This window comes from Nocardioides cremeus, assembly GCF_030518195.1.
Lineage (GTDB): Bacteria > Actinomycetota > Actinomycetes > Propionibacteriales > Nocardioidaceae > Nocardioides > Nocardioides cremeus.
Genome location: NZ_JAULSC010000016.1, coordinates 52722 through 104595 on the forward strand (window position 1 = coordinate 52722; position 51874 = coordinate 104595).

The window sequence follows — 51874 nt, forward strand, 5'->3', positions numbered from 1 at the left end:
ACGCGCTCGAGGCGACCCCGCAGGCGGCCACCGCGTCGACCGGCCCGTCGCTGGAGCCGCTGGCACGCGTCTGAGCCACGCGCCGGGCCCCGTCACCTGCTGCGGCGGGCTCGGCGGGGCTCGGTGTCGTCGCTGCCGACCAGGCCCCCGCCGCTGACCACCCAGTTGGTCTCCTGGGCCAGGGACGGCGGGGCCTCGTCGAGGTCGTGCGAGGGGGTGCCGGTCGCCCCGCCGCGGTCGGTCAGGGGGCGGTCGGCACGACGGACGGTCGTGCGCGCGACACGACGGGCGGTCGCGCGCACCTTGGCGGTGAGGCGGGTCGGCATGCGGCTCCTCCTGTCGTCTGGCTGGTCAGGGGTTCCGTACCCGGACCACCCCCGCGCCACGCGTGTGGGTGGTCACACCGCTCAGCCCTCGCGGGACTGGCAGGCCGGGCAGCGGAACCCGTGGCGCCCCGCGGCGGTGAAGCGCTCGACCGGGCCGCCGCAGCGTGGGCACCGAGCGCCGTCGTCGCGTCGGTGCAGCAACCAGCCGCGTGGGAAGTCGCGGACCCCTCCCTCGACCGCCCGCTCGAGCACCCGGCGCAGCTGGCGGTGCAGGCGCTGCGCCTCGCCGCGCGAGACCTCCGCAGCCGGGGCCCGTGGGTCGAGGCGGGCCTGGAAGAGGACCTCGTCGCTGTAGATGTTCCCCAGGCCGGCGATGCGGCCCTGGTCCATCAGCGTCGGCTTCAGCGCCCCGCGGCTCCGGGCCAGCACCTCCCGCAGGCCCGCCAGGTCGAGGTCGAGCGCGTCCGGCCCGAGGCCCCGCTGCGCGACGTCGTCGTCGGCGCTGTCCACGAGCCCGACCTCGCCCAGCTTGCGCTGGTCGACCAGCAGCAGCCGCCGCCCGCGCGAGAGCGCCAGGACGACCCGCGTGTGGCGGGGCGGCTCGTCGTGGTCGGCCACGGTGGTGAGGTACCCGGTCATCCCGAAGTGCAGCCGCAGCGGCGGGCCGTCGCCCAGGCCGACGTACAGCTGCTTGCCGTGCCGGCGGGTGCCGCTCACCCGGCTTCCGGCCAGGGCCCTGTCGAGCTCGGCCCGGGTGGTCGCGAGGACCTCGCCGTCGAGCACGTCGACCCCCTCGATCCGTCGATCGGTCGTGGCCTCGACGAGGCGACGGCGGAAGACCTCGACGTCGGGCAGCTCCGGCATGCCCGCCAGGTACCCCGCCCGGGCCTCGCCCACACGCATGACTGCCGCGCCCACCGGGTACCAGGAGCGCGACCACCAGACGACAAGGCGGCCGGCGACGACGTGAGGGAGGCCGGATGAGTGACGAGGTCGAGGTGGCGGGCGTCCGGGTGACGAAGCCCGACAAGGTGCTCGTGCCCGGCGCAGGAGATGCTCCGGAGGTCACCAAGCTCGACCTGGCGCGCTACCACGAGGCGATCGCCGACCTGGTGCTGCCGCACCTGCGGGACCGGCCCATCTCGATGCAGCGCTTCCCCGACGGGCTCGACGGGCCGTCGTTCTACGAGAAGAAGGTGCCCTCGCACTTCCCCGACTCCGTGCGCACGGTCGAGGTCGCCACGGGGGAGGGGCCCCAGCGCCAGGTCGTGGTCGCCGACACCAGGACGTTGGTCTACCTGGCCCAGCAGGCATGCCTGACCCCGCACGCGTGGCTGAGCAGGACCGACCGGCTCGAGCGTCCCGACCAGCTGGTCTTCGACCTCGACCCCTCGGTGCCGGGCCTGGCCGCGGTACGGCGGGCCACCGCCCTGGTGGGCGAGCTGCTCGACGACCTCGGGCTCACCTCCGTCGTGAAGACCAGCGGGTCGCGCGGCTACCACGTGGTGGTGCCGCTGCGCCGGCTGCAGGACTTCGACGAGGTGCGCGACTTCGCCCGGCAGGTCGCGCAGGTGCTGGTCGAGCGCGAGCCCGACCTGCTCACGCTCGAGGCCCGCAAGGACCGGCGGGGCGACCGGGTGCTCGTCGACATCATGCGCAACGGCTACGGACAGACGCTCGTGCCGCCGTACGCCGTGCGCGCCCGGCCCGGCGCCCCGGTCTCGGCCCCGATCACCTGGGCCGAGCTGGGCAGCGTCGAGCCCGACCAGGTGCACCTGCACGACCTCGACCGGCGCCTGCAGCGCTGCGGCGACCCGTGGGCCGAGCTGCCGCGGGGCCAGGGCCTCGGCGGGGCCCGTCGTCGGCTGGCCCGAGAGTCGTAGATCTCAGGACGGATCGGCCTCGAGGTCCTCGTTGGTGCGTCCACTGAGCACCGACTCGTTCTGGGTCGAGGTCGGGCGGCGACGGCGGTCGGCCCCCTCGTCGTCGACCTTCACCAGCATCCAGGCCCCGTCGTCGCCGCCCATCCGGGTGTGGGTCAGGGCGAAGGCGCCGCTCAGCTTGTCGCCGTGCAGGCGAACCTTGAGGTGTCCGGCGTCCAGGGCGTCCTTGGCGGCTCGAGGCCGGCCGTCCTCCTCGGTGAGGTTCTCGTAGGTCCCGGTGTCCCACACCACGACGGTGCCGGCGCCGTAGCCCTCGTCGATGCGGCCCTCGAAGTCCGTGTAGTCCAGCGGGTGGTCCTCGGTGCGCCGAGCCAGGCGCTTGTCGGAGGGGTCGACCGACGGCCCCTTGGGCACCGCCCAGGAGACCAGGACGCCCTCGATCTCGAGCCGCAGGTCGAAGTGCAGGCTCGAGGCGTCGTGGCGCTGCACCACGAAGACGGGCGGGCGGCCCGAGCCGGCGGGCCCGCTGCTCCCCGCCGGCTCCGGGCTGGTGCTGGAACGCCTGTCCCGGTACTCCTCGAGCCTGTCCTGCCCCATGCAGGCCCTGTACCCGCCGAGCCGGCGCACGATGCCTCGCGACCTCCGGGGATCCGGCTCCAGGGCCGGTGACCACGGTGCATGCTGGTGGCATGACGACGACGCGCACGACTCGTTCCTCCGCGCTCCTGGCCGCGGCCGTGCTCAGCCTGCCCCTGGGGCTGGGGGCCTGCGGCTCGGGCGACGTGGAGGCCTACTGCGCCGAGCTCGCCGACTCGCGCGAGCAGTTCGAGGCGATCGACTCCGGCGGCGAGGTCAGCTTCGGCGAGCTCATCGACGTCTTCGACCAGCTCGGCGACGCGGCCCCGGACGAGGTCTCCGAGCAGTGGGCCACCCTCAACGAGGGCACCGACGAGCTGCAGGACCGGCTGGACGAGGCCGACATCGACGTCGACGAGCTCGACCGGATGATCAGCGGCGACATCGACGAGGACGTCGACCTGGAGAAGCTGGAGGAGGTCGGCGCGGCTCTCGAGGGCTTCGGCGGTCAGGAGTACGAGGAGGCCGCCGACGAGATCGCCGAGCACGCCGAGGCGGAGTGCGACATCACCCTGGAGTGACGGCTCAGGCGCGGTAGGCGTCGGTCGGCACCACCACGGCCCTCCCCGAGACCGTGCCGTGGGCCAGGTCGCGGTAGGCCTGGGCCGCGTCGTCGAGGGTGTAGAGCGTGGTGTGCGACCTCAGCAGCCCCCGGGCCCCGAGGTCGAGCACGTCGACGAGCTCGCGCCGGTTGCCCCAGTACGTCGACTGCACGCTGGCCTCGTAGGGGAGCCCGAAGAAGGAGACCGGCAGCGTCCCGCCGCCGAGGCCCACGATGGTCAGGTCCCCGAGCTGGCGCAGGCAGGCCGCGCCGGCAGCCAGGGTCTCGTCGGAGCCGACCATGTCGAGCACGACGTCGACGCCGATCCCCCCGGTGGACTCGCGCACCTCGGCGACCAGGTCGTCACCGGGCGCGAGCGCGAGGTCGGCACCGCACTCGAGGGCCAGGTCGCGGGCCGAGCCGCGCGGGTCGACCGCGACGACCCGGGCCGCGGTGGTCGCCCGGAGCGCCTGCACGCACAGGTGGCCCAGCCCGCCGATCCCGATCACCAGCGCCGTGGCGGTCGGGCCGAGCTTGCCCCAGGAGCGGCGTACGGCGTGGTAGGGCGTCAGGCCGGCGTCGGTGAGCGGGGCCGCCTCGGCGGGGTCGAGACCCTCCGGCAGCGGGACCAGGTGCCGCGCCGACGGCACCAGGAGGTACTCCGCCATGCCGCCGTCGAGGCCCAGGCCCCCACCGCCGCCCGGCACGGGTGCCAGGTCGGGTCGCTCGCAGTAGGTCTCGAGCCCGTCGAGGCAGCGTCGGCAGGTGCCGCAGCCCCAGGCGCCGACGACCGCCACCGGCTGGCCGGGCTCGAGCCCACGGACGCCGCTGCCCACCGTGTGCACCCACCCGGCGTTCTCGTGGCCGAGCGTGAAGGGCGGCCCCCAGGGCAGCGCCCCTGCCTCGAACTCGTGCATCAGGTGCAGGTCGGAGTGGCAGGCGCCGGCTCCTCCCACCTGCACCAGGACCTCGTCGGGGCCCGGCTCGGGCACCGGCACCTCCTCGAGCTGGGGCTCGCTGTGCCAGTCCAGCAGTCGTAGCGCGTGCATCCCGGTCCTCCCGTGCGTCTCGTCCGTGCCCACCAACCTTCCGCGAGGGGCCGGCGGCCCCCAGGGGCCAAGGCACACGCAGCCGCGGACCTTGGTCCCTGGGAAGCGCACCTGGCCTCGGTGAGGCTGGAGCCCGGACCACGACGGTCCGGACCCAGGAGGCCCCGATGAACCAGCCCGACCCCCGCCCGGTCGTCGTCGCCCTGGGCGACCAGCCGGCCGAGGCCGCGCTCGCCTTCGCCGTCGACGAGGCCCGACGGCACGGGTGCGGCGTGCACGTCCTGCACGTCGTGCACGCCCTGCCCCAGGGACCCGAGATGGTGCTGGTGCAGGCGGTCGACGTCGAGGCCGTCGGCCGGCAGAGCCTGCGCGAGGCCCTCGAGCACTGCCGCGACCTCGCCGGGGAGGGGACCCCGGTGACCGGACGGCTGCTGCTCGGGACCGTCGTGCACGAGCTCGTCGACGCGGTCGCCGACCTCGAGGCCGCCCGGGTGGTGGTGCTGCAGCACCGTGACCTCTCGCGCGTACGCCGCCTGGTGTCGCGCTCGACGACCAGCGGGCTGGCGGCGCGGCTGCACGTGCCGCTCGTGTCGGTGCCCGCGGGCTGGGCCGGCAGCCCCGGCGGCAGTGGCACCGCGCTGGTGACCGCGGGCGTGGACGTGCCGGAGCGCAGCGACGCCGTGCTGCGCGCGGCCGTCGGGGCGGCCCGGGCGAGGGGCGCCCGCCTGGAGCTGGTGCATGCGTGGTCGCTGCCCGGCTTCCACGACGACCCCTCGCTCGCGCGGGTGCACGGGGAGAGCCTGGCCGTGCAGGAGGCCGAGGAGATCCGCAAGCGCCTCGCCGAGCTCGACCTCGACCTCGAAGGCGTCGACGTCGAGGTGCGCACGCCCGAGGCACCGGCCGCCGAGCGGCTGGTCGAGGCCAGCCGAGCCTCGAGCCTGCTGGTGCTGGGCAAGCACGATCCGAGGATCCCTCTGGGCTCCCACGTGGGCCCGGTGGCCGGTGCCGTGCTCCGCGAGGCGGCCTGCCCGGTGCTGCTCGTCGACCCGCACCAGCCGGGCTGAGGAGGAGTCGTGGACGAGACGAACCCGCCGCCCGTCGTCGTGGCGGTCGGTGGTGACGGTGTCGGCCGGGCCGCCCTCGCGTTCGCCGTGGACGAGGCGGTGCGGGCGGGCTGCGGCGTCCACCTGCTGCACGTCGCGCCCGCCTTCGTGCACGGCCCCGACAGCATCCTGGTCACCTCGCCCGAGGTGCAGGAGCGTGGCCGCCGGGTGCTCAACGAGGCGTTGGAGGTGGCGAGGCAGGTGGTGCCGTCCGGGACCACCTTGACCTCCGACCTCGGGGTCGGGCCGGTCGTGGAGTCGTTGCGCGAGGCGACCCGGGGGGCCCGGATGGTCGTCGTCGAGCACCGTGACCTCTCGCGCGTGCACCGGCTGGTGTCCCGCTCGGTGACCAACGGTCTCGGCGCCCACCTGCGGGTGCCGGTCGTCGGGGTCCCGGCCGCGTGGCGCCCGGGACGTGGTCCCGGCCAGGAGCCGCGGGTCACCGTCGGCGTCGACGTGCCGGTGCGCTCCGAGCGGGTGCTGCGCACCGCGGTCGCCGAGGCAGCCGGACGGGGCGCGAGCCTGCACGCCCTGCACGCCTGGCGGCTGACCGGGATGTACGACGGGGGAGTCAGCACCCAGGAGCAGGTGCAGGACCTGGCCCAGCGGGCCGCCGACGAGATCCGCCACGCCCTCGGGATCGCCGGTGTCGACGCGCTGGACGTCGAGGCCACGGTGGAGACCCGACGCGGCTCGCCCGCCGAGGCGCTGGTCGAGGCCAGCGGCGCCTCCGACCTGTTGGTGGTGGGCCGTCACGACCCGCTGGTGCCGCTCGGCTCCCACCTCGGTCCGGTGGCCCGCGGGGTGCTGCACGAGGCCCGCTGCCCGGTGCTGCTCGTCGACCCGCACGATCCTCCCGGCACGGACGAGGCCGACGGCGGTGACCATCGCCGTGGCAGGGTCGAGACGTGATCCTTCTCGCCTCGCTCGTCCTGCTGCTGGTCGGGGGTGCCGTCGGCTTCGCCGCCGGCAGGGCCGGTGCGCCGCGGTCGCCCGACATGGGCATCGACCCGACCACGGCGGTGCGTCGCCGCGACGCCTTCATCGAGCACCTGCGCGAGCTCGCCTGGCGCGACCGCGACGTCGCTCCCGAGCTGTCCACCGTGGTGCTCGACGAGATCCGCCGCTTCAGCGCCGACCCCGACGGCTGGGACCCCCGCTCGCTGGGCTGAGGGACTGCGGGGACTCCCGCTGGCTAGGGTGCAGCGGTGACCCGCTCCGAGAAGTTCACCTTTCCCGGCTCCAGTGGCCACGACCTCGCCGGGCGGCTCGACCTGCCCGAGCAGGAACCGCGCGCACTGGCGCTCTTCGCGCACTGCTTCACCTGCGGCAAGGACGTGGTGGCGGCGTCGCGGATCAGCCGGCGCCTGGTCGAGCGCGGGTTCGGGGTGCTCCGCTTCGACTTCACCGGTCTGGGTGGCAGCGACGGCGAGTTCGCCAACACCGACTTCACCTCCAACGTGGAGGACCTCGTCGCGGCCGCGGCGGCGCTCGAGGAGCACCACGCGGCGCCCGCACTGCTGATCGGGCACAGCCTCGGCGGGGCGGCGGTGGTCGCGGCCGCGGCGCGCATCGAGTCGGTCACCGCGGTGGCCACCATCGGCGCGCCCGCCGACCCCGGCCACGTCGCCGGGGTCTTCGACGACGACGACCGGGCCCGCATCCGCCGCGAGGGCCGGGCCGAGGTGGTCCTGGCGGGGCGCCGCTTCACGATCGGCGCGGGCCTGCTCGAGGACGTCGCGACCCAGCGGCTCGAGGCCGCGCTCGGCGGGCTGGAGCGGGCGCTGCTGGTGCTGCACGCCCCCGGTGACCAGCAGGTCGGCATCGAGAACGCCCGGCAGCTCTACGAGTGGGCGCGCCACCCCAAGAGCTTCGTGACCCTCGACGGCGCCGACCACCTGCTCACCGCTCCACGCGACGCCGAGTACGTCGCCGACGTGCTCTCGGTGTGGGCTTCGCGCTACCTGCCCGAGCGGGCCCCCGCCACGGCGCAGGACCCCGAGCACCCCGAGGTGCCCGACGAGAGCGCCGGCTCGGTGCTGGTCGAGGAGACCCACGAGGGGAGCCTGGTCCAGTCGGTGCAGGCGGGGCGGCACACCTGGCGGGCCGACGAGCCACTCGGCGTGGGGGACGACACCGGCCCGACGCCCTACGACCTGCTGCTCTCGGCGCTGGGCACCTGCACGTCGATGACGCTGCGGATGTACGCCGACCGCAAGCAGCTGGCTCTCGAGCACGTCGCGGTGCGCCTGTCCCACCGCCGCAACCACCCCGACGACTGCGCCGCGGTCGAGGTCGGCGACGACGGGGCCGGCGGGCACTGCCGGGTGGAGGCGATCCACCGCGAGATCACCCTGGTCGGCGACCTCGACGACGCCGAGCGCGAGCGGTTGCTGCAGATCGCCGACCGGTGCCCGGTGCACCGCACGCTCACCGCGGACGTCCGCATCGTGAGCGCTCTGGCTCCTAGGTCTTAACTCCGCCCGAGTTAACCCATATGCTGAACTCATGGTGGTCCTGGTCACGCTGATCGGCGACATGGTCGGATCCCGCGACCTGCCGGACCGCGCCGGCGTGCAGCGCCGGCTCGCCGAGACGCTCGACGAGGTCACCGCCCTGCTCGAGCCCGCCCAACGCCTCGAGACCACGGTCGGCGACGAGTTCCAGGGTGCCTTCCACGACGTCGGCACCGCCACGATGGCGGCCCTGCTGGTGCGGCTCGCGCTGCTGCCCGAGGTCGACGTGCGCTGCGGGCTGGGTCACGGCGAGGTGACCGTGCACGACGCCGGCCGCTCGCCGCTGCTGCAGGACGGGCCGGGCTGGTGGGCGGCCCGGGCCGCGCTGGAGGAGCTCGCCCGTCCGCGCCGCTCCGCGGCCCGCACCTGGTACGAGGGCCCCGACCGGGGCGGCGTCAACGCCTTCCTGCTGACCCGCGACGCGCTGGTCGACCGGCTCGGCGAGCGCGGGCTGCGCCTGCTCGCCGCCTCCCTGCGCGGGGCCACCCAGAGCGACATCGCCGTCAGCGAGGGGATCTCGCGCTCGGCGGTCAGCCAGCAGTTCGCCCGGGGTGTCGGTGCGGTGCGCGATGCTCAGGCCCTGATGGCCCCGACGCGGGCCGCGGGAGAGGACGACGCGTGACCTTGGCCCTGCTCGGCACCTGGCTGGCCGCCGTGGGTGCCGGCGACCTCGTGCGGGCGGCGTACGACGTCGTCTCGCCGCGGCGAGCCGCCGTCTGCATCGGCGCGGGCCTGGGCGTGCTGCTCGCCGGCCTGCTGCTCCTCGACCTCGACGCCGCGCGCCTGGTGCTGCTGCTCGTGCTGCTCGGCTCGCTGCAGGCGGTGTGGCTGCTCGGCTCGGTGCTGGCGGTCGGGCCCGACCGCACAGGCCCGTGGCGCGACCGCGCCCGCTCGCTGGCCCTGCTGGCGCTCGGCGGCGGCACCGTGGCCGCCGTGCTCGGCGCCGCCCTGCTGACCACCGAGCCCACGCTGCCGACCCGCCTGGCCGGCACCGTCCTGGGTCGCTGGCCCCTCTCCGACGTGCTGGTCGCCTCCGGGGTGGTGCTGGCCCAGCTGGCCACCGCCAACGTGGTGGTGCGCCTGGTGCTCGACGCCGTCGGGGTGCCGGCCACCTCCAACGAGAAGCAGCTCAAGGGCGGGCGCGTGCTCGGCCCGATGGAGCGGCTGTTCATCGTGGGGCTCGGCGCCGTCGGCGAGCTGACCGCCGCCGCGGTGGTGATCGCCGCCAAGGGCCTCCTGCGCTTCCCCGAGCTGCAGCGGGCCCAGCAGCGGCTGCCGCCCGCCGGCCCCAGCGACGTGACCGAGTACTTCCTCGTCGGCAGCTTCGCCAGCTGGCTCGTCGCCCTCGGGGGCGCCGCGCTGATCCACCTCGCCTGACCACCGCGCCCGACCCGTCTCGCCCCACCCCCAGGAGTCCCCGTGCCCGACCTCGCCGACCCGCTCGTCCTGCCCAGCGGCCTGCGCCTGCCCAACCGCCTGGTCAAGGCCGCGATGACCGAGAACCTCGCCGACGCCCGCAACCAGCCCACCACCGCCCACGAGCGGCTCTACCGGCGCTGGGCGGCGGGCGGCTCGGGGCTCCTGGTGACCGGCAACCTGATGGTCGACCGGCGCTTCCTCGAGCGCAGCCGCAACATCGTGGCCGACGCCCACCTCGACGTCGCGCGCCTGGCCGCGGTGCGCCGCGCCGCGACCGGCGTGCCGGTGCTGGCCCAGCTCAGCCACCCGGGGCGCCAGACCAACCGCTTCGTCTCCCGCGAGCCGGTGGCTCCCAGCGACGGCGGGGCCGTGGCGATGATGGGGCTCTTCCGGCGTCCTCGCGCGCTCAGCGCCGCCGAGGTCGACGACGTCGTGCGCGGCTTCGGGGCCGCCGCGGCGCGCTGCGAGGAGGCCGGTCTCGACGGTGTGCAGGTGCACGCCGCGCACGGCTACCTGCTGGCCCAGTTCCTCTCCCCGCACGTCAACCGGCGCACCGACCGGTGGGGCGGCGACGTGGCCGGCCGGGCCGCGGCCCTGCTGGGTGCGGTGCGCGCGGTGCGCGAGCGCACCGGCGCCGGCTTCACGGTCGCGGTGAAGCTGAACTCCTCCGACTTCCGCCACGGCGGCTTCACCGAGGACGACGCCGAGCAGGTCGTGCGCCTGCTGGTGCAGGAGGGCGTCGACCTGGTCGAGGTCTCCGGCGGCACCTACGAGAACCCGGCGCTCTTCGGCGTGGGCGTCGAGGCGGCAGCGGCGGCGACCACGGTCAAGGAGGCCTACTTCGCGGCCTTCGCGGCCCGTGCGAGGGCGGCGGCGCCCGGGGTGCCGATCATGCTCACCGGCGGCATCCGCACGCGGGCGGCGATGCAGGCCCTGCTCGACTCCGGCGCCGTGGACCTGGTGGGGCTGGGCCGACCGCTGGCCATCGACCCCGAGCTGCCGGGCAAGCTGCTCGCGGGCGACCCCGGCGCCGAGCTGCCGGCCTACCGCCTGCCGACCGTGGCCGGGGTGGCGGGGGAGTCGGAGTGGTACGAGACGCAGCTGCGCCGCATCGGCGCCGGGCGGGACGTGCACCCCGGCCTCAGCGCCGTGCGCGCGGCCTCGGGGTTCGTCACCGGGGAGGCCGTGCGCGGCCTGCGGGAGCGCCGCCGCCGTCTGGCGCTGGCCGCGACGGCGGGGCCCCCGGCAGGTGGAGCCGCGTCAGATCTCTAGAAGAAGGGGTCCTAGAAGACCCGGCGACGCGTGCCGCCGATCGGCACCAGGTTGAGCACCAGCCCGACGACCAGCAGGATCGCGCCGATCGTGGTCAGCAGCGAGATGCCGGCCAGCAGGCCGATCAGCAGCAGGACGAGTCCGAGGATGATCATGGTGTCTCCTTCATCAGGTGCGCGGTCCGGCCGGGCGGCCGGACCAGGTGGTGCGGGTCCTGCGGTGGTGCGGGGATCAGGTGAACCACACCTGCTCGCAGCCGCTGCACTCGAACGCGCGGAAGCTCGCGCCGTCCTCGAACTCGACGCCGCGCAGCCCCCACTCGTGCTCGTGGGCGGACACGGGGCGGGTGGCGGCGGGAGCCGTCGCGGTACGCCGGGTGGCGGTGCTCATGGGTGCTCCTCGTCCGGTTCGGCGCCGATGGATCCCGAGATGGCGCTGCCCTCCTTGTGACCCGGGCGCGGGGCGCGCAAACCTCGGGACGGCCCGGCCGGGCGAGATCGGTCCACAAGGGTGAGAGCGCCCGCGGCCTGGCATGCTGCCCCCATGGGCCACCTCGAGCTGCCGCGCGCCACCCGGTTCGGGGACCTCGTCCTCGACGTCCGCACCTGGGGACCCGACGACGGGGTGCCGGTGGTGCTGCTGCACGGCTTCCCCCAGAGCGCGGCGAGCTGGGAGCCGGTCGCCGAGCACCTGGCCGGGTCGGGCCTGCGCCTGGTGGCCCCCGACCAGCGCGGCTACTCCGCGCGCGCCCGGCCCGACGACGTGGCGGCGTACACGATCGAGGAGCTGGCCGGCGACGTGCTGGCCCTGGTCGACACCCTCGTCGACACCCTGGTCGACCCGCAGGGTGACGACCGCGTGCACCTGGTCGGCCACGACTGGGGCGCCTCGGTGGCGTGGTGGGTGGCCGCCCACCACCCCGAGCGGCTGCACAGCCTCACGGCGCTGTCGGTGCCGCACCTCGCGGCCTTCGGCCGCGCGCTGGTCACCGACCCCGAGCAGCGCGAGCGCTCGGCGTACCTCAAGCTCTTCCGGCGCCCGGGCGTCGCGGAGGAGCAGCTGCTCGCCGACGGCGAGGCCGGGCTGCGGGCCGTGTACGCCGGCCGGGTGCCGCAGGAGGCGGTCGAGCGCGACGTCACGCTGATGCGTGAAGGTGCGCTCGCCCCGGCGCTGGGCTGGTACCGCGCGATGACGGACATGTCGGGGCTGCCCGACGTGCGGGTGCCGACCACGTTCGTCTGGGGCGAGGACGACCAGGCGACCGCCCCGGCCGCGGCGCACGGCTGCGCCGACCACGTCGACGCCGACTACTGCTTCGTGCCGCTCGAGGGTGTCTCGCACTGGTCGCTCGACGAGGTGCCCGAGCTGGTGGCCTCCGAGGTCCGGCGGCGGGTCGGGACCCCCGGCGGGTGAGCACCACCCCGAGGGTGCGGGCGATGCGTCCCGCGGACCTCGCCGAGGCCGCCGAGCTGCTCGCCGACGCCTTCGTCGAGGACACCAACCTCGCCTCCTTCGTGCCGGCGCGCGGTCGCCGCGCCCGGCTGCGGCGCTTCTTCGCGGTCACCGGCGAGGTCGAGATGCTCACCCACGGGGTGGCCGATGTGGCGGTGGCCGACGACGGGGCCCACGAGCGCCTGCTGGCGGTGGCCTGGTGGCACCCGCCCCAGGGGCCCGGGGCACCCGCGAGCCGGGCCTGGTCGTGGCACGAGCTGCCCAGCGCCGTGGCCGTCTTCGGCGTACGCCGCCTGGTCGCGGCGGCGCGCTCCCGGCTCGCCTCGGAGCGAGCCCGGCCAGCCACGGAGCACTGGCACCTGGCCTACCTGGCCTCGCGGCCCGAGCCCGCCGCCAGGGGAGCGGCCACCGCGCTGCTGGAACACCGGCTCGCGCAGGCCGACGCCCAGGGCGTGGGCTCGCACCTCGAGTCGTCGTCGCAGGGCACGGTCGGCTTCTACGAGCGGCGCGGCTGGCGGGTGACCGGGCCGGTGCGCGGCCCGGGCGGGCGCCGCACCACCGCCATGTGGCGCCCGGCCGGGGGAGCACGGCAGTGAGCGACGAGACGGGCGGCGGGACGGGCGCAGCGGTCGAGATCGTCGCCACCGAGCGCCCCGAGGCCTACCTCGTGCGGGTCGGCGGGCGCGACCAGTCGCTGGTGGACCTGGCCGACCCGCGCCACCTCGCCTTCGACTACGTGCGCCGCATCGCCGACGTCGTCGACGACCACGCGACGCCGGGCGAGCCGCTGCGGGTGCTGCACGTGGGTGGCGCCGGGCTCACCCTGCCCCGCTACGTCCACGCCACCCGGCCGGGCTCGTGGCAGGTGGTGCTCGAGCCCGACGAGGCGCTCACCGCCCGGGTGCGCGCCGAGCTGCCGCTGCCGCGCCGCAGCGGCATCCGGGTCCGCGCCCAGGACGGCCGCACCGGGCTGAGCGGGGTGCGCGACGACGCCGTCGACCTGGTGGTCGTCGACGCCTTCGCCGACGGCGAGGTGCCGGGTGACCTGGTCACCCTCGAGGCCGTGCAGGAGCTCGCCCGGGTCCTGGTGCCGGGTGGGCTGCTGCTGGCCAACCTCAGCGACCGGGCGCCCTTCCCGCTGGTCCGTGACCTGGTGGCGGCGCTGGGCGAGCACCTGCCGCACGTCCTGGTCGCCGCCGAGCCCGCCACCCTGCGCGCCCGTCGGGCCGGCAACCTGCTGGTCGTGGCCGGTGCGGCGGGGGTGCCGCGCGCGGCGCTGGCCGCCCGCGCCCGCAGCGCCGGTGCGCCGTACCGGGTGCTCGACGACGTGGCCGTCGCGAGCTCGTTCGGGGGCGGGCGGGTGCGCCGCGACCCGGGAGGAACGCACTCGGGCTGCTGAGCGCTACACTCGGCGCTCGATCTGGCCCTGACCTGCAAAGGACCCTGAACACCCCCGATGGACGGCTCCCAAAGTCGCCCGCTCTCCTCGAGCCCGCACCGGTGTGACCACCGAGCCGCGGCCGCCCCCGGAGAGCGCCTGTGACCGCCACCCTGCTGCTCCTCGCAGCCCTGTTCCTCGTGATCGCCTGCGGCGTGTTCGTCGCCGCCGAGTTCGCGCTCGTCACCGTCGACCGCAACAAGGTCGACCAGGCCGCCGCCGAGGGCGACGCCGCCGCGATCGGCGTGCAGAGCGCGCTGCGCTCGCTGTCGACCCAGCTCTCCGGCGCCCAGGTCGGCATCACGCTGACCAACCTGGGCATCGGCTTCCTCTCCGAGCCCGCGATCGCCGACCTCATCGACGAGCCGCTCGGCGCCGCGGGACTGCCCGACGCCGCGGTGACGCCGGTGGCGCTGGCGGTCGCGCTGTCGTTGAGCACGATCGTGACGATGCTCTTCGGCGAGCTGGTCCCCAAGAACCTGGCCATCGCGCTGCCGCTGGCCACCGCCCGCGCCACGCAGGCGCCGATGCGCTTCTTCACCGCCGCCAACAAGGGCCCGATCCGGGTCCTCAACGGCGCCGCCAACGCGCTGGTGCGCCGCCTGGGCGTCGAGCCGCAGGAGGAGCTGCGCTCGGCGCGCAGCTCGACCGAGCTGGCCTCGCTCATCGCGCGCTCGGCCGACGAGGGCACCCTCGACGCCGACACCGCCGAGCTGATGGAGCGCTCGGTGGAGTTCGCCACCCGCACCGCGGGCGAGATCATGACCCCGCGGGTGCGCACCCGCTCGCTCGAGCTCAACGACCGCGCCGCGGCCGTCATCGAGCTGACCCGCCAGTCCGGCCACTCCCGCTTCCCGGTGCTCGACGACGACGACGTCGTGGTCGGCACCGTGCACGTCAAGAACGCGGTGGCCCTGCCCGTCCACGAGCGGGCCACGACCAAGGTCAAGCACCTGATGGCCAAGCCGATCGTGGTGCCCGACTCGCTGCGCCTCGACCCGCTGCTGCAGCTGCTGCGCGAGGACGGCTTCCAGATGGCCGTGGTGCTCGACGAGTACGGCGGCCACGCGGGCATCGTGACCCTCGAGGACGTCGTCGAGGAGATCGTCGGCGACATCGCCGACGAGCACGACCGCCTCGGCTCCCGTGCGCGCCAGCGCCGCGACGGCAGCTGGGTGCTCTCGGGCCTCCTGCGCCCCGACGAGGTCGAGGACCTCACCGGCATCGAGCTGCCCGAGGACGAGGCCTACGACACCATCGCCGGTCTCGTGCTGCAGGTGCTGGGCCGGGTGCCGGTCGCCGGCGACCTGGCCGAGGTGCCGGTGCCAGACCGCTCCGACCCCGACGAGCCGCGCGAGCGGCTGGCGGTGCTCAGCGTCGAGCACATGGACGGCCTGCGGGTCGACCGGCTGACGCTGCGCCTGCTCGAGGGCGACCGCACCGAGGAGGACGACGATGAGTGACCTGACCGGAGTGCTCATCGCCATCGGCCTGCTGGCCTTCAACGCGTTCTTCGTGGGTGCGGAGTTCGCGCTGATCTCCGCGCGCCGCAGCCAGATCGAGCCGCGCGCCCAGGCCGGCTCGCGGGTGGCGCGCACCACGCTGCGCGCCATGGAGAACGTCTCGCTGATGATGGCCGGCGCCCAGCTCGGCATCACCATCTGCTCGGTCGGCCTCGGTGCCGTGGGCGAGCCCGCGGTGGCCCACCTGATCGAGCCGCTGTTCGAGAGCGCCGGGGTGCCCGAGGCGCTGGTGAACCCCGTGGCGTTCGTGATCGCGCTGACCGTCGTGGTGTTCCTGCACGTGGTGCTGGGCGAGATGGTGCCCAAGAACATCGCCATCGCCGGCCCCGAGCGCTCGGCGCTGGTGCTGGGCCCCCCGATGTTCTTCGTGGTGACCCTGCTGCGCCCGATCATCGTGGCCCTCAACGCCGTGGCCAACACGACGCTGCGGCTGCTGCGCGTCGAGCCGAAGGACGAGATCAGCTCGGCCTTCACCCGCGAGGAGGTCGCGGCGCTGGTCGAGGAGTCGCGCGGGGAGGGCCTCATCGAGGCCGACGAGTACGACCGCCTCGCGGGCGCCCTGGGCTTCACCGAGAAGGCGGTCACCTCGGTGCTGATGCCGGCCGACTCGCTGACCACGGTCCGCCGCGGGTCCACCCCCGCCGAGGTGGAGGCGCTGTGTGCCGCGACCGGCTTCAGCCGCTTCCCGGTCGAGGCCGACGACGGCGAGCTCGTGGGCTACCTGCACATCAAGGACGTGCTCGAGCCCGACGAGGAGCGCCGCTCGCGGCCCCTCGAGGACAAGTGGATCCGTCCCTTCGCCCCGGTGACCCCCGACGACGCCCTGCACGACGCGCTCGAGCAGCTGCAGCGGCGCGGTGCCCACATGGCGCGGGTCGTGACCACCGAGGGCACCACCCTGGGCCTGGCCACGCTCGAGGACGTCCTCGAGGAGCTCGTCGGCGAGATCCGTGACGCCGCCCACCACGACGACGGGGCGCCCGCCGACGCCGGTGCCTGACCTCGTCTAGGGTGTGCTCGCCGGGTCCGCCCGGCACGACGAGGACGCGACCGACGAGCCGGACGGTGGAGTGCAGGCAGCTGTGGTGGACGACGTGGAGCGCAGCACCCGGGTCTGGACGCTCCCCAACGTGCTCAGCGCGCTGCGACTGGCCGGGGTGCCGGTCTTCCTGTGGCTGGTGCTGGGCCCCGAGGCCGACGGCTGGGCCCTGGGCCTGCTGGTCGTCTCGGGCATCACCGACTTCCTCGACGGCTGGCTGGCCCGCCGCTGGGGCCAGACCTCGGTCCTGGGCCAGGTGCTCGACCCGGTCGCCGACCGGCTCTACATCCTGGCCGTCGTCGTCGGGCTGGCGATGCGCGACGTCATCCCGTGGTGGATGGCGGTCTCGCTGCCGTTGCGCGACGCCCTGATGTGGGGCCTGGTGCCGATGCTGCGCACCCGCGGCTACAGCTCGCTGCCGGTGCACTTCCTGGGCAAGGCCGCCACCTTCAACCTCCTCTACGCCTTCCCGTTGCTGCTGCTGGGCGACGGCGAGGGGACGGTCGCGACGCTGGCCCAGGTCTTCGGCTGGTCCTTCGCCCTGTGGGGCATCGCCCTCTACTGGTGGGCGGGGGTCCTCTACGCCTGGCAGGTCAGGCGGCTGCTGGCCACCACCGAGCGCCGGAGCCTGAGGCATGCCTGAGCCGTCCGACGCCTCCGACGCCCGCGCGGCGCGGCAGCCGCACGAGCCGGCGCCGCTGCCGCCCCAGGTGACGATGCCGCTGCTGACCCTGATCACCCAGCAGTCGATGGACGAGGACTACCTGCACGTGGCCGAGCGTCGCGGCCGCGGCCAGCTGCCGTCGTCGGGGTCGCGCTCGCGGCCGCACCGCACCGCGGCCGTCGTCGTGGCCGTCTTCGGCGTGCTGGTCACCACCGCGGCGGTGCAGACCGCCCAGGACGCCGACGTCGACCGGGCCGGACGGGCCACGCTGGTCGAGCGGGTCAACGACCGGCGCGCCACGGTCTCGGACCTCCAGGACCGCATCGTCGAGCTGCGCGAGCAGAACGAGCTGGCCACCCGCAACGTCGCCCGGCTCACCGAGACCGCGGTCGAGGCCCAGAGCCGGCTCCGCCGCCTGCAGGTCACCACCGGCTACCTGGCCGTGCAGGGCGAGGGCGTGCGCCTGACGCTGGAGAACCCCACCGTCGGCGACAACCTGATCCGCGACATCGACCTGCAGAAGGCGGCCAACGGGCTGTGGCTCGCCGGCGCCGAGGCGGTGGCGATCAACGGGCAGCGGCTGACGGCCGTCAGCGCCATCCGCAACTCCGGCGTGGTCGTCAACGTCAACTCGGTGCCGATCGCGGCGCCGTACGTCGTCACCGCGATCGGCGACAGCCGCAGCCTGCTGGCCCGGTTCCAGGAGACCGCCAGCGGCAGCGCGCTGATCAACGTCGCGCAGGCGCTGGGCTTCGCCTACCTCCAGGAGACGATGACCTCCGTGAAGCTGCCCGCGGCCCGACGTCGTACGCTCCTGTCGGCCGAACCACTGACCACCGACGAGCCACGCGCGGAGAACGAGGAGGGTAACCGATGATCGCCGCCCTCGGCCTGCTGCTGGGCATCGTGCTCGGCCTCGTGCTGCAGCCCGACGTGCCGACCTCGATGGAGGCCTACCTGCCGATCGCGGTCGTCGCTGCCCTCGACGCCGTCTTCGGCGGCCTGCGCGCCTACCTCGACGGCATCTTCGACGACAAGGTCTTCGTGATCTCCTTCGTCAGCAACGTGGTGATCGCCGCGGCGATCGTGTGGATGGGCGACAAGCTCGGCGTGGGCAACCAGCTCACGACCGGCGTCATCGTCGTGCTCGGCATCCGGATCTTCTCCAACGCCGCCGCCATCCGGCGCCACCTCTTCCATGCCTGAGCCCGACGAACAGCAGGCCCCGGGGGGCGAGCCGCAGTCGGGCCGCAACCGGCTGCTGCACGCGCTGATGACGCCGAGCCGCAACCAGGTGGTCGTCGCGGTGCTGCTGGCACTGGTGGCCTTCGCGGTCGTCGTGCAGGTGCGCTCGACCGAGGCCGACGACACCTACGCGGGCTACCGCGACGAGGACCTGATCGCGGTCCTCGACGGCCTGGCCGGCACCAGCCAGCGCGCCCGCGCCGAGATCGAGCGGCTCGAGACCACGCGCGACCAGCTGGCCTCCGACAGCGCCGACCAGCGCACCGCGCTGCAGCAGGCGCAGTCGGAGGCCGACACGCTCGCGATCCTCGCCGGGCTGGTGCCGGTGCGCGGGCCCGGGGTCCGCATCACGATCAGCGAGGTGACCGCCCCGGTCAACGCCGACACGGTCGTCGACATGGTCCAGAGCCTGCGCGTGGCCGGTGCCGAGGCCATCCAGGTCAACGGCCAGGTGCGCCTGGTCGCCCAGAGCGCCTTCACCGACGTCACCGGCGGTCTCGAGGTCGACGGCGAGGTGCTCAGCGCGCCGTACGTCTTCGACGTGATCGGTCCGCCGTCGGCGCTGACCAACGCGATGACCATCCTGGAGGGCCCGCGCGTGGACCTGCAGGACGAGGGCGCGGAGGTCGAGATCACCGAGCAGGCCTCCATCGACATCGAGGCCGTGGCCGACCCGCTCGATCCTGACTTCGCCCGCCCCCAGGACGCGCAGTAGCCTGCGCGCACCGCCAGCCAGAGGAGACCCCATGTACCCCGACGACCTGTCCTACACCAGCGAGCACGAGTGGGTGCGCACGCCCGGCGAGCACGAGGGGGCGGTGCGGGTCGGGATCACCCAGTACGCCCAGGACGCCCTCGGCGACATCGTCTACGTCTCGCTGCCCGAGGTCGGCGAGAGCCTCGAGGCCGGCAGCACCTGCGGAGAGCTGGAGTCGACCAAGTCGGTCAGCGACATCTACGCCCCGCTCAGCGGCGAGGTGGTGGCCCGCAACGAGTCGCTCGACGCGACCCCCGAGCTGGTGAACAACGACCCCTACGGCGGTGGCTGGCTCTTCGAGGTCGTGCCCACCGACACCGGCGCGCTCGACGAGCTGATGGACGCCGCGGCGTACGAGGCCTCCCTCGAGGGATGAGCCCCCGCGGTCCGGCTTGCCGGACCCCGCCGGACTGGTAGGTTCGGGGCCAACCTTCACCCTCCAGCCGGTGGTGAGGGTTGGCGCCCGTCGTACAGGAGGAGACAGCGATGCCGTTCTGCACCGCGTGTGGCAGGAAGAACCCCGACGACGCACGCTTCTGCTCCCAGTGCGGCACCCGTCTGGTGACCGCCGACGCCGACGGCCCGGCCGAGGCCGGTGGCCAGGGTCCGGGCGAGGGTGCGGGGGAGTCGACCGCCACGATCTCGGTGCAGGCCGGCGCGATGGGCGCCACCGGCACCGGTGAGTCCAGCCGGATCGAGACCTCCGACCGCCAGCTCAACGCCGTCGACGCGGCCGCGGTCGACGCGCTGCCGCCCGGGCACGCGCTCCTCGTGGTGCAGAAGGGCCCGGGCTCGGGCAGCCGGTTCCTGCTCGACGCCGACGTCGTCACCGCGGGGCGCCACCCCGACAGCGAGATCTTCCTCGACGACGTCACGGTCTCGCGCCGCCACGCCGAGTTCCACCGCAGCGGCTCGAGCTTCGAGGTGAGCGACGCGGGCAGCCTCAACGGCACCTACGTCAACCGCGACCGGATCGACCGGGTCCGGCTCAGCGACGGCGACGAGGTGCAGATCGGCAAGTACCGGCTGGTGTTCTTCTCGGGGCACGAGGGCGGCTGAGTCGTGGTCCCCGGACCGGTCCCGGTCGACGCGGCCGCGGGAGGCGCGCGCGCCCGGATGAACATCGGGCAGGTCCTCGACCTGCTGCGCCCCGACTTCCCGCAGGTCACCATCCCCAAGATCCGGTTCCTGGAGGACAAGGGGCTGATCAAGCCCGAGCGCACGCCCGCGGGCTACCGCAAGTTCTCCGACGCCGACGTCGAGCGGCTGCGCTACGTGCTGCGGATGCAGCGCGACCACTACCTGCCGCTCAAGGTGATCGGCGAGCACCTCGACGCCATCGACCGTGGCCTGGAGCCCCCGCCCATCGAGCCCGTCGTGCCGACGGTGCCCTCGGTGGCGCTGGCCGCCGACGGCCTGCCCAGCCCGGCCTCCTTCGCCCGGCGCGACGACCTGCGCCTCTCGCGGCGCGAGCTGGTCAAGGTCGCCGAGATCACCGAGGAGCTGCTCGACCAGCTCGAGCAGTTCGGCCTGCTGAGGCCGCGACCCGGCACAGGCCACTACGACACCGACGCGCTGGTGATCGCGCGGACCGCGCGCGAGCTCGCCGACTTCGGCTTCGAGCCGCGTCACCTGCGCGCCTTCAAGACCGCCGCCGACCGCGAGGTGGGGCTGGTCCAGCAGGTCGTGGCGCCGATGGAGCGTGGCCGCGACGCGGGCGCCAAGGGCCGTGCGGCCGACGCCGTCACCGAGATCGCCGCGCTGTCGGTGCGGCTGCACGCCACGCTCGTCAAGGCCGGGCTGCGCTGACCGCGCCGCTGCGACCCGCGCGCGACCCGGGCCGCCACCACCTCACGACCTGCGGCGTAAGGTGATCGTGTGCGCGAAGTCGATGTCATGGGAGTCCGGGTCGAGATGCCCTCGAACCAGCCGATCGTGCTGCTGCGCGAGGTGACGGGGGAGCGCTACCTCCCGATCTGGATCGGAGCCGTGGAGGCCACGGCGATCGCCTTCGCCCAGCAGGGCGTCACCCCGCCCCGGCCACTGACCCACGACCTGCTCAAGGACGTGCTGGGGGCGACCGGCAACGAGCTCGTCGAGGTCCGCATCACCGATGTGCGCGACGGCGTCTTCTACGCCACGCTCGTGCTCGGCTCCGGGGTCGAGGTCAGCGCCCGCCCCTCCGACTCCATCGCGCTGGCGCTGCGCACCGGCACCCGCATCGTGTGCTCCGAGGAGGTGCTCGACGAGGCCGGCCTGGCCGTGCCCGCCGAGCAGGAGGACGAGGTCGAGAAGTTCCGCGAGTTCCTCGACCACGTCACCCCCGAGGACTTCGAGGGTCCCCAGGAGTAGCGCTTGACCTCACCCTCAACCTGAGGTTGAGGGTGGCGACACGCCGCGAGAGTCTTTGACCCCCGCCGCCGAGAGGCATACGTTGACAACGTCTTCGTTGTAACTCCACCGTTGTGGTTGCCATCGGCCGCCGCAGCTCCTTCCCCGGGGGTTACGTCCCAGCGGAGTAGACCCACGGAGGACCGCGTGAACGAGCACGAGCAGGAGCTGCGGGCGACCCGCGACGCCGCCGCAGCGGCCGAGGCCGCCGACGAGCAGGGACTCCTCTTCACCGACGACGTCTCACCCCTGCCCAGCGACACCGGCTACCGCGGGCCCACGGCCTGCAACGCCGCAGGCATCACCTACCGCCAGCTCGACTACTGGGCCCGCACCGGCCTGGTCGAGCCGACCGTGCGCGGGGCCAAGGGCTCGGGCTCGCAGCGGCTCTACTCCTTCCGCGACATCCTGATCCTCAAGGTGATCAAGCGCCTGCTCGACGCCGGCATCTCGCTGCAGCAGATCCGCACCGCGGTCCAGCACCTGCGCGAGCGCGGCACCGACGACCTGACCCGCGTGACCCTGATGAGCGACGGCGCCTCGGTCTACGAGTGCACCAGCAACGACGAGGTCATCGACCTGCTCCAGGGCGGCCAGGGCGTCTTCGGCATCGCCATCGGCGGCGTGTGGCGCGAGATCGAGGGCACGCTCGCCGAGCTGCCCAGCGAGCGCACCGCGGCCGACGACGAGGCGACAGCAGGAGCCGGCGACGAGCTCGCCGCCCGTCGCGCCGCCCGCAGCGCCGGCTGAGAAGGCGCGAGCGCTCCCACCGATGAGCAGCACCCACGACCCGCCCGGGCTCCCGGGCGGGTCGTCGTGCGTGCGGGGGGTAGTAGATTAGGCCGCGCTGACCATCCCGTGCGGGAGAGTCCCCGGCGCCGGCCACCACGGCGGCGTGCCGGGGCGCCGAAGGGGCAATTCCTCCCCGGAACCTCTCAGGCGCCAGGACCACGCGGGCCAGGCAACTCTGGAGCGCGCCGCGCGTGACAGAGGGGGAGGCGCCCGGACGACCCACCCCCGAGGAGCCCGCCACCGTGTCAGACCAGCCCACGCTCGCCCAGCTCGACTCCGCGTCGCCCTTCGTCGACCGCCACGTGGGGCTGCGTCCCGACGACGTCGCGACGATGCTCGACCGGCTCGGCTTCGACTCCATCGACGCGCTGATGGATGCCGCCGTCCCCGGCGGGATCCGCCAGGCGGGCGAGCTGGCGCTGCCCCCGGCCATCAGCGAGGCCGAGGCCTCGCGCGAGCTGCGCGCCCTGGCCTCGGCCAACCGGCCGGCCGAGGCGATGATCGGCCTGGGCTACCACGCGACCATCACGCCGCCGGTCGTGCGCCGCAACGTGCTCGAGGACCCGTCCTGGTACACCGCCTACACGCCGTACCAGCCCGAGATCTCGCAGGGCCGGCTCGAGGCCCTGATCAACTTCCAGACCGTCGTCGGCGACCTCACCGGCCTGCCCACGGCCAACGCCTCGCTGCTCGACGAGGGCACCGCCGCCGCCGAGGCGATGACGCTGGTGCGTCGCGGCAACCGCAAGGCCAGCGGACCGTTCGTCGTCGACGCCGATGCGCTGCCCCAGACCATCGACGTGGTGCGCACCCGGGCCGAGGGCCTGGGCATCGACGTCGTGGTGGCCGACCTGGCCGAGGGGCTCCCCGACGGCGAGCTGTGCGGCGTGCTGGTGCAGTACCCCGGCGCGTCGGGCCGGGTGCTCGACCCCCGTCCCCTGATCGAGGCCACCCACGAGCGCGGGGCGCTGGCCGTGGTGGCCGCCGACCTGCTCGCGCTGACGCTGCTGGAGTCGCCGGGCTCGATGGGCGCCGACGTGGTGGTCGGCTCCTCGCAGCGCTTCGGCGTGCCGCTCTTCTACGGCGGCCCGCACGCCGGCTACATGTCGGTGGCCCAGGGCCTCGAGCGGCACCTGCCCGGCCGGCTGGTGGGCGTGTCGGTCGACGCGGAGGGCCGCCCGGCCTACCGGCTGGCGCTACAGACCCGCGAGCAGCACATCCGCCGCGACAAGGCCACCTCCAACATCTGCACCGCCCAGGTGCTGCTCGCCGTTGTCGCCTCGATGTACGCCGTGTACCACGGCCCCGAGGGACTGCGCGCGATCGCGACCCGCACGCACCGCTACGCCGCGGTCCTGGCCGCCGCGCTGCGCGACGCCGGTCACCCGGTGGCCCACGAGCAGTTCTTCGACACCCTGAGCGTGCCGGTCCCGGGCCGCGCCGCCGAGGTCGTGGCGAGCGCGCGCGAGCTCGGGCTGCACCTGCGCCTGACCGACGCCGACACCGTGGGGATCTCGACCTCCGAGACCACCACCGCCTCCACCCTGGTCCGGGTCCTGCAGGCCTTCTCGTCGGGCACCGGCCGCGCCGCCCTCGACGACGCCGGCATCGAGGCGCTCGACCGGAGCACCCCCGACGCGCTGCCCGACGACCTGCGCCGCACCACCGACTACCTGACCCACGAGGTCTTCTCGCTGCACCGCAGCGAGACCCAGATGCTGCGCTACCTGCGCCGCCTCTCCGCGCGCGACTACGCCCTCGACCGGGGGATGATCCCGCTGGGCTCGTGCACGATGAAGCTCAACGCGACCACCGAGATGGAGCCGGTCTCGCTGCCCGGCTTCGCCGACCTGCACCCCTTCGCCCCGGCCCAGGACGCCCAGGGCTACCGCGAGCTCGTCGACCAGCTGGAGGAGTGGCTCGGCGAGGTCACCGGCTACGACCGGGTCTCCATCCAGCCCAACGCCGGCTCGCAGGGCGAGCTCGCCGGCCTGCTGGCCATCCGCGGCTACCACCGCGCCAACGGCGACACCGCGCGCGACGTGTGCCTGATCCCGAGCTCGGCGCACGGCACCAACGCCGCGTCCGCGGTGATGGCCGGCATGCGGGTCGTGGTCGTCAAGGCCGGCGACGACGGGTCGGTCGACCTCGACGACCTGCGGGCGCAGTGCGAGAAGCACGCCGACGACCTGGCCGCGATCATGGTCACCTACCCCTCGACGCACGGCGCCTACGAGGAGTCGATCACCGAGCTGTGCCGCGTCGTGCACGAGCACGGCGGCCAGGTCTACGTCGACGGCGCGAACCTCAACGCGCTGCTGGGCTACGCCAAGCCCGGCGAGTTCGGTGGCGACGTGTCGCACCTGAACCTGCACAAGACCTTCTGCATCCCGCACGGCGGCGGCGGCCCCGGGGTGGGCCCGGTCGCGGTGCGTGCCCACCTCGCGCCGTACCTGCCCTCGCACGCGCTGCACCCCGAGACCGACAAGCGCGAGGGCATCGGCCCGATCTCCGCGGCGCCGTACGGCTCGGCGGGCATCCTGCCGATCTCGTGGGCCTACGTGCGGATGATGGGCGCCGAGGGGCTGACCCGGGCGACCGCCTCGGCCGTGCTCTCGGCCAACTACGTGGCGGCCCGCCTGGGCGAGCACTTCCCGGTGCTCTACCGCGGCCACAGCGACCTGGTGGCCCACGAGTGCATCCTCGACGTGCGCGGGCTGACCAAGGAGACCGGCGTGAGCGTCGACGACGTCGCCAAGCGCCTGGTCGACTACGGCTTCCACGCCCCGACGATGTCGTTCCCCGTCGCCGGCACCCTGATGGTCGAGCCGACCGAGTCGGAGGACCTGGCCGAGATCGACCGGTTCTGCGAGGCGATGATCGCCATCAGGGCCGAGATCGACCGGGTCGGGGCGGGGGAGTGGAGCGCCGAGCGGTCACCGTTGCGCGGCGCCCCGCACACCGCGCGCTGCCTGGTCGGCGAGTGGGACCGCGACTACGACCGCGAGCTCGGCGTCTTCCCGACCGGCATCGACCCCGACAAGTACTGGCCGCCGGTCGCGCGCATCGACCAGGCCTACGGCGACCGCAACCTGGTCTGCGCCTGCCCGCCGCTGGAGGCGTTCGCCGAGTAGTGCTCAGGCCGGGGTGCGGGTGACCTGCAGGTCGAACGCGAAGCCGGTGCACTCCAGCGGTGCACCGCGACCGCGCCAGACCAGCGCGAGCTCCGTGTCCAGCTCGCGGTGCACGCCGTCGACGACCACGTGCTCGCCGGCGTGGTCGTGCTCCTCGTGGACGGCGGTGCGCACCCCGGTGCGGGTCGTGGTGCCGCTGAGCTCGGCCGGTCGCCCGCCGAGGTCGAGGACGGCGCGCACCCGCCCGTGCCGGACGAAGCGGCGCTCCTGGACCCGGGCGGCGCCCACCTCGCGGCGGCCCTCCCCGACCTGCACGGAGACCTCGTTGACCAGCCCGCGGTTCTCGTAGACGGACGCGAGGACCGGGCGCTGCATCCACGTGCCGGTGCACTCGAGCAGGCGGCCGACCTCGCGGCTGGTCGACCCGGCTCCCGGGTCGTCCGGTGCGGCGGCCACGGCGCTGCCGCCGAGGCCCGCGACCGTCGCGGCGGCGGCCAGGCCCAGGGCGGCGGCGGACAGGGCGGTGCTGGACAGGGCGGTGGTGGACAGGATGGTGGTGACGGGTCGCATGGTGCGTCCTCTCGGTACTGCCCCGGCGGGGGCGGTGGCTGGTTGTCAGGGGGAGTACGCACCAGAGGGCTGCGTGGTTGCACCGCACCCGCACGGTGGTGGTCCCGGCCGCCGCGGTCGGGTAGACCGGGAGGCGTGAGCGAGCACCACGAGATCGAGCGCACCTTCGGGCCCGTCCCGACCGACCTCGAGCTGCCCGACCTCGTCGGCGTGGGCGGGGTCGCTGCGCTGGGTGAGCCGCAGGAGTCGCTGCTCGAGGCGACGTACGTCGACACCGACGACCTGCGGCTGGTGCGGGCGGGGATCACGCTTCGTCGCCGCACCGGCGGCGCCGACGAGGGATGGCACCTCAAGCTGCCGGCCGGGGAGGGCCGCGACGAGGTGCACGCGCCACTGGGCAGGGGCACCGACCACGTGCCCGTCGCGCTGCGCCGGCTCGTGCTGGCCCGCACCCGGGGCGCCGAGCTGTCACCGGTCGCCACGGTGGTGACGCGACGCACCACGACCGACCTCCTCGACGACCAGGGCCAGCGGCTGGCCGAGGTCGCCGACGACCGGGTCGAGGGTCGTTCGCTCGACGAGGGCGGCACCGACCGGCACACCGCGTGGCGGGAGTGGGAGGTCGAGCTGGTCGACGGCGACCCCGGCCTGCTGGACGCGGTGGAGGAGCACCTGCGCGCGAGCGACGTCGGCCGCTCGCCGGTGCAGCGCAAGGTCGTGCAGGTGCTGGGGGAGCGCGCGGCCCCGGCCGAGGCGCTGCCGGAGCCCGAGTGGGCCGGGCCCGCGGCGCGCGTGCTGCAGGCCCGGCTGCTCGACCTGGTCGAGACCCTGCAGCGCCACGACGTGGCGATCCGGCGCGGCGACCCCGAGGGCGTGCACCGGGCCAGGATCGCCTGCCGGCGGATGCGCACGGCGCTGGCGACCTTCCGGCCCCTGGTCGAGCGCGAGGTGACCGACCCGCTGCGCGAGGAGCTGAAGTGGCTGGGCCGCGAGCTCGCGCCGGCCCGCGACGCGCACGTGGCCCGCGACCACCTGCTGCAGCGGCTCGACGAGCAGCCGCGCGCCGCCCTCGAGGGACCGGTGCGCCGGCGGGTGCGGCGAGAGCTCGACGCGGACGCCAGGGACGGGCTGCGCGCGGCCCGGGCCGTGCTGGAGTCGGAGCGCTACCTTGCGCTCGTCGACCGGCTCGTGCAGCTGGCGTCAGCGCCGCCCTGGACCGCCACGGCTCGCCGCAAGGCCCGCAAGCGGCTGCCGCGCCGGGTGCGCAAGGACGTCGCGCGCCTGCTCGACCGGCTCGCCGCGGCGGAGGCGGCCACCGGCGACGGGCGCGACGAGGCCTGGCACTCGGCCCGCAAGGCGGCCAAGCGGCTGCGCTACACCGCGGAGGCCCTGGAGCCCGCGGCGGGCAAGCCGGCCCGCCGGCTGCGCAAGGCGGCCAAGCGGGTCACCTCGGCGCTCGGCGCCCGGCAGGACACCGTGGTGGCCCGCGAGCAGCTGCTCCGGCTGGCCGCGCTGGCCCGCGAGCACGGCGAGAGCGACTTCACCTACGGCCTGCTCGTCGGCCAGGAGCAGGCCAGGGCCGCGCAGGCCGAGCGCGACGCGCTCGCGGCGCGGGCGCGGGTCGAGAAGCGGCGCGACGACTGGGGCTGAGCCGACCTCACTGAGCCGGACCTCACCGGGAAGTAGTGCGTTTCAGGCTGTCAGCGGCTTGCTCCAGTCGGCGTCTGACGGGAGGTGCATTAGTCGGTCGACGGCTTGGTTCTTCCGTTTGCTTCCCAGGCCTGCGCGCAGTGATTCAAGCGTCGGTTTCCCTGCCAGCGGTGCGAAGGCTTCGGGCTGCAAGTGGCCCATGTTGACGACCCCGAGGTGCCGCAGGTTGGGGGCCTCACGGATCGGGGCGAGGTCGTGGAGTCCCTTCATGGTTTCGAGCCAGAGCCGCCGAAGCGCGATGAGCTCTGACATCACCGGGAGACTTTCGACCTGACGGAGGGCCTGGAGGAAGAGATACTCCAGGTTGGGGAGTCCGGCGACGGGTGAGAGGTCTTCGAGTCCCTTCACCATCCAGAGTTCGAGGTACTCGAGACTCTGAAGTTCGGGTAGCAACGTGAGGTCCTTCGTCCCGCCGAGCTTCAGGTCGAGGGCCCGCAGGCTTGATAGCGGAGTCAGCAGGCCTAGATCGGGGAGCGTGATCGACCGAAGCGTGATGCTTCGCAGGTCTCGCAGATCGCTGACAACCTCAATGTCTTTGGACTGTCCTTCCAGGTAGAGCCGCCGGAGCTTGGTGAAGCGAGCGAGAGGCGCGAGCGACAGCCGCTTCTTGGTTTGGCCGAGCCCGATGAAGTGGGCGTCGTCAGGTAGGTACGCAAGACCGTCAATGTTGATGAGCGAGTGGAACAGCGCGTCTGCCTGAAATGAACGCAGAGTGGGGAAGTGGCGGAGGAACTCCAAGTCGGTAATCGTGCGGTCGTAAGAGGCGTTGACACGCAGAGTCTTCGTGGGCTGGTCAGCGAACCACGCGCCGAGCAGGGCGTAGTCGGCCTCGGTCAGCGCAGAACCGAACTGCACCGTCTCGGGCCGCCCGTCGAGCCGATTCAACTCATTCAGTCTCACAGGCGAACGCAGATCGAATGGCACGCTGCGACCCTAGACCCTGGCGACCTGAGCACGACCTCCACCGACAGGGCCGAGCAACTCGCGGCATGAAAGTGTGTCGGCGGCCACGAGAAACTGCCCGGAGACGGCCACGAGGCTGCCCGCTGGCGGACATGAGAACTGCCCGCTGGCGGTCATGGGATCTGCCCGACACGACGTCGTCTGCCTGACCGCCTTGCGCGGTTAAGGCCCCTTCCTCGGGTGCGATGAGCGGTGCTGAAGCGCCCCATTGCCCCCGAGGAAGGGACACCGTGAAGTCTGCCGAGGAGATCATGAAAATCTTGGATGCCTACGACCTGACCGGGTCGTTGCGCGATGCCGGCGAGCTGGCCGGCTGCTCGCACCACACCGTGAAGCACTACGTCGAGCGCCGCGCTGCGGCCGGCGTGCTGGACAAGGCCGCGGCGCGCCCGCAGTTGATCGATGCCTACCTGGACAAGGTCGAGGAGTGGGTCGAGCGGTCCCTGGGCAAGGTCCGCGCTGACGTGGCCCACGAGAAGCTCGTGGCGTTGGGCTACACCGGTTCGGAGCGCACCACCCGCCGGGCGGTGGCGAAGGTCAAGACCGACTACCGCGCCGGTCGGGTGCGGGTGCACCGGCCGTGGGTCACCGAGCCGGGGATGTGGCTGCAGTACGACTACGGCGACGGCCCGGTCGTCGATGGTGTGAAGACGGTGCTGTTCGTGGCCTGGCTGGCCTGGTCGAGGTTCCGGGTCGTGCTCCCGCTGCGGGACAAGACGATGCCCAGCGTGTTCGCCGCGCTCGATGTCACCTTCCGACGACTCGGTGGGGTGCCGACCTACGTGCTGACCGACAACGAGAAGACCGTCACCGTCGAACACATCGCTGGGATCGCGGTCCGCAACCCGCAGCTGGTCGCGTTCGCCGAGCACTACTCGGTGGTGGTCCACACCTGCGCGCCGGCCGATCCGGCGTCCAAGGGCGGCACGGAGTCGTCGGTGAAGATCAGCAAGGCCGACATCGTGCCGAAGGACACCAACCTGCGCGAGGCCTACACCAGCTTCGCTGAGCTCGAGGCGGCCTGCGAGGCGTTCTGCGCCAAGGTCAACACCCGGGCGCATCGGGTCACTCGTCGGGCACCGGTCGAGATGCTCGCCGAGGAGCGGGCCCGGCTGCACCCGGTGACGGCGACACCGCACACGGTCGCGTTCGGGACCACCCGCATGGTGCCGGCCAACACGCCGATGGTGACGTTCGAGTCCGGGCAGTACTCGGTCCCGCACACCCTGCTCGGGGCCACGGTGTGGGTGCGCGCCCAGGGCGTCGGTGACGGCGAGCAGGTCGTGATCGTCCACGTCGGCGAGGCTGGCCCCCTCGAGGTCGCGCGCCACCGACGGGCCACTCCCGGCAGCCCGCAGCTGATCGATGAGCACTTCCCGGCTCAGCCTTCCGGGCCGCTGGATCGACGACCCCGCGCGAGGAACGCCGCGGAAGCAGACTTTCTCGACCTGGGCGAGGGCGCGAGGTTGTGGCTGGTCGAGGCCGCCGCCGCGGGCACCACCAAGATGCGGGTCAAGATGGCCGAAGCACTCAGCCTGGCCAAGCTGTTCGACCCCGTCGAGGTCGACTGGGCACTCGGTCACGCCGCCGTGCACGGCCGGTTCGCCGAGGCCGACCTGTCCTCGATCCTCGACCACCACGCCCGAGCCCCGAAGACCGGTGAGCACCGGGCCAGCGAAGACTCCTCGCTGACCCAGGGCACCAGCGCGTGGGCCCGACTCGGCCAGCCCGACGACCACGATGACCACGACGCCCACGACGCCCACGGCGTGGATGGGGTGAGTCGATGACGACCACGACAGCAGCCGCGCCGCCGCTGCCCACCGAACTCGAGGACCTGCTGCGCAAGCTGCGGCTACCGCACGTCCGCCGCCACGCACCCGAGGTGGTGGCAACCGCGAAGGCGCAACGCTGGGAGCCGGTCGAGGTGTTGAAGGCGCTGTTCGTCGAGGAGGTTGCCGGCCGGGAACGCTCCGCCCTGGCCACCCGCCGCGCCGCCGCGGGGTTCCCGACCGGGAAAACGTTCGATGCCTGGCAGCCCGAGATCTCCTCGATCCCCGCACCGACCCAACAGGCGCTACGAACCCTGGAATGGGTCCACCGCCGCGAGAACCTCGTGCTGTGCGGCCCATCGGGGACCGGGAAGACGTTCCTGCTCGAGGCGCTGGGCCAGCAGGCCGTCGAGGCCGGGCTGAAGGTCGCCTGGTTCACCCTGGAAGACCTCGGGGTGCTGCTGCGCCGCCATCGTGCCGACGACACCGTGTCCAAGGCCATCGCCCGCATCCTGCGAGCCGACCTCGTCATCGTCGACGACATCGGGCTACTCCCGGTGGCCACCGACGCCGCCGAAGGGCTCTACCGCCTCGTCGATGCCGCCTACGAGAAACGCTCGGTGGCGATCTCCTCGAACCTGCACCCAGCCGGGTTCGACGAGCTGATGCCCAAGACGCTGGCCACAGCCACCGTCGACCGGCTGCTGCACCACGCCCACGTCTGCCAGACCTCAGGTGAGTCAGTCCGACTCACCCAGGCACTCGCCGGCCAGGGGGTGAACCCCTTGAGCTGACCACCCTGGACCGGTGGTGGCCAAAGCCCCCCGTGGGCAGATCCCATGGCCACCACCGGGCAGATCTCGTGACCGTCACCGGGCAGGTTTCATGACCGCCCCTGGGCAGTTCTCACCGGCCCTTGACAAAAGTGCTTCCCGTAGCCAGAAGGACCGAACGACCGAACGATGCCAGGTCCCCTGCGGAGCTGACGCCCTTCCATAGCCCTTCGGTCCTTTTGGCTACGGCGTCGCCCATGCTCTTCTCGGCAGCTGCGCACGGATCGCGGCAGATCCGGACGTTGTCTGACTGCGGCAAGAAGATTCGAGTGGTTTGGCCATCGAGACAGAGGAACCAACCGCAAAGACTATTTGCAAAGCGTCTTTGCAGTTGTAGGGTCGGCTCATGCAGCGTTCCTCAATCACCCCCAACTCCGCCGGACTTAGAGCACTAAGCCATCCCGTTCGTTTGCGCATGTTGGGGTTGCTGCGAAGCGAGGGACCTGCCACGGCAACGTCGTTGGCCAGCATCCTGGGACTCAACACGGGCGCCACCTCCTACCATCTGCGTCAACTCGCGGAGCACGGCTTCATCGAGGAAGCGGTAGATCGAGGCAACGCTCGTGACCGATGGTGGCGTGCCGTTCACGAGTCGACTGTGATGAGCGCTCGCGACGTCGACCAAGAAGCCGAGGCGGGGTACCTCCAGACGGTCGCACTCATGTACGGCGAGATGCTGGCACAGGCGGCAGCCGAGCGTCCCTTTCTTCCGAGTGACTGGAACGAAGCCGTCACGCTGAGTGATTGGCCTCTGCGCCTCACCCCCAACTCCGCACGCCGCCTCCTCGAAGCCCTCATCGAGGTCATTGAGAACACGCCCGAAGACCCAGACGCGCAGGCGACGTACACCATTCAGTTGGGTGCCTTCCCCCGGACAGGGCAGGGCCTCGAAGAGTGAAGCGCCCCCTGTACGGATGGCTTCTGTCGGACGCCGTATCGCTCACCGGCACCAGAATCTCAATGATCGCCATCCCATGGTTCGTCCTGACCACGACCGGGTCCGCCACCCAAACTGGACTAGTCGCCTTCGCCGAGATGCTCCCCTTGGTAGTGGCGAAGGTCCTCGGCGGGCCGGTCATCGACCGCCTCGGCGCGCGACGGGTAGCCATCGCCTGCGACGTCGGTAGTTTTGGTGCGGTCGGCCTCGTTCCCCTGCTGCATGCGCTCGGCTGGCTGTCGTTCCCGCTCTTGCTCGCACTCGTCGCGGTAGCAGGCGCACTTCGCGGGCCCGGAGACGCAGCGAAAGACTCACTGACTCCGGTGATCGTCGCAGCGGCCCAAGTGCCTATGGAACGGGCGACCGGCCTCGCGACGGCAGTCGAACGCGGTGCAGGCATGGTCGGCTTCGCCCTCGCCGGTGCGCTGGTGGTCGCAGTAGGGCCAGCAACCGCCTTGGTCGCAAATGCCGGCTCGTTCCTAGTAGGAGGCGCGATCTTGGCATGGGCGACGTGCGGCCTGCCCCGACCTGACCATGCGGAAGACCCTCACGAGTCACCAGCCCGGTACTGGCAGTCACTTCGCGAAGGGTGGTCGTTCCTTCGTCGCGAGCCAGTCCTACTCGGCCTCTCACTGATGATCGCAGTCACGAACCTTCTTGACCTCGCCTGGTCGGCGGTCCTAGCGCCCGTGTGGGCCGTCGAGTCCGGTAACGGCGTCGGACTCCTCGGCATGATTTTCGCGGTCTTTGCTGGGAGTTCCGTCGTAGGAGCACTCATCGCCTCGGCATGGGGTCACCGCCTGCCCCGCTTTCGCACCTACATTCTCGCGTACCTGATTTGCGGGCTTCCACGCTTCCTGGTGATGGCCGCCGACTCCCCGCTGTGGTCCATCCTGATGATTATGGTGGTCAGTGGAGTCGCCTCAGGGTTCCTCAACCCCATCCTCGGCGCAGTCTTCTACGAACGAATCCCGAACGCTCTGGTGGGTCGCGTCTCCTCTCTCTCCACCTCCATGGCTTACGCGCTGATGCCCCTCGGAGGGTTGGTCGGAGCGGCGCTCATCGGAGGCTTCGGCCTTTCACCTGCTCTGGCCATCGCTGGGATCGCGTACCTCGCCACCACCATGGCCCCGACCGTCGTGCCGTCGTTCCGGGAGATGAACCGACAAGAACCAACTCCTGTCACCCCCCACGCAGCGGTGTGACCCGCTCAGGCCACTCCCGGGTCACGCGGTGCACCTCAATTCGCACGCCCGCTCATCGGCAGATGAGTGCGCTTCGGTCTCGATAGGGACACATCCAGTTACAGGGCCTGCGACACGCTCGACATGTTGAAGTCGGGCACCCGCAGCGCCGGGGTGGCGGTGCGGCTGAAGTAGTCGTCGCCCCACTCGCGGCTGAAGCTGGGCACCGTGGCCGAGGCCGCCGAGAAGCGCTGCAGCAGGTCGACCGGGCTCTCGTTGAAGCGGAAGTTGTTGACCAGGCCGCGCACCTCGCCGTCCTCGACCAGGTAGACCCCGTCGCGGGTCAGGCCGGTGAGCAGCAGGGACTGCGGGTCGACCTCGCGGATGTACCACAGGCAGGTCAGCAGCAGGCCGCGCTCGGTGCCGGCGACGAGGTCGTCGAGGCGTCCGGCGCCGCCGTCGACCTCGAGCACCAGGTTGTCGACGTACGGCGTCACCGGCTGGTCGGTGAGCCGGGCGGAGTGCCGGGTCTGCGCCAGCGCCTCGAGCCGGCCGTCGCGGATCCAGTCGGTGCGCGCCAGGCCGAGCCCGTTGTCGAAGACCGAGGTCTCGTTGGAGGAGGCGGTGGCGGTCACGAAGGGCGCGCACTCCAGGCCCGGGTGGGCGGGATCGGAGTAGAGGTGCACCCCCGAGGAGGCCACCTGCTCGCCGATGCGGGTGCCGCCGCCGCGGCCGCTGAAGACCGACTGGCCCTCGTGGGCCACCCGTGCCCCGGCGGCCCAGTAGGTCGAGACCAGGAGGTCGGCGACCGAGGACGGTGGGAGGATCGTGTCGTAGCGACCCGCGGGCAGGTCGTGGCGCCCGCGGGCACCCCAGCCGAGCCGCTCGGCGACGGCGGCGTCCATGGCGAGCGCGTCGACGTCGCTCACGTCGCGGGTGGCACCGCCGACCCAGGCGCTCTGCGTGAGGGCGGCGTCCTTGCCGGTGCAGCCGTAGTGCCCGGTGGGCTGGACGTGGCGCAGCCGCAACCCGGTCGTCGAGCCCAGGTAGGTGGTGGCGATCTCGTGGCTGATGAAGCCGTAGAGCACCCGGGCCTCGGCGCGAGCACGTCCGAAGGCCTCGCCGAGCGCGGGCGCGAAGGCCGAGTAGGTGTGCACGTCGGTGGTCACCGGTGCCTCCTCCCAGTCGGGCGAGACGCGGTCGCGCACCAGCTCGGCGGCGTCCTCGGCCGGGTCGGCGCTGCGGGCCGCGGCGTCGGCCGCGCGCACCAGCTCGGTGACCTGCGCCTGGGTGGTCGCGGTCGAGGACACCGTGCCGGTGCCCACCCCCTCGGGTCCGCGCACGAACGAGACGACACTGACCTGCACCCCGTGGGCGACGCCGTTGGTGGTCAGGGTGTTGTTGGCCCAGCGCAGGTTGGCGCTGGTGGTGTCGCGCACGAGCACGACGCAGTCGTCGGCCACGCTCGCGGCGAGGCCCTGCTCGACGAGCGACTGCGGAGTGGCGGTGTGGCCGGCGTGGGTCGGGGAGGTCATCAGTGACCCGCCTCCTCGGTGGTGTTGAGGATCCGCACGTCGCGGAAGAGCGAGGTCGGGCAGCCGTGGCTGACCGAGGCGACCTGGCCGGGCTGGGCCTTGCCGCAGTTGAAGGCGCCGCCCACGACGTAGGTCTGCGGGCCGCCGACCGCCTCGAGCGAGCCCCAGAAGTCGGTCGTGGTGGCCTGGTAGGCCACGTCGCGCACCTGGCCGGCGAGCTCGCCGTCGACGATGCGGTGGAAGCGCTGCCCGGTGAACTGGAAGTTGAAGCGCTGCATGTCGATCGACCACGACCGGTCGCCCACCACGTAGATGCCGCGCTCGACCCTGCTGATCAGCTCTTCGGTGCTCGGGCCGTCGGGGGCGGGCTGCAGCGACACGTTGGCCATCCGCTGGATCGGCACGTGGCCGGGGGAGTCGGCGTACGCGCAGCCGTTGGAGCGGCCCTGCGGGTGGTCGGGGCCGGCCAGCTCGGGCTTCATCGCGGCCATCGAGCGGTCGAGCTGGTAGCCCACGAGCACGCCCCCAAAGACGATGTCCCACGACTGCGCCGCGACCCCCTCGTCGTCGTAGCCGACCGTGGCCAGCCCGTGCGGCGTGGTGCGGTCACCGGTCACGTGCATCACCGGCGAGCCGTAGCGCAGCGAGCCGAGCTGGTCGTAGGTGGCGAAGGAGGTGCCGGCGTAGTTGGCCTCGTAGCCCAGCGCCCGGTCGAGCTCGGTGGCGTGGCCGATCGACTCGTGGATCGTCAGCCACAGGTTCGAGGGGTGCACCACGAGGTCGTAGCGACCCGCCTCGACGCTCGGTGCCGCCAGCTTCTCGGCCAGCAGGTCGGGCACCTCGTCCACCTCGGCGTCGAAGTCCCAGGCGACCCCGGGCGAGCCCACGACGTACTCCCAGCCCCTGCCCACCGGGGGCGCGAGGGAGGCCATGGAGTCGAAGAGGTCGCCGCGCGAGCCCATCGCCTCGAAGCCCGGCTGCAGCCGGACCCGCTGCTGGGTGGTGCGGGTGCCGTGCAGGTCGGCGTAGTACTTGTTCTCGCGCACCGCGCTGAGGAACGACGAGGCGTGCTCGACGCCGGGGTGCTCGCGCAGGCGTCGGGTCCAGCCGACGAGCACCTCGGCCTTCTCGGCGGTCGGTACGTCGATCGGGTCGACCTCGTGCTCGGAGATCCAGGTGACGTCGTCATACGTCGGCTCGGGCGCGAGCTCGACGGGGGTGCTGGTCATGGCCGCGGCGACCTCGGCCACCGCGACGGCCTGCTCGGCGACCCTGCGGGCCTCGTGGTCGGTGAGCAGCACCCCGGAGGCGAAGCCCCACGCGCCGCGGTGGACGACCCGCACGGCGAAGCCCACGTCGACGGAGTCGTCGGCGGCCTGCAGCACGCCGTCGCGAGCAGTGAGGTCCTGGTAGCGCACCCGCTCGAAGCGGAAGTCGGCGTGGCTCACGCCGAGCTCGGCGGCCCGGGCCAGGGCGACCTCGCCGAGGCGGCGGTGCGGCAGAGCCTGGAAGGTCGGGTCGAGGCGGGGTCCGCTCATGGAGGTGAACCTACAGACCGGCCGCCGCGACCACGAGGCTCGACCCGGCGCGCGACTTGTGCACCCGCAGCTGGGTGGGGATCCGGTCGCGCATCTCGGCGACGTGGCTGACCACGCCCACCACCCGGCCGCCCTCGCGCAGCGAGTCGAGCACGTCCATCACGTCCTCGAGGGTCTCGGCGTCGAGGGACCCGAAGCCCTCGTCGACGAAGAGCGTGTCGAGCTCGGCGCCACCGGCCTCGGCGGTGATGACGTCGGCCAGGCCCAGCGCCAGGGCGAGGGAGACCACGAAGGTCTCGCCGCCCGAGAGGGTGGCGGGGTCGCGGGCCTCGCCGGACCAGTCGTCGCGCACCCGCAGGCTCAGCCCGCCCCGGGTCTCGCCGGCCCCGCGCTGGGCGGTGTGCTCGAGGCTGTAGCGGTGCTCGGACATGCGGGCCAGGCGCTCGTTGGCGGCCGCCACCACCTGCGAGAGCCGGTAGGCCAGGACGTAGGCGGACAGGCGCATCTGCAGGTGGTTGTCGGCCGAACGGCCCTCGACGAACGTGCCCAGCCGGGTCGCCAGCGCCAGGTCGGCGCGCAGCGGGGCCCAGGCCCGCAGCCGCTCGGCCAGTCCGGCGGCCAGGCCGTCGAGCCGCTCGTGGCGGGCGGCGAGCGTGGCGACCTCGGCACCGACCTCCTCGGCGTGGCGTCGCGCGGCCTGGTGCGCCGCCTGCAGGCCGGGCAGGAGCTCCGGGTCGGGGTCGGCAGAGGAGGGGGCCGGCCCGTCCGGCAGCTCGTCGAGCCGGCGGGCCACCTCGGCCAGCACCTGCTCGACCCGGTCGAGACGGCGCTGGTGCTCGCCGGTGCGCTGCTCGAGGGCACGCACCTCCGCCTCGTCGGCGTACGCCGCCTCCGCGGCCGCGACGTCGGCGAAGGCCTGCTGCTGAGCGGCCTGCTCCGCCGCGTGGTGGGCCTCGTCGGCTGCCTGCCGCGCCGCGCCGAGCGCGTCGAGGGCGGTGGCCAGCCCCTCGGCGGCGCGGGACCGCGCGCGGTGGTGCTCGACCAGCGACTCGAGCCGCCGGTGCAGCTCGTCGGCGTCGTCGGCCTCGTCGCTGTCGGTCTCGGCCCCGGCGCCGACCAGCACGTCGCGGACCTCGGCGCGGGTCGCCGTGACCTCCTGGTCCAGCGCCGCGATCGCGGCCTCGCGGCCGGCCCGGTCGGCCAGCAGGGCGGTGTGGCGTCGTGTGGTGTCGGCCAGCGACTGCTCGAGGGCGGTGAGCCGCTCGGCGGCGGTGCTCCGGGCGGCGCGTGCCGACTCGGCCTCGGTGAGCTCGGCGCGCAGCCGGGCGGACTCGTCGAGGAGCTCGGCGCGGCCCTGCCCGCCGGTGCGCGCGCGCTCGACCTCGAGGCGGGTGAGCAGGTCGCGGTGGCGGCCGTCGAGCAGGTGCTCGTGGGTCTTGGCGTCGTCGAGGTCGCGCTGGGCGGCACGCTCGGCGCCCGCGTCGGCCGCGCCCGGCGCGGCGACCGCCTTGGCGGGGTGCTCGGCGGAGCCGCAGACGGGGCAGCAGCCGCCGACGGCCAGTGCGCCGGCGAGCTCGGCGGCCATCGCCTCGATGCGGGCCTCGCGGACGCCGAGCAGGTGCTCGTGGGCCTGAGCGGCCGCCTCGCGGGCCGCGAGCCACTCGAGCCGGGCCTGCTCGGCCGCGGCGGTCAGCGTGGTGACCTGGTCGTGGGCGTCGATGCGTGCCTGCACGACTTCGAGCCGGTCTGCGAGCCCGTCGCTGCGCTCGGCCCGGGCGAGCAGGTCGGCATGCTGCTCGCGCGCCTCGTGGACGGCGGCGGGCAGGCGGGCCAGCTCGGCCTCGAGCTCGTCGACCTGGTGCAGGTCGCGCTCGTGGCGGTCGCGCAGGTCGTCGAGACGCAGCGCGGTGTCGTGGAGGCGGCGCAGGCGCGGGCGCACCGCCTCGAGCGTGCTGAGGGTGGCGCGGGCCTCCTCGTGGGTCGCGGCCAGGGCGACACGGTCGTCGAGAGGGTGCTCGTCGCCCCACGTGAGCCTCGCCGCCCTCTCGCAGGCGTCGACGCGCGAGGCGGCCGAGCCGACCCGCTCGTCGGCGCGTCTGGCCAGCCGGGCCAGCGGCACCACCACGGCTGCGCGGCGGGCGCCGGCGAGCCGCTCGAGGTCGGCCTGCTGGCGTGGCGCCGCGTCGACGAGTGCGCGCTGCTCGGCGAGCGCACCGCTGCGGCGCTCGTGCAGCGCGATGCGCTCGCGGGCCAGGTCGAGGACCCGCGCGGCCTCGTGCTCGGCGGCGGCGGCCCGCTCGAGGTCGACCTTGCGGCCGGTCAGGGCCTGCGCGGTCGAGGCGGTGAGGTGGTCGGCCCACGCCTGCAGGCTGCCGTCGTCGGCCAGCAGCCCCAGCTGAGGAGCCAGGTCTGCCGCCTCGTCACCGCAGGCGCCGGGGAGGTCGGCGCGGGCAGCCTCGCTGAGCCTGCTGGTGAGGTCGGCGACCTGCTCCTCGACCTCGTCGGAGCAGCGCCGCAACCGCACCCGGCGCTCCTTGAGCCAGGCCTCCACCTGCTCGAAGCGACCGGTGCGGAAGAGCTGCTGGAGCAGCCGGTGGCGCTCGTCGGAGCGTGCGCGCAGAAAGGCCTGGAACCGGCCCTGGGGGAGCAGGGCCACCTGGGTGAACTGGACCAGGTTCATGCCCAGCAGGTCACCGACGAGGTAGCCGGTCTCGTCGAGTCGCGTCGACAGGGTCTCCCACTGCTCGTCGCGGCGCTCGGCCAGCACCACGTGGGCGGGCTCGGTGGTGGTGCCGGTGCCGCGCTTCTTGGGCCGCTCCCAGGCCGGCGAGCGGACCAGCCGGAAGCGCCGGCCGGAGACGGTCAGCTCGAGCTCGACACGCGGGGCCACCCCGGGGGCGGCCTGGTCGCAGCGCAGGCGCTTGGCGCTCGAGCGCTCACCCGGCACGTCGCCGTAGAGCGCGAAGCACACGGCGTCGAGCACGCTGGTCTTGCCGGCGCCGGTGGGGCCGGTGAGCAGGAACAGCCCGCTCTCGCTGAGCCGGTCGAGGTCGACCTCGACGGTGGCGGGGAACGGCCCGAAGGCGGTGACCTCGAGGCGGTGCAGGCGCATCAGCCGGCCTCGCTCTCTCGGGACCGCGTGACCGGGTCGGCGGTGGAGTCCTCGCAGCACGACTCGACGGCCTCGCGCAGCAGCGCGCTCTCGTCGTCACTGGGGCCGGTGCCGCGCACGGTGCGCACGAAGTCGGCGACCACGTCGTGGTCGCTGCGACCGGTGCTCGGGCGCGCCGGGAGGGCGCCGAGGCCGGGGACCCGGCCCTCGAAGGAGAGCACCATGGTGTGCGGGAAGCGGCGGCGCAGCCGGTCCATCGCCTGCACCGGGCGCTCGGCGTCGGTGAGGCTCACCTGCACCCAGGAGCGCTCGTGGCGCTCGAGCGCCGGGTCGGACAGCAGCTCCTCGATCGTGCCGCGCAGGCGGGCCAGCGGGCGCGGCACCGGGGCCTCGACGAACTCGGTGTCGCGGACGCCGTCGGGGCCCAGGTCGATCAGCCAGGACCCCTTGAGGTGCGTGGCCTCGGAGAAGGAGTAGGCCAGCGGGGAGCCGGAGTAGCGCACGGTCTCGGAGAGCACGTGGCGCCCGTGCAGGTGGCCCAGCGCGGTGTAGTCGACGCCCTCGAAGAGCGAGGTCGGCACCAGCGAGACGCCGCCGACGCTGATGTCGCGCTCGGAGTCGCTGGGACGCACCGCGTCGACGGAGCCACCCACGAACGCGTGCGCCATCACCACCGAGCGTGCCCGGGGCCGGGTGGCCAGGTCGGCGCGCACGCGACGCATCGCCTCGCCGAGCGCCGCCTGGTGGGAGCGCGCACCCAGGCCCCACGGCTCGCGCACCGCGTCGGGGTCGAGGTAGGGCAGTGCGTGCACCGCGACCTCGCCGTGCTCGTCGCCGAGCAGCACCGGGGTGCCGACGCCGCCCGGGTCGGTGCGCAGGTGGACGCCCGCCGCGTCGATCAGCCTCGAGCTGAAGCCCAGCCGGCGCGCGGAGTCGTGGTTGCCGCTGCTGATCACGACCCGGGCGCGCGACGCGGCGAGCCGCGACAGCGTCTCGTCGGCCAGGCGGACGGCGTCGACCTGGGGCAGGGCCCGGTCGTAGACGTCGCCGGCGACCAGGACCGCGTCGACCTGCTCGCTCTCGACGACCTCGAGCAGGTGGTCGAGGTAGGTGGCCTGGTGCGTGAGCATCCCCTCACGGTGGAAGGACCGGCCCAGGTGCCAGTCGGAGGTGTGCAGGATGCGCATGCCCCAGACGCTAGGAGGGGCCACCGACAACGAGGTGGTCCCACGCCGCGGGGGCGCTGGCAGGCTGGTCACATGGGACAGGACCGGGTCGTCGTGGTGGGTGCCGGGATCAGTGGCGTGGCGTGTGCCCGCGAGCTGCGGGACGCGGGGGTGGGCGTGCGCCTGCTCGACCGCGGACGGCGCCTCGGCGGGCGGATGGCCAGCCGCCGCTTCGACGGCCGCCCGGCCGACATCGGCGCGTCGTACCTGACGGTGGGCGACGACGACTTCGCCGCCGTCGTCGAGCAGTGGCGCGCCGCCGGGCTGGCCCGGCCCTGGACCGACACGTTCACCGCCCTCACGCCCGGCGCCGAGCCCGAGAGCAAGCAGGGGCCGGTGCGCTGGGGCACCCCGGGCGGCATCCGGACCCTGGTCGAGGCACTCGCCGACGGGCTCGACGTCGTGGCCGGCCACGAGGTGGGCCGGGTCGCCCGCGGCGGTGACGGCGGCCTCGAGGTCGACGGGCAGCCGGCGGGCGCTGTCGTGCTCGCCATGCCCGACCCCCAGGCGGCCCGGCTGCTCGACCCCGCCACGCACCCGAGCGTGCACACGGCGCTGGACGTGGACTTCGAGCCGGTGCTGGCGCTCACCGCGACGTACGCCGAGCGCTGCTGGCGCGACCTGCCGCACGGCGCCTTCGTCAACGACGACCCGGCGCTGTCGTGGATCGCCGACGACGGACGGCGGCGCGGTGACGACGCGCCGGTGCTGGTCGCCCACTCCACGCCCGGGCTGGCGGGCCGGCACCTCGACGACCCGGCCGCTGCCGGGCCCGCGCTGGTGGAGGCGCTGGGCCGCCTGGTCGGGGCGGCGCAGCAGCCGGTGCAGACCCACGTGCACCGGTGGAGCCTGGCGCGCCCGGCCCGCGGCCGCGAGCACGCGACGTACCTGCTGACCGACGACCTGCTCGGCGTGTGCGGCGACGCCTGGTCGGCCAGGCCGCGCGTCGAGGGGGCCTGGCTCAGCGGTCGGGACCTGGGCCGCGAGCTGGTGCGCCGGCTGGGCTGAGCCGAGTTCTGAGCTGAGTCCTGAGCGCAGCGCGACACGCCGCCACGGATCTTGTCTTGAACCATTCCAGACAAGTCGGGCATAGTGGGGGCCATGACGACCAGCGACGCCGCGCCTCTGTCCGAGGACGTGCCTGCCGGCACGGGCGCCGGCACCTTCGAGGCGATGCTGCGTGCTGCCTCGTTGCGCGTGACCCGCCCCCGTGTCGCGGTGCTCACCGCCGTGCAGGAACGTCCGCACAGCGACACCGACACGATCCTGCGCAGCGTGCGCGCCGACCTGGGCGAGGTCTCGCACCAGGCGGTCTACGACGTGCTGCGGGCGCTCACCACCGCCGGGCTGGTGCGCCGCATCCAGCCCGCCGGCACCGTGGCCCGCTACGAGACCCGTGTCGGCGACAACCACCACCACCTGGTGTGCCGCGGCTGCGGCGCGATCGTCGACGTCGCCTGCGCCGTCGGCGAGGCGCCCTGCCTCGACGCCAGCGAGCACCACGGCTTCGACATCGACGAGGCCGAGGTCGTCTATTGGGGCACCTGCCCCGCCTGCACCACCGCACGACCCTGAACCACCACCTGAACCACCACCCGAACCACCACCTGTCAGAGCGCGCACCCGTATGGAAAGGCAGTCAATGACCAACGACCAGGAGCGTTGCCCCGTGAGCGGCGCGGCCGAGGAGAGCGCCACCCAGAAGCACGGTGGCACCGAGAGCGAGAACCCGGGCATCCCGGGCCCGACCCCCCGCGAGGGCGTCACCCCGCGCAGCAACCAGGACTGGTGGCCCAACCGCCTCGACCTGTCCCCGCTGCGCGTGCACTCCTCGAAGGGCGACCCGCTCGGTCCGGACTTCGACTACGACCGCGAGCTCGAGAACCTCGACGTGGACGCGCTGAAGTCCGACGTCGTCGACGTGCTGCGCACCTCCCAGGACTGGTGGCCGGCCGACTTCGGCCACTACGGCGGCCTGATGATCCGGCTGAGCTGGCACGCCGCCGGCACCTACCGGCTCTTCGACGGCCGCGGCGGCGCCGGGCAGGGCATGCAGCGCTACGCCCCCCTCAACTCCTGGCCCGACAACGCGAACCTCGACAAGGCCCGCCGCCTGCTGTGGCCGGTCAAGCAGAAGTACGGCCAGAAGGTGTCGTGGGCCGACCTGCTCGTGCTCGCGGGCAACGTGGCGCTCGAGGACATGGGCTTCGAGACCTTCGGCTTCGCGTTCGGCCGTTCCGACGTGTGGGAGCCCGAGGAGGTCTTCTGGGGCGCCGAGGAGGAGTGGCTGGCCGATGGCCGCTACACCGGCGACGGCACCATGGTCGAGGACCTGGGCGCCACCGAGATGGGCCTGATCTACGTCAACCCCGAGGGCCCGCAGGGCGAGCCCGACCCGCTGAAGGCCGCGCACTACATCCGCGAGACGTTCGGCCGGATGGCGATGAACGACGAGGAGACCGTCGCGCTGATCGCCGGTGGCCACACCTTCGGCAAGACCCACGGCGCGGCGGTCGCCGACGACCACGTCGGCCCCGAGCCCGAGGCCGCCGAGCTCACCGAGCAGGGCCTGGGCTGGACCAGCCGCTTCGGCTCCGGCAAGGGCGCCGACGCGATCACCTCCGGCCTCGAGGTCACCTGGTCGCCCACGCCGACCCAGTGGAGCAACGGCTTCTTCGACATGCTCTTCGGCCACGAGTGGGAGCTCGTCAAGAGCCCCGGCGGTGCGTGGCAGTGGGAGGCCAAGGACGCCGAGGCGATCATCCCCGGCCCGACCGCGGACTCCCCGAAGCGCAAGCCCACGATGCTCACCACCGACCTGTCGCTGCGCATGGACCCGGCGTACGAGAAGATCTCGCGCCGCTTCCACGAGAACCTCGACGAGTTCGCCGACGCCTTCGCGCGCGCCTGGTACAAGCTGCTGCACCGCGACATGGGCCCGGTCGAGCGGCTGCGCGGGCCCTGGGTCCCCGAGGCCCAGCTGTGGCAGGACCCGGTGCCGGCGCTCGACCACGAGCTCGTGGACGACGCCGACATCGCCTCGCTGAAGAGCACCCTGCTCGAGTCGGGCCTGAGCCCGCAGCGGCTCGTCAGCACCGCGTGGGCCTCCGCCGCGTCGTTCCGCAAGACCGACCTGCGTGGCGGCGCCAACGGCGCCCGCCTGCGCCTGGCCCCGCAGAAGGACTGGGAGGTCAACGAGCCCCAGGAGCTCGCGACCGCCCTGTCCACCCTCGAGCGGGTGCAGCAGGAGTTCAACGACGCCCAGTCGGGCGGCAAGCGGATCTCGCTGGCCGACCTGATCGTCCTCGGCGGCGTCGCCGCCGTGGAGCAGGCCGCCCGCGAGGGTGGCGTCGAAGTCACCGTGCCGTTCCGCCCCGGGCGCACCGACGCGACGGCCGAGCAGACCGACGCCGACTCGTTCCGCTTCCTCGAGCCCCGCGCCGACGCCTTCCGCGGCTACCTGCGCAGCGGCGAGAAGATCCCGGCCGAGGCGCTGATGGTCGACCGTGCCTACATGCTCGACCTCACCGCGCCCGAGCTGACCGTGCTGCTCGGCGGCATGCGCAGCCTCGGGGCCACGGTCGGCGGTTCGCGCCACGGCGTGCTCACCGACCGTCCCGGTGTGCTCTCGACCGACTTCTTCGTCAACCTGCTCACGCCCGGCCAGCAGGTGAAGGCCTCGCGCGACGACGAGAACGTCTACGAGATCCAGGACACGGTGACCGGCGAGACCCGCTGGACCGCCACCGGCGCCGACCTGGCCTTCGGCTCGAACTCCGAGCTGCGGGCCCTCGCCGAGGTCTACGCCAGCGACGACGCGCGCGAGAAGTTCGTGCACGACTTCGTCGCCGCCTGGGACAAGGTGATGGAGGCCGACCGCTTCGACCGCGGCTGAGCCACAGCACGACCAGCTGCAGGACCCCCGTCGCCGGCAGGCGGCGGGGGTCCTGTGCGTCCGGGGCCTCGTTGCCGGATCAGCAGTAGCGCACGGCGCGCCGGCCGCGCACGAAGCCCCACAGGGCCAGCCCGCGCTCGGCGGCCAGGCGGGCCGACAGCGAGGTGGGCGCGCCGACGGCGACCAGCGAGCCGACGCCGGCCGAGACCGCCTTCTGCACCAGCTCGAAGCCGGCCCGACCGCTGACGACCAGGCAGGCCTCGGCGACCGGCTCGCCCGAGAGCAGCCGGGCGCCGGTGACCTTGTCGACGGCGTTGTGGCGGCCGATGTCCTCGCGCACCACCAGCAGCTCGCCGTCGGCGCGGGCCAGTGCGGCCGCGTGCACGCCGCCGGTGCGGTCGAAGACCCGCTGGGCCTCGCGCACCAGGTCGGGCAGGCGGCGTACGACGTCGGGTGTGGGCAGCGGGCCGGCCCAGGGCTCGGCGGCGGTCACCGAGAGCGCGTCGGCCACGCTGTCGGCGCCGCAGACGCCGCAGGCCGAGGAGCCCGCCGAGTGCCCCTCGTGGCGGTGCCCGGGCTCACGGGCGGGGGCGGAGTCGAGCGCCACCGTGACCACGTTGAACTCCTGCTCGCGGGTCAGGTCGGCGTCGGTGCAGTAGGCCACGCCGGCCAGCCCGGTGCCGGCGCCGAGCAGGCCCTCGTGGCGCACCCAGCCCGCGGCCAGCTCGAAGTCGTGCCCGGGGGTGCGCATGGTCACCCAGACCCGGCGGGCCGGCGCTCCCGGCCAGGTGAGCCGGACCTCGAGCGGCTCCTCGGTGGCCAGGCGGTCCTCGTGGCGGCGCACCTGGTCGCCGACGTGCTCCTCGACCCGGGTGCGCACGGTGGGGCCGGGGCGGCGGGCGAGACCGGTCATGCTCAGGCCTCCCGGAAGGCCCGGACCACCGCGAGGCGGTGCTCGAGCTCGTCGGTGGTGTCGACGACCCGCCGTCGCAGCGAGGAGTCGAGGTCCTCGCGCGCCAGCAGCGCGTGGGCCCGGCGCACGGTCGCCTCGTCGAGGCTGCTCAGCGGGAAGAACGCCTCGGCGACGTCGGCGAGCACCCAGCCGCTGTGCACCTCGGCCGTGCCGGGCAGCTCGTCGAAGTAGCGCTCGACGTAGGGCGCCAGCAGCTCCTCCTGGCCCGCGCGCCACATGCCCTCACCGGCCGCCTCGAGCTCGTAGTTGGGCGCCGTGGCAACGCCGCTGAAGCGCTCCCAGGCCCAGGCCTTGGCCTCGGGCGTGGGCAGCGAGGCGACGGCGCGGGTGTGCTCCACCCGCGAGACCGCGGTGGGCTCGGCCTCGAGGTGCGCGTCGAGCGACTCCCGGTCGACGGCCCCGAGCACGGCCAGGCGCACCAGCACCCGCCAGCGCAGCGCCAGGTCGAGCTCGACGCCCGGCGGCAGGTCGCGACCCATCAGCCAGCCCTCGAGCACCTCGGTCGAGGCGCACGAGGAGACCGCCGCCTGGTAGGCGGCCAGCTGCAGGGTCGAGCCGGCCTCGGCGGCGCGTGCGGCCGCCAGGGCGGCGACGTGCACCCGCGCCGACGCGGCGGCGGGGTCGGCGGCCAGCGGCACGACCTTCGCCAGCACCCAGCCCAGCGTGAACTGCACGGCGGCGTCCTGGTCCTCACCGACCAGCCACGGCTCGAGCAGGTCGAGCACCGCGTCGGGGGCCACGCGGGCGTGGTGGAAGGCGCTGCGCACCGAGTTCCACATGCCGGCGCGCAGCATCGGGTCGTCGGTCGAGGCGACCAGGTCGGGCAGCAGCGACATCGTCACGGGGTCGGGCTCGGTGACCGCCCAGGTGTCCTCGAAGGGGTCCAGCAGCACCGCCTCGCCGGCGCGGACGTCGTACGCCGTCTCGGCGGCGTCGACGACCAGCTCGCGCACCTGCCAGTCGGCGTCGTCGGGGCCGCGGGTGGCGGCACGCAGCGTGTGGGAGCGCTCGGCGGGGTGGTCCGCCGGCGGGGTGCGCAGCAGCCGGGCTGCGCCCGGGGCGTCGCCGGTGCCCCGGTCGAGGGAGATCCGGTCGGGCCCGGCGGTGACCAGCCAGCTGTCGGCGAACGCGGCGAGGTCGACCGCGCCGGCGCGGGTCCAGCTGTCGAGCAGGTCGTGCATGGTGGCGTTGCCGTAGAAGTGCCCGTGCAGGTGGTCGCGCACCCCGGCCAGGAAGACCTCGTCGCCCATCGTGGCGTTGAGCTGCTTGAGGATGCTGGAGCCCTTGGCGTAGGAGATGCCGTCGAAGTTCTGCAGCGCGGCGGTCGCGTCGTCCTCGCCGTTGCCGGCCACCGGGTGGGTGCTGGGGCGCTGGTCGGCCAGCAGGCCCCACTGGCGCCGGGCGTAGGCGTTCTGCACCCAGGCGTCGTCGTACTCGGTGACCGCGGCGGTGACCCGGTTGCCCATGTACTCGGCGAAGGACTCGTTGAGCCACAGGTCGTCCCACCACAGCGGCGTGGTGATGTTGCCGAACCACTGGTGGGCCATCTCGTGCGCGACGGTGGTGGCGCGCGAGATCCGCTGGCCGCGGGTGACCCGGCTGGTGAAGACCAGCGGGTCGCGGAACGTCACGCAGCCGGGGTTCTCCATCGCGCCGGCGTTGAACTCGGGCACGAAGGCCTGGTGGTAGTCGCCGAAGGGGTAGCGGATGTCGAAGAGCCGGTGCATCTCGTCGAAGGACTGCTTGGTCAGCGTGAGCAGCTCGTCGGCGTCGGCCTCGAGGTCGGCGGCGATCGACTGGCGGCAGGAGAGCCCGAGTGGGATGCCGTCGTGCTCGTCGCGCAGCAGGTGGTAGGGCCCGGCCACCAGGGTCACGAAGTAGGTCGACAGCGGCTTGCTGGGCTCGAGCTCCCACACGCCGGGCTCGGGGTTGCTGCCCGGGGCGTTGCCGACGACCACCCAGTCCTCGGGGGCGCGCACGTGGAAGGTGTAGGGCGCCTTGAGGTCGGGCTGGTCGAAGCAGGCGAAGATGCTGGGCGCGGCGTCCATGAACGACATGCCGTAGACGTAGTGCCGCCCGTCGGCGGGGTCGACCGAGCGGTGCAGGCCCTCGCCGTCGTTGCGGAAGGCCATCACCGCGTCGACGACCAGCTGGTTGGGGCCCTCGTCGGTCTCCAGCGGCACCCGGCCGCGCTGCAGCAGGTCGACGTCGACGGGCCGTCCGTTGAGGTGGATGCTGCGCACCGAGCGCGGCTTGAGGTCGACGAAGGTCCGCCCCCCGCGCGAGGTGAAGTCGAGGCGGGTGGTCGAAGCGAAGGTCTCCTCCGACGAGGCCAGGTCGAGCGTCACGTCGTACGACGTCACCTCGAGCAGCTCGGCCCGGGCGAGGGCCTCGCTGCGCTGCAGTCCACGGGCGGCGGTGGCGGGGTGCTGGTGGGTCACCAGCACACCCTAGGCGGACGGTCTCTTTACCTTTGGTAACGGTTCGGGACCGGCGCGGAGCGGGGGCAACCAAATCGGGGTACGCGGCGTCAACATGTCAGCGGGGCGTCCTCTTCGCCCCCACCTCACGGGAGGAACCACACGCGAATGAAGCGTTCACGCACTCGCCAGGGAAAGGCCCTGGCGTCCACCACCGCCGCAGTCGGACTGATGATCTCGGGGCTCGCCCTCTCCTCCGGGCCCGCCCAGTCCGCACCGGCGAACGACTGCGCCGCCCCGGTCGACGTCTCGACGCTCGCCGAGGGTGACACCCTGACCGCGCTCAGCGTGGTCAAGGGCACCACGCCCCAGGAGTTCACCGGCACCGTCGTCGGCACCATCGACGACGGCATCGCCGTCGGGCTCGACATGCTGGTCGTCGACTTCGAGGACCCCGACGCCTCCTCGGCGATGTCGAAGGCCGGAGGCATCTGGCAGGGCATGTCGGGCTCGCCCGTCTACGTCGGCGACCCGGCCGACGGCAACCTCGTCGGCGCGATCGCCTACGGGCTGTCGTGGGGCCCCTCGCCGGTCGCTGGCGTCACCCCCTTCAGCGAGATGGACGACTACCTCGACGCCCAGGCGCCCCGCCGGGTGCGCGTGGACGGCACCCAGGCCCGCGACATCGCCCGCGAGACCGGCTCGACGCGGGCCCAGGTCCAGGAGGGCTTCTCCCAGCTGCGGCTCCCGGTGGGCGTCAGCGGCATCTCGGGCAGCCGGCTGCAGCAGGCCCGCGAGGCCGCGGCCGAGCGCGACGCACGCTACTTCCGCGGCGGCGACATGACCGCGGTGCGCGGCGGGCGCGACGACGCCTCGCGCGCCACCGCCGACGACCTGGTCGCCGGCGGCAACATGGGCGCCTCCTTCTCCTACGGCGACATCACCTACGCCGGCGTCGGCACCGTCACCTCGGTGTGCGGCGGCCAGGTGGTCGGATTCGGGCACCCGATGGGCTTCCTGGGCGCGACCAGCCTGGGCCTGCACCCGGCCGACGCGCTCTTCGTGCAGCCCGAGTCGCTGGGCGCGCCGTTCAAGGTCGCCAACATCAGCCCGGCCGTGGGCACCGTCACCGACGACCGCCTGGCCGGCATCACCGGCGTGCTCGGCCCGCTGCCCGAGGCGATGACGGTCACCTCCGACGTGCAGTACGGGCTCCGCGAGCGCGCGGGCTCCACCGACGTGCACGTGCCCGAGTGGGCCGCCGAGGTCGCGTTCTCGCAGCACCTGGCCAACCACGACCGCGTGCTCGACGGCATCGTCGGCGGCACGTCGGCGATGGGCATCGTCGTGCAGGGCACCGACGAGGACGGTGCGCCCTTCTCCATCGACGCCTCCGACCTGTTCGTCGACGACCGGGACGTCGCCTGGGCCGCCGCGTGGGACATCGGCGACCTGGTCTGGGCGCTCTCGCGCATCTCGGATGCCAGCGTCGACTCGGTCGACCTCGACTCGGTGGTCACCGACGAGACCGGCACCCTGCGGGTCGTCGGTCTCGAGCAGCGCCTGGACCGCGAGTGGACGAAGGTCAGCAACCGTCGCCAGGGCGTCGTCGCCCAGGCCGGCAAGGTGCTGCGGCTGCGCGCGGTGCTGCGCGCCGAGGACGACACGCTCAGCCACGTCCCCTTCCGCACCCGGATCGCCGACCGGGCCCGCTCGGGCTACCTCTCGGTGACGGGCGGCGCGTGGGCCTGGACCAACCTCTACCGCGCCAAGACCGTGGCCAAGGTGGTCGAGGCCGTCGAGGCCGCTCCGCGCAACGACGAGGTCCTCTTCGAGCTGCGGCTGCGCCGCAACGGCGGCCGCCTCGAGCAGCCGACCGCGCCGCAGAGCGGCGTGGTGGAGGGCCGCAAGGGCTTCTTCGTCCAGGTCGTCAGCGGACGCCGCGGGCAGCGCTCGATGGAGGACTGCCGCGGTTGCTGATCTGCCGATGACCGGCTGCTGATCGGCTGCTCGTCGAGACGGCGGGGCGGGACCACCGGGTCCCGTCCCGCCGTTCCTATGCTGGGCCCATGGCAGCAGGGGAGTGCGCACGCGAGGACCGGGACCGGCTGCTGGAGACGGTGCGGACCTCCGTGATCGGTGAGGACCAGGTGATGGCCACGCCCTACGGTCCGCGCCGGGTCACCTACGCCGACTACACCGCCTCGGGCCGGGCGCTGTCCTTCATCGAGGACTTCGTGCGCGAGCAGGTGCTGCCCGCCTACGCCAACACCCACACCGAGTCCTCGGGCACCGGCCTGCAGACCACCCGGCTGCGCGAGGAGGCCCGCGAGACGATCCGCCGGGCGTGCGGGGGCGACGAGTCGAGCGTGGTGCTCTTCGCCGGCTCCGGCAGCACCGGCGCCATCGCCAAGCTCATCGGCGTGCTCGGCCTGCGGGTGCCCTCGGTCCTCGACGACCTGCACCGCCTCAGCGACCACATCCCGGCCGACCAGCGCCCGGTTGTCTTCGTCGGGCCCTACGAGCACCACTCCAACGAGGTGCCCTGGCGCGAGACGATCGCCGACGTCGTGGTCATCGCCGAGGACACCGACGGCCACATCGACCAGGACCTCCTGCGACGCCGGCTCGAGGAGCACGCCGACCGGCCGCTGCTGATCGGGTCGTTCTCGGCCGCCAGCAACGTGACCGGCATCCTCTCCGACACCGCCGGCATCGCCGAGGTGCTCCACGAGCACGGCGCGCTGTCGCTGTGGGACTTCGCCGCGGCGGCGCCGTACGTCGACATCGAGATGGGCGCGCTCGAGGGCCGGCCGCTGTCCTACAAGGACGCGGTCTTCTTCTCCCCGCACAAGTTCATCGGCGGCCCCTCGACCCCCGGGGTGCTGGTGGGGCGTCGCGAGCTGTTCGCCAACCGGGTGCCCGACGTGCCCGGCGGCGGCACGGTGGCCTACGTCAACGACGACGACCACCGCTACCTGGCCGACCCCACGCACCGCGAGGAGGGCGGCACCCCCGCCATCATCGAGTCGATCCGCGCCGGGCTGGTCGTCGGGCTCAAGCAGGTCGTGGGCACCGACACGATCCGCGAGCAGGAGGAGCGCCACCTCTCCCGCGCGGTCGCGGCCTGGCGCGAGGAGCCCGCCCTCGAGCTGCTGGGCAGCCTCGACGCGCAGCGGCTCTCCATCGTCTCGTTCGTGGTGCGCTCGCCGTCGGGGCGCTACCTGCACCACAACTTCGTGGTCGCGCTGCTCAACGACCTCTTCGGCATCCAGTCGCGCGGCGGCTGCTCGTGTGCCGGCCCCTATGGCCACCGGCTGCTGGGCATCGACCTCGAGCGCTCCGACGAGTTCGAGCGCGAGATCGCCGACGGCTGCGAGGGCATCAAGCCCGGCTGGGTGCGGGTGAACTTCAACTACTTCGTCTCCGACACCGTCGTCGACTACCTGGTCGAGGCGGTGCGGATGGTCGCCCGCGACGGGTGGCGGCTGCTGGGCGACTACCGCTTCGAGGTCGCCACGGGGCTGTGGCGCCACCGCGACGGGCTCGTCGAGCCGCCGCTGTCGCTGCGCCAGGTCTCGTACGCCGGCGGGGTGCCGCACATGCCGCAGCACCGTGAGCGCGGCGGCGAGGAGATGCTCGCCGAGCACCTGCGCGAGGCCAGGAAGGTGCTCGAAGCAGCCTCGGGAGCGGACCTGCCCGACCTCGGCGAGCACCCGGGGCAGGTCTCCGCAGACTTCGAGCACCTGCGCTGGTTCGACCTGCCCCGGCCCTGCCTGGCCTGACGAGCGGTCACTTTCGCACCACCCAGCAGTCACTTACGCACCACCCAGCGGTCACTTTCGCACCGCTCGGCGTACGTCGCTGCTGCCAACGCCCGGCTGACCGGTCGGCGGTGTGAAAGTGACGGCGGAATCAGGGGGCGGACGCAACACCGTTGGTGTGGTCTTCTTCGAGCAACTTAGCGAAGACCTCGGCGGGGGTGAGGTAGGCGAGTCGTTTGCGGGGGCGGTTGTTGAGTTCTTC

Annotated in this window: 49 protein-coding genes and 1 riboswitch (1 of these 50 running past the window's edge); of the genes, 35 read left to right on the forward strand and 14 right to left on the reverse strand. The window is 73.5% G+C overall.

The features are described from left to right. Nucleotides 1-74, forward strand: the 3' portion of a protein-coding gene (locus tag QWJ41_RS14960) for a dicarboxylate/amino acid:cation symporter (RefSeq protein ID WP_302709205.1). 1354 nt of this gene lie to the left of the window's left edge; the window shows 74 of its 1428 coding nt (coding positions 1355-1428); its start codon lies beyond the left edge, outside the window; the stop codon is at nucleotides 72-74. A gap of 18 nt (nucleotides 75-92) precedes the next feature. Here the strand turns inward: QWJ41_RS14960 and QWJ41_RS14965 are convergent, their stop codons facing one another. Together QWJ41_RS14965 and QWJ41_RS14970 are read right to left on the reverse strand one after the other, a co-directional pair. Beyond that, a complete protein-coding gene (locus QWJ41_RS14965; RefSeq protein ID WP_302709206.1) occupies nucleotides 93-326 on the reverse strand; it encodes a hypothetical protein in 234 nt (77 codons plus the stop codon). Nucleotides 327-407: 81 nt separating this feature from the next. Next, nucleotides 408-1190, reverse strand: a complete 783-nt coding sequence (locus QWJ41_RS14970; RefSeq protein ID WP_302709207.1) for an Fpg/Nei family DNA glycosylase — start codon at nucleotides 1188-1190, stop codon at nucleotides 408-410. Between the two features lie 116 nt (nucleotides 1191-1306). On the opposite strand from QWJ41_RS14970, the gene ligD reads away from it, so the two are divergent. Further along, on the forward strand, nucleotides 1307-2209 hold the full coding sequence (gene ligD / locus QWJ41_RS14975; protein WP_302709208.1) for a non-homologous end-joining DNA ligase: 903 nt from the start codon (nucleotides 1307-1309) through the stop codon (nucleotides 2207-2209). 3 nt (nucleotides 2210-2212) lie between these two features. Here the strand turns inward: ligD and QWJ41_RS14980 are convergent, their stop codons facing one another. Continuing rightward, nucleotides 2213-2806: a DNA polymerase ligase N-terminal domain-containing protein gene (locus QWJ41_RS14980; protein WP_302709209.1), complete on the reverse strand. Its 594-nt coding sequence runs from the start codon at nucleotides 2804-2806 to the stop codon at nucleotides 2213-2215. Nucleotides 2807-2898: 92 nt separating this feature from the next. Here QWJ41_RS14980 and QWJ41_RS14985 point away from each other — a divergent pair, with 92 nt between their 5' ends. Continuing rightward, nucleotides 2899-3366 (forward strand): hypothetical protein, encoded by a 468-nt coding sequence (locus QWJ41_RS14985; RefSeq protein ID WP_302709210.1) that lies wholly within the window; start codon nucleotides 2899-2901, stop codon nucleotides 3364-3366. A gap of 4 nt (nucleotides 3367-3370) precedes the next feature. Here QWJ41_RS14985 and QWJ41_RS14990 read toward each other — a convergent pair whose 3' ends face one another. Further along, the gene (locus QWJ41_RS14990) at nucleotides 3371-4435 is read right to left on the reverse strand and encodes an NAD(P)-dependent alcohol dehydrogenase (RefSeq protein WP_302709211.1); all 1065 of its coding nucleotides are present in this window, start codon (nucleotides 4433-4435) and stop codon (nucleotides 3371-3373) included. Nucleotides 4436-4602: 167 nt separating this feature from the next. On the opposite strand from QWJ41_RS14990, the gene QWJ41_RS14995 reads away from it, so the two are divergent. The 7 genes from QWJ41_RS14995 to QWJ41_RS15025 are packed head-to-tail and all read left to right on the forward strand — an operon-like array spanning nucleotide 4603 to nucleotide 10745. Continuing rightward, entirely contained in the window at nucleotides 4603-5499 is an 897-nt protein-coding gene (locus tag QWJ41_RS14995) for a universal stress protein (protein WP_302709212.1), read from the forward strand. A gap of 9 nt (nucleotides 5500-5508) precedes the next feature. Further along, on the forward strand, nucleotides 5509-6450 hold the full coding sequence (locus QWJ41_RS15000) for a universal stress protein (protein WP_302709213.1): 942 nt from the start codon (nucleotides 5509-5511) through the stop codon (nucleotides 6448-6450). Next, the gene (locus QWJ41_RS15005; protein ID WP_302709214.1) at nucleotides 6447-6710 is read left to right on the forward strand and encodes a hypothetical protein; all 264 of its coding nucleotides are present in this window, start codon (nucleotides 6447-6449) and stop codon (nucleotides 6708-6710) included. The genes QWJ41_RS15000 and QWJ41_RS15005 overlap by 4 nt, the downstream gene beginning before the upstream one ends. 36 nt (nucleotides 6711-6746) lie before the next feature. After that, nucleotides 6747-8015, forward strand: a complete 1269-nt coding sequence (locus tag QWJ41_RS15010; protein ID WP_302709215.1) for a bifunctional alpha/beta hydrolase/OsmC family protein — start codon at nucleotides 6747-6749, stop codon at nucleotides 8013-8015. A 31-nt stretch (nucleotides 8016-8046) separates the two neighbouring features. Continuing rightward, nucleotides 8047-8676 carry a SatD family protein gene (locus tag QWJ41_RS15015; protein ID WP_302709216.1) on the forward strand — a complete coding sequence of 210 codons (630 nt, stop codon included), beginning with the start codon at nucleotides 8047-8049 and terminating at the stop codon, nucleotides 8674-8676. Further along, nucleotides 8673-9431 carry a hypothetical protein gene (locus tag QWJ41_RS15020; RefSeq protein ID WP_302709217.1) on the forward strand — a complete coding sequence of 253 codons (759 nt, stop codon included), beginning with the start codon at nucleotides 8673-8675 and terminating at the stop codon, nucleotides 9429-9431. Before QWJ41_RS15015 ends, QWJ41_RS15020 begins: the two co-directional genes overlap by 4 nt. Nucleotides 9432-9473: 42 nt before the next feature. After that, the gene (locus QWJ41_RS15025; protein ID WP_302709218.1) at nucleotides 9474-10745 is read left to right on the forward strand and encodes an oxidoreductase; all 1272 of its coding nucleotides are present in this window, start codon (nucleotides 9474-9476) and stop codon (nucleotides 10743-10745) included. Between the two features lie 11 nt (nucleotides 10746-10756). On the opposite strand, the gene QWJ41_RS15030 is transcribed toward QWJ41_RS15025, so the two are convergent. Together QWJ41_RS15030 and QWJ41_RS15035 are read right to left on the reverse strand one after the other, a co-directional pair. After that, on the reverse strand, nucleotides 10757-10900 hold the full coding sequence (locus QWJ41_RS15030) for a hypothetical protein (RefSeq protein WP_302709219.1): 144 nt from the start codon (nucleotides 10898-10900) through the stop codon (nucleotides 10757-10759). Nucleotides 10901-10976: 76 nt separating this feature from the next. Continuing rightward, on the reverse strand, nucleotides 10977-11135 hold the full coding sequence (locus QWJ41_RS15035; protein WP_302709220.1) for a hypothetical protein: 159 nt from the start codon (nucleotides 11133-11135) through the stop codon (nucleotides 10977-10979). A 153-nt stretch (nucleotides 11136-11288) separates the two neighbouring features. Here QWJ41_RS15035 and QWJ41_RS15040 point away from each other — a divergent pair, with 153 nt between their 5' ends. From QWJ41_RS15040 to gcvP, 15 genes are all read left to right on the forward strand, one after another. After that, entirely contained in the window at nucleotides 11289-12158 is an 870-nt protein-coding gene (locus tag QWJ41_RS15040; RefSeq protein WP_302709221.1) for an alpha/beta fold hydrolase, read from the forward strand. After that, nucleotides 12155-12793: a GNAT family N-acetyltransferase gene (locus tag QWJ41_RS15045; RefSeq protein ID WP_302709222.1), complete on the forward strand. Its 639-nt coding sequence runs from the start codon at nucleotides 12155-12157 to the stop codon at nucleotides 12791-12793. The genes QWJ41_RS15040 and QWJ41_RS15045 overlap by 4 nt, the downstream gene beginning before the upstream one ends. Continuing rightward, the gene (locus QWJ41_RS15050; protein WP_302709223.1) at nucleotides 12790-13596 is read left to right on the forward strand and encodes a spermidine synthase; all 807 of its coding nucleotides are present in this window, start codon (nucleotides 12790-12792) and stop codon (nucleotides 13594-13596) included. Before QWJ41_RS15045 ends, QWJ41_RS15050 begins: the two co-directional genes overlap by 4 nt. Before the next feature lie 140 nt (nucleotides 13597-13736). Next, a complete protein-coding gene (locus tag QWJ41_RS15055; protein WP_302709224.1) occupies nucleotides 13737-15098 on the forward strand; it encodes a hemolysin family protein in 1362 nt (453 codons plus the stop codon). Further along, complete coding sequence (locus QWJ41_RS15060) at nucleotides 15091-16158, forward strand: hemolysin family protein (protein ID WP_302709225.1); 1068 nt, start codon at nucleotides 15091-15093, stop codon at nucleotides 16156-16158. Before QWJ41_RS15055 ends, QWJ41_RS15060 begins: the two co-directional genes overlap by 8 nt. A gap of 82 nt (nucleotides 16159-16240) precedes the next feature. Next, nucleotides 16241-16840: a cardiolipin synthase ClsA gene (gene clsA / locus QWJ41_RS15065; protein ID WP_302709254.1), complete on the forward strand. Its 600-nt coding sequence runs from the start codon at nucleotides 16241-16243 to the stop codon at nucleotides 16838-16840. Beyond that, entirely contained in the window at nucleotides 16833-17738 is a 906-nt protein-coding gene (locus QWJ41_RS15070; protein ID WP_302709226.1) for a DUF881 domain-containing protein, read from the forward strand. Before clsA ends, QWJ41_RS15070 begins: the two co-directional genes overlap by 8 nt. Then, nucleotides 17735-18067: a small basic family protein gene (locus QWJ41_RS15075; RefSeq protein WP_302709227.1), complete on the forward strand. Its 333-nt coding sequence runs from the start codon at nucleotides 17735-17737 to the stop codon at nucleotides 18065-18067. The genes QWJ41_RS15070 and QWJ41_RS15075 overlap by 4 nt, the downstream gene beginning before the upstream one ends. Further along, nucleotides 18060-18821 (forward strand): DUF881 domain-containing protein, encoded by a 762-nt coding sequence (locus tag QWJ41_RS15080; protein ID WP_302709228.1) that lies wholly within the window; start codon nucleotides 18060-18062, stop codon nucleotides 18819-18821. The genes QWJ41_RS15075 and QWJ41_RS15080 overlap by 8 nt, the downstream gene beginning before the upstream one ends. Nucleotides 18822-18852: 31 nt before the next feature. Next, nucleotides 18853-19239, forward strand: coding sequence for a glycine cleavage system protein GcvH (gene gcvH, locus QWJ41_RS15085; RefSeq protein ID WP_302709229.1), 387 nt, complete (start codon nucleotides 18853-18855; stop codon nucleotides 19237-19239). A 110-nt stretch (nucleotides 19240-19349) separates the two neighbouring features. Then, nucleotides 19350-19922 (forward strand): zinc-ribbon and FHA domain-containing protein, encoded by a 573-nt coding sequence (locus tag QWJ41_RS15090; RefSeq protein ID WP_302709230.1) that lies wholly within the window; start codon nucleotides 19350-19352, stop codon nucleotides 19920-19922. Between the two features lie 3 nt (nucleotides 19923-19925). Continuing rightward, the gene (gene ftsR / locus QWJ41_RS15095; RefSeq protein ID WP_439117332.1) at nucleotides 19926-20672 is read left to right on the forward strand and encodes a transcriptional regulator FtsR; all 747 of its coding nucleotides are present in this window, start codon (nucleotides 19926-19928) and stop codon (nucleotides 20670-20672) included. A gap of 69 nt (nucleotides 20673-20741) precedes the next feature. Continuing rightward, nucleotides 20742-21215 carry a bifunctional nuclease family protein gene (locus QWJ41_RS15100; protein ID WP_302709231.1) on the forward strand — a complete coding sequence of 158 codons (474 nt, stop codon included), beginning with the start codon at nucleotides 20742-20744 and terminating at the stop codon, nucleotides 21213-21215. Nucleotides 21216-21422: 207 nt separating this feature from the next. Continuing rightward, nucleotides 21423-22004: a MerR family transcriptional regulator gene (locus QWJ41_RS15105; RefSeq protein WP_302709256.1), complete on the forward strand. Its 582-nt coding sequence runs from the start codon at nucleotides 21423-21425 to the stop codon at nucleotides 22002-22004. A 101-nt stretch (nucleotides 22005-22105) separates the two neighbouring features. Further along, nucleotides 22106-22215, forward strand: a riboswitch (glycine riboswitch). Nucleotides 22216-22288: 73 nt separating this feature from the next. Further along, nucleotides 22289-25180, forward strand: a complete 2892-nt coding sequence (gene gcvP, locus QWJ41_RS15110) for an aminomethyl-transferring glycine dehydrogenase (protein ID WP_302709232.1) — start codon at nucleotides 22289-22291, stop codon at nucleotides 25178-25180. Nucleotides 25181-25183: 3 nt separating this feature from the next. On the opposite strand, the gene QWJ41_RS15115 is transcribed toward gcvP, so the two are convergent. Beyond that, a complete protein-coding gene (locus QWJ41_RS15115; RefSeq protein ID WP_302709233.1) occupies nucleotides 25184-25750 on the reverse strand; it encodes a hypothetical protein in 567 nt (188 codons plus the stop codon). Between the two features lie 135 nt (nucleotides 25751-25885). Here QWJ41_RS15115 and QWJ41_RS15120 point away from each other — a divergent pair, with 135 nt between their 5' ends. Further along, complete coding sequence (locus tag QWJ41_RS15120) at nucleotides 25886-27400, forward strand: CYTH and CHAD domain-containing protein (protein WP_302709234.1); 1515 nt, start codon at nucleotides 25886-25888, stop codon at nucleotides 27398-27400. Between the two features lie 42 nt (nucleotides 27401-27442). Here QWJ41_RS15120 and QWJ41_RS15125 read toward each other — a convergent pair whose 3' ends face one another. Next, a complete protein-coding gene (locus tag QWJ41_RS15125) occupies nucleotides 27443-28384 on the reverse strand; it encodes a leucine-rich repeat domain-containing protein (protein WP_302709235.1) in 942 nt (313 codons plus the stop codon). A 269-nt stretch (nucleotides 28385-28653) separates the two neighbouring features. Between QWJ41_RS15125 and istA the strand changes: the two genes are divergently transcribed. The 4 genes from istA to QWJ41_RS15145 all read left to right on the forward strand — a co-directional run bounded on the left by istA (nucleotide 28654) and on the right by QWJ41_RS15145 (nucleotide 33170). Beyond that, nucleotides 28654-30213: an IS21 family transposase gene (istA, locus tag QWJ41_RS15130; protein WP_302709236.1), complete on the forward strand. Its 1560-nt coding sequence runs from the start codon at nucleotides 28654-28656 to the stop codon at nucleotides 30211-30213. Beyond that, the gene (gene istB, locus QWJ41_RS15135) at nucleotides 30210-30989 is read left to right on the forward strand and encodes an IS21-like element helper ATPase IstB (RefSeq protein WP_302709237.1); all 780 of its coding nucleotides are present in this window, start codon (nucleotides 30210-30212) and stop codon (nucleotides 30987-30989) included. Before istA ends, istB begins: the two co-directional genes overlap by 4 nt. 385 nt (nucleotides 30990-31374) lie before the next feature. Then, entirely contained in the window at nucleotides 31375-31926 is a 552-nt protein-coding gene (locus QWJ41_RS15140) for an ArsR/SmtB family transcription factor (protein ID WP_302709238.1), read from the forward strand. Continuing rightward, nucleotides 31923-33170, forward strand: a complete 1248-nt coding sequence (locus QWJ41_RS15145) for an MFS transporter (protein WP_302709239.1) — start codon at nucleotides 31923-31925, stop codon at nucleotides 33168-33170. The genes QWJ41_RS15140 and QWJ41_RS15145 overlap by 4 nt, the downstream gene beginning before the upstream one ends. 98 nt (nucleotides 33171-33268) lie before the next feature. Here QWJ41_RS15145 and QWJ41_RS15150 read toward each other — a convergent pair whose 3' ends face one another. Genes QWJ41_RS15150 through QWJ41_RS15165 form a run of 4 tightly spaced genes read right to left on the reverse strand, consistent with a single transcriptional unit; the run spans nucleotide 33269 to nucleotide 40521 of the window. Further along, nucleotides 33269-34684 (reverse strand): metallopeptidase TldD-related protein, encoded by a 1416-nt coding sequence (locus QWJ41_RS15150; protein ID WP_302709240.1) that lies wholly within the window; start codon nucleotides 34682-34684, stop codon nucleotides 33269-33271. Then, a complete protein-coding gene (locus QWJ41_RS15155) occupies nucleotides 34684-36222 on the reverse strand; it encodes a TldD/PmbA family protein (RefSeq protein ID WP_302709241.1) in 1539 nt (512 codons plus the stop codon). The genes QWJ41_RS15150 and QWJ41_RS15155 overlap by 1 nt, the downstream gene beginning before the upstream one ends. A 10-nt stretch (nucleotides 36223-36232) precedes the next feature. Next, nucleotides 36233-39334 carry an AAA family ATPase gene (locus tag QWJ41_RS15160; protein WP_302709242.1) on the reverse strand — a complete coding sequence of 1034 codons (3102 nt, stop codon included), beginning with the start codon at nucleotides 39332-39334 and terminating at the stop codon, nucleotides 36233-36235. Then, nucleotides 39334-40521 carry an exonuclease SbcCD subunit D gene (locus tag QWJ41_RS15165; protein WP_302709243.1) on the reverse strand — a complete coding sequence of 396 codons (1188 nt, stop codon included), beginning with the start codon at nucleotides 40519-40521 and terminating at the stop codon, nucleotides 39334-39336. Before QWJ41_RS15165 ends, QWJ41_RS15160 begins: the two co-directional genes overlap by 1 nt. 72 nt (nucleotides 40522-40593) lie before the next feature. On the opposite strand from QWJ41_RS15165, the gene QWJ41_RS15170 reads away from it, so the two are divergent. The 3 genes from QWJ41_RS15170 (at nucleotide 40594) to katG (ending at nucleotide 44455) form a co-directional block, all read left to right on the forward strand. Beyond that, nucleotides 40594-41568 (forward strand): NAD(P)/FAD-dependent oxidoreductase, encoded by a 975-nt coding sequence (locus tag QWJ41_RS15170; RefSeq protein ID WP_302709244.1) that lies wholly within the window; start codon nucleotides 40594-40596, stop codon nucleotides 41566-41568. A gap of 165 nt (nucleotides 41569-41733) precedes the next feature. Next, complete coding sequence (locus QWJ41_RS15175; protein ID WP_302709257.1) at nucleotides 41734-42135, forward strand: Fur family transcriptional regulator; 402 nt, start codon at nucleotides 41734-41736, stop codon at nucleotides 42133-42135. Between the two features lie 52 nt (nucleotides 42136-42187). Next, complete coding sequence (gene katG / locus QWJ41_RS15180) at nucleotides 42188-44455, forward strand: catalase/peroxidase HPI (protein ID WP_439117333.1); 2268 nt, start codon at nucleotides 42188-42190, stop codon at nucleotides 44453-44455. Nucleotides 44456-44534: 79 nt separating this feature from the next. Here the strand turns inward: katG and QWJ41_RS15185 are convergent, their stop codons facing one another. Both QWJ41_RS15185 and pepN read right to left on the reverse strand, forming a co-directional pair. Continuing rightward, the gene (locus QWJ41_RS15185) at nucleotides 44535-45368 is read right to left on the reverse strand and encodes a formate dehydrogenase accessory sulfurtransferase FdhD (protein ID WP_302709246.1); all 834 of its coding nucleotides are present in this window, start codon (nucleotides 45366-45368) and stop codon (nucleotides 44535-44537) included. A 2-nt stretch (nucleotides 45369-45370) separates the two neighbouring features. Then, a complete protein-coding gene (pepN, locus tag QWJ41_RS15190) occupies nucleotides 45371-47869 on the reverse strand; it encodes an aminopeptidase N (RefSeq protein ID WP_302709247.1) in 2499 nt (832 codons plus the stop codon). A 210-nt stretch (nucleotides 47870-48079) separates the two neighbouring features. Between pepN and QWJ41_RS15195 the strand changes: the two genes are divergently transcribed. Then, entirely contained in the window at nucleotides 48080-49828 is a 1749-nt protein-coding gene (locus QWJ41_RS15195; RefSeq protein WP_302709248.1) for a hypothetical protein, read from the forward strand. A gap of 89 nt (nucleotides 49829-49917) precedes the next feature. Next, nucleotides 49918-51633, forward strand: coding sequence for an aminotransferase class V-fold PLP-dependent enzyme (locus tag QWJ41_RS15200; protein WP_302709249.1), 1716 nt, complete (start codon nucleotides 49918-49920; stop codon nucleotides 51631-51633). The last annotated feature ends 241 nt before the right edge of the window (nucleotides 51634-51874 follow it).

Bases quoted from the DNA above. Each gene is read 5' to 3' on its own strand.
- QWJ41_RS14965 (WP_302709206.1), bottom strand. From the start codon at position 326: ATGCCGACCCGCCTCACCGCCAAGGTGCGCGCGACCGCCCGTCGTGTC.
- QWJ41_RS14970 (WP_302709207.1), bottom strand. From the start codon at position 1,190: ATGCCGGAGCTGCCCGACGTCGAGGTCTTCCGCCGTCGCCTCGTCGAG.
- ligD (WP_302709208.1), top strand. From the start codon at position 1,307: ATGAGTGACGAGGTCGAGGTGGCGGGCGTCCGGGTGACGAAGCCCGAC.
- QWJ41_RS14980 (WP_302709209.1), bottom strand. From the start codon at position 2,806: ATGGGGCAGGACAGGCTCGAGGAGTACCGGGACAGGCGTTCCAGCACC.
- QWJ41_RS14985 (WP_302709210.1), top strand. From the start codon at position 2,899: ATGACGACGACGCGCACGACTCGTTCCTCCGCGCTCCTGGCCGCGGCC.
- QWJ41_RS14990 (WP_302709211.1), bottom strand. From the start codon at position 4,435: ATGCACGCGCTACGACTGCTGGACTGGCACAGCGAGCCCCAGCTCGAG.
- QWJ41_RS14995 (WP_302709212.1), top strand. From the start codon at position 4,603: ATGAACCAGCCCGACCCCCGCCCGGTCGTCGTCGCCCTGGGCGACCAG.
- QWJ41_RS15015 (WP_302709216.1), top strand. From the start codon at position 8,047: ATGGTGGTCCTGGTCACGCTGATCGGCGACATGGTCGGATCCCGCGAC.
- QWJ41_RS15030 (WP_302709219.1), bottom strand. From the start codon at position 10,900: ATGATCATCCTCGGACTCGTCCTGCTGCTGATCGGCCTGCTGGCCGGC.
- QWJ41_RS15035 (WP_302709220.1), bottom strand. From the start codon at position 11,135: ATGAGCACCGCCACCCGGCGTACCGCGACGGCTCCCGCCGCCACCCGC.
- QWJ41_RS15040 (WP_302709221.1), top strand. From the start codon at position 11,289: ATGGGCCACCTCGAGCTGCCGCGCGCCACCCGGTTCGGGGACCTCGTC.
- QWJ41_RS15060 (WP_302709225.1), top strand. From the start codon at position 15,091: ATGAGTGACCTGACCGGAGTGCTCATCGCCATCGGCCTGCTGGCCTTC.
- QWJ41_RS15070 (WP_302709226.1), top strand. From the start codon at position 16,833: ATGCCTGAGCCGTCCGACGCCTCCGACGCCCGCGCGGCGCGGCAGCCG.
- QWJ41_RS15075 (WP_302709227.1), top strand. From the start codon at position 17,735: ATGATCGCCGCCCTCGGCCTGCTGCTGGGCATCGTGCTCGGCCTCGTG.
- QWJ41_RS15080 (WP_302709228.1), top strand. From the start codon at position 18,060: ATGCCTGAGCCCGACGAACAGCAGGCCCCGGGGGGCGAGCCGCAGTCG.
- gcvH (WP_302709229.1), top strand. From the start codon at position 18,853: ATGTACCCCGACGACCTGTCCTACACCAGCGAGCACGAGTGGGTGCGC.
- QWJ41_RS15090 (WP_302709230.1), top strand. From the start codon at position 19,350: ATGCCGTTCTGCACCGCGTGTGGCAGGAAGAACCCCGACGACGCACGC.
- QWJ41_RS15115 (WP_302709233.1), bottom strand. From the start codon at position 25,750: ATGCGACCCGTCACCACCATCCTGTCCACCACCGCCCTGTCCAGCACC.
- istB (WP_302709237.1), top strand. From the start codon at position 30,210: ATGACGACCACGACAGCAGCCGCGCCGCCGCTGCCCACCGAACTCGAG.
- QWJ41_RS15140 (WP_302709238.1), top strand. From the start codon at position 31,375: ATGCAGCGTTCCTCAATCACCCCCAACTCCGCCGGACTTAGAGCACTA.
- QWJ41_RS15150 (WP_302709240.1), bottom strand. From the start codon at position 34,684: ATGACCTCCCCGACCCACGCCGGCCACACCGCCACTCCGCAGTCGCTC.
- QWJ41_RS15155 (WP_302709241.1), bottom strand. From the start codon at position 36,222: ATGAGCGGACCCCGCCTCGACCCGACCTTCCAGGCTCTGCCGCACCGC.
- QWJ41_RS15160 (WP_302709242.1), bottom strand. From the start codon at position 39,334: ATGCGCCTGCACCGCCTCGAGGTCACCGCCTTCGGGCCGTTCCCCGCC.
- QWJ41_RS15165 (WP_302709243.1), bottom strand. From the start codon at position 40,521: ATGCGCATCCTGCACACCTCCGACTGGCACCTGGGCCGGTCCTTCCAC.
- QWJ41_RS15170 (WP_302709244.1), top strand. From the start codon at position 40,594: ATGGGACAGGACCGGGTCGTCGTGGTGGGTGCCGGGATCAGTGGCGTG.
- QWJ41_RS15175 (WP_302709257.1), top strand. From the start codon at position 41,734: ATGCTGCGTGCTGCCTCGTTGCGCGTGACCCGCCCCCGTGTCGCGGTG.
- katG (WP_439117333.1), top strand. From the start codon at position 42,188: ATGGAAAGGCAGTCAATGACCAACGACCAGGAGCGTTGCCCCGTGAGC.
- QWJ41_RS15185 (WP_302709246.1), bottom strand. From the start codon at position 45,368: ATGACCGGTCTCGCCCGCCGCCCCGGCCCCACCGTGCGCACCCGGGTC.
- QWJ41_RS15195 (WP_302709248.1), top strand. From the start codon at position 48,080: ATGATCTCGGGGCTCGCCCTCTCCTCCGGGCCCGCCCAGTCCGCACCG.
- QWJ41_RS15200 (WP_302709249.1), top strand. From the start codon at position 49,918: ATGGCAGCAGGGGAGTGCGCACGCGAGGACCGGGACCGGCTGCTGGAG.